The following is a 48,269-nucleotide window of genomic DNA, read 5'->3' as shown; positions in this document are numbered from 1 at the left end:
CGGCCGACAGTCCTGTCGCCGCCAATGCCATCTGGTGCCGCTTCATCGCAGTACCGCCTTCATGCCTTCGGGAAAACAGGACCGTTGGTGAGGGTTTGGTCGCACTAAACCCATGCACGTGCTTGCGCAAAACTGTTCGCAATGCGGATTTGAAGAAAACTCTTGAGCAGCATCGAGCATTTTGCGGACTCGCCGTGTCGGCAGTCAACACCTCGCCGGAACAAAGGTCTACACCAATCCGGAGATTCGGAGGAGGGGTCGAGGAAGTTTGCAGAGCAATTCGTTACCCGGGTGGGCGCGCATGCAGAGGAACCGGCACAGAGGGTGCCGGTTCGCTCCCGCGACTGGTGCATCGGGTTGGTCGATCAACGGGCGCGCGATCGACCCGGACGCGCGAACGCGCCCGCCGGGAAGGCGGGCGCGCGGGGTCCGGGCGGGTCGGGCGGAACGGCCGGGTTCAGACCCGGATGACCCGTACGCCCGCGTCGACGAAGGCCGCCGCGGCCTCCTCCGTCGCCGAGGTGTCGGTGACCAGAACGCCGATCCGGTCCAGCGGGCAGATCCGGGCGAACGCGCGGCGGCCGAGCTTGGAGGAGTCCGCGGCCACCACCACCCGGCCCGCGCCGGCGGCCATCAACTGGTTGATGCTCGCCTCGCCCTCGTGGTGGGCGCTCGCCCCGTGCTCGACGTCGATCGCGTCGACGCCCAGGATCGCCACGTCCAGGGCCACCTCGCGCAGGATGCCGGTGGCCAACGGACCGATCAGTTCGTAGGACTGGGTGCGCGCCACGCCGCCGGTGACGACGATCTTCACGTGCCGGCGCACGGCGAGCTCGCCCGCGATGTTGAGCGCGTTGGTGACGATCGTGAACGCCTGGGCGTTCGAGTCGCCCTCGGTGTGCAGGTCGGCCCGGGCGACCAGGGCACGGGCCACCTCGGTCATCGTGGTGCCGCCGTTGAGCCCGATCGTCTCGCCCGGCTTGACCAGCGCCGCGGCGGCCTGTGCGATGCGCTGCTTCTCGGACGCGTGCCGGGCGGTCTTGTAGCGCAGCGGCAGGTCGTAGGAGACCGCGTGCGCGACCGCGCCGCCCCGGGTGCGGGTCAACATCTGCTGCTGGGCCAACTGATCCAGGTCGCGGCGGATCGTCGCGGGCGAGACGTCCAGCTCCGAGGCCACGTCCTCGACCTCCAGCCGACCGTGCTTGGCCAGCAGCTCCAGGAGCGCACCCCACCGCTCGTAACGGCTCACCCGTGACCTCCCGCCCTGTCCGACAGCCCTGGCCGACTCGCGTCGGATCGTGTGGGACATCCTGGCGGGCACCCCACACGTGTCGAGCATCGGGGTTTCCGTGAACCTCCGCTCACTCAACGATGCTGTTGCATGTTCATGTTTTCAACTGCTATCCAGTGAGCACAAACGCGCATTCTCCGATCCACCCGCCCTCGGGCTCACAATCCGCCCCGCCTACCAGACTTGAGACGCCGATGCCGCACGTGAACACCCCGCCGTCCGATCTGTCCGGCGCGGACTGCGTCGTCGCCCTCGATGTCGGCGGCACCGACATCAAGGGCGGTGTGGTCGACGCGGGCGGCAACCTCGTCTACAGCGAGCGCCGGCCCACCGGCCGGACCGCGGGCCCCAACGCGGTGGTGTCGGGCATCGTCGACTTCGCCGCCGCGCTGCGCGAGCGAGCGGTCGAGCTGGGTGGCGTGCCGCGGGCGGCGGGCGTCGTGGTGCCGGGGATCGTGGACGATCCGGCGGGAGTCGCGGTGTGGTCGGCCAGCATCCAGTGGCGCGAGGTGCCGCTGCGCTCGCTGATCGCGGATCGGCTCGGCCTACCGGCGGCTTTGAGCCACGACGTACGCACCGGTGCGCTGGCCGAGGGCCGGCTCGGCGCGGGACGCGACTGCGACAACTTCCTGTTCGTGGCGATCGGCACCGGGCTCGCCTCGGTGCTCGTGCTGAACGGCCGCCCCTACCCGGGCGCACACGGACAGGCGGGCGAGATCGGCCACATCACGGTGCGGCCGGGCAGCGGCAGATGTACGTGCGGAGCGGTCGGCTGCCTGGAGGCGCACTTCTCCGGACCCGCCATCGCGCACGCGTTCGCGGAGGCCGCGCCGGGCGACGACCCGCCGCTGAGCGCGGCCCAGGTGGTCGCCCGGGTGGCGGCCGGCGACCAGGTCGCGGCGGCCGTGTGGGGCCGGGGGCTGTCCGCGTTCGCGGACGGCCTGCTCACCGGACTCGCGCTGTACGACCCGAAATTGCTGGTGATCGGCGGTGGGCTCTCGCTCGCCGGGGAACAACTGTTCAACCCCTTGCGGACGTTGCTCGCCGAGCGCGCCGTGGTTCAACACGTGCCGCCGCTGGTGACCGCGGCGCTCGGGGACGAGGCCGGCTGCCGAGGCGCCGGCCTGATCGCGTGGGACACCTTGGAGGTGCGCGGGTGACGGTGCTCGGCAATGCGCGAGTGGTGCTGCCCTCCGGGGTGGTCGAGGGCGCCTCGGTCGGCGTGGTCGGTGATCGGATCGCCTTCGCCGGCCCGGGCCTGCCGGCAGGTCCCGAACCGGTGGTCGATGTCGCCGGCGGCTGGATCGTGCCCGGCTTCGTGGACATGCACGTACATGGCGGCGGCGGCGGTTCGTACACCTCCGGCGATCCCGACGAGGCGCTGCGGGTGGCCGAATTCCATCGCTCGCACGGCACCACGACCACGGTCGCGAGTCTGGTCACCGCCTCCCCGGCGGACCTGCTCGCCGTCGTGTCCGCGCTCGCCCCGCTCGTGCACGACGGCCGGCTGGCCGGACTGCACCTGGAGGGCCCATACCTGAGCGCGGCCCGCTGCGGCGCGCACGATCCGACCCAGTTGCGCGCACCCGACCGGGACGAGGTCGGCACGCTGCTGAAGGCGGCCGGCGGCGCGATCCGGATGATCACGCTGGCCCCCGAACTGCCCGGCGGCGTCGAGTTGGTGCGCCGACTGGCCGACGAGGGGGTGATCGCCGCGGTGGGGCACACCGACGGCACCCACCGTGAGACGCGCGCGGCGCTGGCCGCGGGCGCGAGCGTGGCCACCCACCTGTTCAACGCGATGCGCAGCGTGCACCACCGCGAGCCGGGACCGGTCACCGCACTGCTCCAGGACAGCGACGCGGTGGTCGAGTTGATCAACGACGGCGTGCACCTGCACTCCAGCGTGGTCAACCTGGCGTACGCGAGCGCGGGTCCGGACCGGGTCGCGTTCATCACCGACGCGATGGGCGCGGCGGGCATGCCGGACGGCGTGTATCCGCTGGGCGTGATGACCGTGGACGTGGTCGACGGCGTGGCCCGGCTGGCCGACGGCGACTCGATCGCGGGCAGCACGCTGACGCTGGACCGGGCGCTGCGCAACGGCGTCGCGGGCGGCCTGCCGATCGCCGACGTGGTCCGCTCGTTGTCCGCAACACCCGCGCGGGCGTTGGGCATCGCCGATCGGGTCGGCACCCTGGAGCCGGGCAAGCAGGCCGACCTGGTGGTGCTCGACGACGCACTGCGGGTGCGCGCGGTGATGGCGGCGGGTCGCTGGGTGGACGACCGCAGGCCGTAGCGGGTGTGCTCGCCCCCCGTCGTGACGCGTGGTCGGGGTCGCGGACACGGCCCGAGAGTCGTCGCGGACCCGGGCGCGCACGCGGGCACGGAGACGGGCCCGGGGTGAAGGGGGCGACATCCCCCGCCCCCGAGCCCGTCCCGTTCGCGCCTCGACGTCAGGTCGGTGGGTAGCGCTTGGCCCAGGAGGTCTCGCCGGCCTCGGGGCCGTGCAGCGTGGTGCCCTGCGTCATCTCCATCGCGAAGTCGTCGGCCAACTCCAGGATGGCGCCGCGGCCCTCCAGTTCGGCGACCAGGTCGGCGGGCAGCACGGTGTCGCCGTGCATCGCGCCCAGCAGGTTGCCGCAGATCGACCCGGTCGAGTCGCTGTCGCCGCCGTGATTGACCGCGAGCAGCAGCCCGGTGCGCATGTCCGGCGCCACCAGCGCGCAGTACAGCCCGATCGACAGCGCCTCCTCGGCCGTCCAGCCCTGGCCCAGTGCCTCCACCCGCTCGGCCGACGGCACGCCGGCGCGCACCGCGGCCAGCGCCGCCTCGATGGCGGTCGCCGTCTCGGTGTGCTCGGGCCGGGCCTTGACCAGATCCAGCGCCACCCGCACGCCCTCCTCCAGCGGCGCGCCCTGCATGACCGCGTGCACGATCACCGCGAACGCGCCCGCCGAGAGATAGCCGGTGGGGTGACCGTGCGTCAACACCGCGCATTCCACCGCGAGTTGGAAGACCAGCTCGGGACGCCAGCCGACCAGCAGGCCGAACGGCGCCGAGCGCATCACCGCCCCGCAGCCCTTCGAATCGGGGTTCTTGGGCCGCTCCAGCGTGCCCATCACACTCTCGTCCTCCAGGCCGCGCAGACACGCGGATCCGGGCGCACGCGAGCTGTACAGCCACTCCTCGCGGACCAGCCAGCCCTCGTCCTTGCGCTCGTCCGGCCCCCACTCGCTCTGCGTCGCCTTCCAGCGCAGATACGCGCCGTGCAGATCGGTCGGCGGATGCCAGGCACCGGTGTCGCGCCGCACGTGCGCGCGGATCAGGCCCTCCACCGTGAACAACGTCATCTGCGTGTCGTCGGTGATCGCGCCGTGCCGGTGATACGCCGTCACGTACCCGACCACGCCGTCGGCTCCGTGCTGTTCGCGGATCTCCGCGAGACTGAGGAACTCGATGCCCGCGCCGAGCGCGTCACCGATCGCGCCGCCGACGAGGCACCCCCGTACCCGTGCCCGAAAGTCCTGCAGCCGGTCTCTGGACCAGAGTGCGGCCATGTGTGTACTCCCCTCCCCCGACACCCCACCGCAGCGTACCGGCGGCGGGTCGCCCAGGGGTCGTACACGCGTCCGAGGGCCTGCGGTCGGTGGGCGTGGGCGTGCTCGGTCCGGTGCCGGCGTGGTGCCGGTGTGGGCGCTCCCGGCCGGCGGGCGGCGGGAGCGAGCCCGATCAGCCGGTGTCATCCGCGCGGGCCCCGGGGACGGGACGTCCTCCCCGGGGCCCGCGCACGGGCTCAGTTGCTCAGGATCGGGAGCATGATCCGCTCGACCTCGGCATCGTGGCGACGGGCCACCTCCTGGCGCTCGGCGCTCACCTCGCCGTAGGTGGTCGTGCGCTGGCGGGCGCGCCGACCCAGCGAGGCGGCCATCGCCTCCAGTTCGGCGATCGACTTCTTGGAGCCGTTGTCGGCGCCCGCCATTCGGGAGATGGTCTCCTCCATGAGCGTGCCGCCCATGTCGTTCGCGCCGCCCTGGAGCATCAGGTTGGTGCCTTCGACGCCGAGCTTGACCCAGCTGGTCTGGATGTTGTCGATCTTGCCGTGCAGCAGGATCCGGGCCATCGCGTGCACGGCCCGGTTGTCCCGAAGGGTCGGGCCCGGGCGGGCGATGCCGGCCAGGTAGACCGGCGCGTTGGTGTGCACGAACGGCAGCGTGACGAACTCGGTGAAGCCGCCCGTCTCGTCCTGGATCCGGCCGAGCAGCCGCAGGTGGCCCAGCCAGTGCGAGGGCGTGTCCACGTGGCCGTACATCATCGTCGAGGAGCTGCGGATGCCCAGCTCGTGCGCGGTGGTGACCACCTCGACCCAGGTCGCGGCGGGCAGTTTGCCCTTGGTCAGGATCCAGCGCACGTCGTCGTCGAGGATCTCGGCGGCGGTCCCGGGGATGGTGTCCAGGCCCGCCTCCTTGGCGGCGATCAGCCAGTCGCGAATGGACATCCCGGTCCGGGTCGCGCCGTTGGCCACCTCCATCGGCGAGAACGCGTGCACGTGCATGTCCGGCACGCGCTTCTTGACCTCGCGCGCGATGTCGAAGTACGCGCTGCCGGGCAGGTCCGGGTGGATGCCGCCCTGCATGCACACCTCGGTCGCGCCGACCGCCCAGGCCTGTTCGGCCCGCTCGCCCACCTGGTCCAGGGAGAGCGTGTAGGCGTCCGCGTCGGTGCGCCGCTGGGCGAACGCGCAGAAGCGGCAGCCGGTGTAGCAGACGTTGGTGAAGTTGATGTTGCGGTTGACGATGTAGGTGATCTCGTCGCCGTTCACCGTGCGCCGCAAGTCGTCGGCGATCCGGGCGAGTTCGTCCATCGCGACGCCGTCGCAGTGGAACAGCGCGAGGGCCTGGTCGTCGGTCAGCCGGGTCGGGTCGGCAGCCGCCTGCCCGAGCGCCGCCTTGACCTCCGAGTCGAGTCGGACCACCGATCCCGTGGCGCTGTCGGCGACCTGTTCGCGCAACGACTCCCAGTCGCCGTACACGTTGTCGAAGTCGTCCCGGCGGTCGGTGGTGCGGCCGGTGGTGTCGATGCTCACGTGCAGGTCGGTGCGGCCGGTCGCGGCGGCGAAGATGTCCTCGGGCTCCTGCCAGGGCAGCCCTTCCGGGCACTTGCCCTCGATCGCGAGCCCGGTCTCCGGGTCGGACAGCGCGCTCACGTGCGGCAACACCCGCGGGTCCAGCCACGGCTCGCCGCGCTGGATCACCTCGGGGTAGACGTTGAGCCGCTCGCGCAGCGTGAAGCCCGCCTCGGCGGTCCGCGCCGCGAGGAACTCGATCTGCGGCCAGGCGAGTTCGGGGTTGACGTGATCGGGGGTGAGCGGCGAGACGCCGCCCCAGTCGTCGATGCCGGCCGCGATCATCAGCGCGTACTCCTCGCCGATCAGGTTCGGCGGGGCCTGCACCCGGATCTTCGGGCCGAGCACAATCCGCGAGACGGCGATCGCGGCGGCCAACTCGACCAGGTCGGCGTCCGGCGTCGAACGCATCGCGGTGTCCGGCTTGGCCCGGAAGTTCTGCAGGATGACTTCCTGGATCGAGCCGTACTGCCGGGCGACCTTGCGCATCGCGAAGATCGACTCGGCCCGCTCGGTCATGTTCTCGCCGATGCCGATCAACAGGCCTGTGGTGAACGGGACGTTCGAGCGCCCGGCATCCTCCAGCACCCGCATCCGCACGGCCGGTTCCTTGTCCGGCGAGCCGTGGTGCGGGCCGCCGGGCTCGGACCACAGTCGGGTCGCGGTGGTCTCCAGCATCATCCCCATCGAAGCGCTGACCGGCTTGAGCCGCTGGAAGTCGGTCCAGGAGAGCACGCCGGGGTTGAGGTGCGGCAGCAGTCCGGTCTCCTCCAGGACCCGGATCGACATCGCCCGCACGTACGCGAGCGTGTCGTCGTACCCGTGCGCGTCCAGCCACTCGCGCGCCTCGGGCCAGCGATCCTCGGGCCGGTCGCCGAGCGTGAACAGGGCTTCCTTGCAGCCGAGCGCGGCGCCGTCACGGGCGATCTTCAGCACCTCGTCCGGGCTGAGGAACATCCCGTGGCCCTCGCGCCTGAGCTTGCCGGGGACGGTGACGAAGGTGCAGTAGTTGCAGCGGTCGCGACACAGTCTGGTCAGCGGGATGAACACTTTTCGGCTGTAGGTGATCACTCCGGCGCGACCGACCGCTTCCAACCCGGCATCGCGTACGCGCGCGGCCGACCGGCTCAGGTCCACCAGGTCCGCGTCGCGCGCGTGCAGGAGCACTGCCGCTTCCGAGACGTCGAGCATGACCCCGTCTCGGGCTCGCCGCAGCGCACGCCGCATCGAACTCTCGGTGGGACGTCCCTCGTTGGGGGTCGGGGTCATGCGACACCTCGCTGTCGTCGCTGTTGCTCGGGTTGGATCAGCGGGCCGACCGCACCTCGTACGGTCCGCCCAACCGACGAACGGGAGCCGACACGACGTCGCCCCCCGAACAGACCAAGGGTAGGCGCGCTCGAACGAGGGCATTGCGACTCGTGTCGCACGTCACGTGGGTCGTGAGGGCCGCGACGAACACCGTCGTCGATCTCGACGCCGTGCCATTCGGGTGACCTCCGACCGACTCGGTCGTTGGACTGTTCGGACCGGACAAGGACCGTGCCGGTGGTCGTGGAGAGTGTCACAATCGGGGCAGGTCGGGGCGACACGAAGGCGGTGCTGCGAATGGCGGCTCTCCCCGCGCAGTCGCACGTCCAGCCGTGGACCGTGGACGAATGGATCGCTCTCAACGAGGCATCACCGGACGGCAGCCGATACGAGCTCGTCGACGGGAGCGTGCTGATGAGCCCGCCGCCATCGATGCAGCACCAGTTCGCGGGTGACCAACTCCGGATGTTCCTGCACGCAGCGGCACCACCCGACTTCATCGCGGTCACCGCGTCCGGCATCCCGATGGGGAACCAGACCGGCCTGATCCCGGACGTGCTCGTCGTCGATCGTTCCGCTCTCGCCGACGGGATCAAGATGCCCGATCCATCGCAGGTCCACCTGGTCGTCGAAATCGTCTCGCCGCCGACAACCACGACCGACCGCACCCTCAAGCCCGCCAAGTACACCGCTGCCGGCATCCTGCACTTCTGGCGCTTGGAGACGGCACGGTTTCGCGGACTCGGACTCGATCGACTGCCGGTGCTGTTCGCCTACACGCTCGATGCCGAGGGCGAGTATCAACTGACCCGCCGCCTTGCGGCGGGCACCACCACTCGGATCGAGGAACCCTTCTCCGTCGAACTCGATCCCGCCGACCTCGACGCGTAGACCGCCCTCGCACGATCCGCCTGCATCGGACATGGAGCGGCGGCGTACGGGAGGACCCCCGCACGCCGCCGAGTTTCCGGTGGGTGGTCAGACCGAGACGGTGACCGTGTCCTTGCCGGAGCGCAGCAGCGTGCCGTTGGCCGCGCCGGTGGTCTCGCCGTCGCGGACCGTCTCCACGCCGTTGACCCGGACGCTGACCACGCCGGTGGACTCGCTGGTCAGGCGGGGGCTGTCGCCGGGCAGGTCGTGCATCAGGCGAGCCGGGCCGGAGCCCACGGTGGCCGGGTCGAACAGCACCAGGTCGGCGTGGAAGCCCTCGGCGATCCGGCCGCGGTCCTTGAGGCCGAACAGCTCGGCCGGCTCGGTGGTGAGCATCTGCACCGCGCGCTCCAGCGAGACCAGCTTGCGGCCGCGCAGCATGTCGCCCAGGAAGCGGGTGGTGTAGGTGGCACCGCACATCCGGTCCAGGTGCGCGCCGGCGTCCGACCCGCCCAGGATCACGTGCTCGTTGTCCCACACCTGCTGCCGCAGGTCCCACGACGCCTGGTCGTTGTCGGTGGGCATCGGCCACAACACCGTGCGCAGGTCGTCGTTGATGCAGATCTCGACGAGCGTCCAGAAGTCGTCCTGGCCGCGCTCCTTGGCGATGTCCGCGACCACCCGGCCGGACAGGCCCTCGTTCGCCTCGGAGTAGGTGTCGCCGATCACGTAGCGGCCGAAGTCGGCGAGCCGGCGGAAGACGCCCGCCTCGGGGCTGTCCGCGTTGCGCAGCATCTCCGCGCGCACCTCGGGGTCGCGCAGCTTGGCGATCCGCTCGGGCACCGGCAGGGACAGGATCGGGCCCCAGCCCGGGATCAGGTTGAGCGCGCAGTAGGTCAGGAAGGACATGTTCATCGGAACCAGGACAGGCATGGTCAGGATGACGATCCGCCCGCCGGCCTCCTTGGCCTTCTCCGACGCGTAGATCTGGCGGGGCGCGCGGTCGGGCGCCGCGGCGTCGACGGTGAGCACGTTCCAGTTCATCGGCCGGCCGGCCGTGGTGGTCATCTTGACCAGCAGGTCGATTTCCTCGTCCGAGAACTTGTCCAGACAGCCGGCCACGATGACCTCCAGCTGGGTGCCCTCGTGCTTGCCGACCTCCTCGCACAGCGCCAGGATCTCGGCGGGCGTCGCGGCTCGCGAGGGAACCGGGTTGCCGTCGCCGTCGGTGTGGTTGGACTGGCCGGTGGAGAAGCCGAGCGCGCCGGCCTCCATCGCCTTGCCCAGCTCGACCACCATCGCCGCGACCTGTTCGGGCGTGGCCTCCTTGCCGACCGAGTCGGCGCCCATCACGTAGCGACGGATCGCGCAGTGTCCGGCCATGAAGCCGGCGTTCACCGCGATCCGGCCCTCCAGCTTGTCCAGGTACTGGGCGAAGGTCTCCCAGCTCCAGTCCACGCCGTTCTCCAGCGCGGGCAGCGCCATGCCCTCGACCTTGGCCATCATCCGTCGGGTGTAGTCGGCGTCCTCGGCCCGGAGCGGCGCGAGCGTGAACCCGCAGTTGCCGCCGATGATCGTGGTCACGCCGTGGTTGACCGAGGGCGTGGCGTACGGGTCCCAGTGCAGCTGGGCGTCGTAGTGGGTGTGCGGGTCGACGAACCCGGGAGCCAGGATCAGGCCCTCGGCGTTCTCGGTGCTCGCGGCCTCTTCGGTTATGCCGCCGGCGGGGGTGACCGCGACGATCCGTCCGTCCCTGATGCCCACGTCACCCAGGAAGGACGGCGCGCCCGTCCCGTCGACGACGGTGGCTCCGGTGATGACGTGGTCCAGCATGGCGAAGCTCCTTCTGCCCTCGGTGTTGCCCGCGAACGCGGCCGACCGCACGCCTGCGCATGCCCGGCCCCGCCCACCCACGAAACTGATGGTACGTCAGATGCACGGGCCCGCCAGGGGTCCGCGCGGGATGAGACGGGGCTCACCCGAGTCATGCCGCAGCGGCATATCTCGACGGTGGGACGAGGCTCATGGGACAAGGCTCAGAAAAGCTTCACGCCCGCCATCCAGCCACCGTCCACGACGATGTGGGTGCCCGTCATGTACGAACTGTCGGCGCTCGTCAGGAACAGCGCCGCGGTCGCGATCTCGTCCGGCTCGCCGATCCGGGCCAGAGGTATGCCGCCGAACACCTCACTCACCGGGTCCGGTTCACCCGGGGCCGGGGTCGGCGCGGTCAGACCGTCGATGTCGCCCGGGTTGGTCATCGGCGTACGGACGCCGCCCGGGCAGATCGCGTTGACCCGGATCCCCGGTCCGGCCTCCAGAGCGGCCACCCGGGTCATCGCGAGCACCGCGCCCTTGGTGGACGCGTACGCCACCAGGCCCTCCATGCCGGCCAGGCCCGCGTAGGACGCGATGTTCACGATCGTGCCCGGGCCGCCCGCCGCGCGGATCGCGGGCAGTGCGGTCTTCATGCCCAGGAACGTGCCGAGCTGGTTGACCTCGACGATCCGCAGGTATGCCGCCCGGGACATCTCCTCGATCGGGTCGAAGGCCAGGATCCCGGCATTGTTGACCAGCCCGTCGAGCCTGCCGAACGCGTCGACGGCGGTGCGCACCGCCTGCTGCCAGTCGTCCTCGTCCGACACGTCCAGATGTACGTAGCGGGCAGCGTCGCCGATCTCCTTCGCCGCCGCCTCGCCCGCCTCGTCGAGGATGTCGGCGAGTACGACCCTCGCCCCCTCGGCCGCGAACAGGCGGGCCTCCACGACCCCCTGGCCACGTGCCGCGCCGGTGATCAGGACCACCCTGCCGTCCAGCTTGCCCATGCGAACTTCCCTTCCGAGAGCGGAGACTGATGGAGCATCAGAGCGTCGTGCGGGGTGTGCGCGTTGCGCCCATGGCGCACATCGTGCGCGTGGTGCCGTGAAGCGCCGCGTGGTGCCGCGGTTCGTGGTGCGCAATGCCGTGGTGCGCGTGGTGTGTGAGGCGGGCGGGGTACGAGGTGGGAGGAGTACGAGGAGGCGGCTCCGGGTGCGTGGAACGCCGCGCTCAGGAAAGGTTCGGCGCGACCTCGGCGGCGAACAGCGCGATCTGGTCCAGCAGTTCGGCCAGGTCACGGCTGCGGAAGCGGACCTGGATCTGGTTCGCGCCCTGCTCTCCGTACCAGCGCAGCGACTCGGCGAGCTTGTCCGGGCTGCCGGTGAGGGTGTTCGCGCCGACGTCCCAGCCGGCCTCGCCGACGTAGAGGAGCTCGGTGATCGCACCGATGTCCAGGCGTTCGTCGGCGCGGCCGACCTCCTCCTGGTAGCGCTTCAGTTCGGCCAGCTGATCGGGGTAGGTCGCCCGCGGGCTGCCCTGCGGCAACCAGCCGTCGCCGTACTTCGCCACCCGCTTCAGCGCCGCGCCCGCCGAGCCGCCGATCCAGATCGGCGGACGGGGGGTCTGCACCGGACGCGGCCGCGCGCCCATGTCGCCGACCTGCCAGCGCTCGCCGGCGAAGGTCACGTACTCGTCCCGAAGCGCGAGGTCGAGCAGTTCCAATGCCTCGTTGAGCGCCTTGCCCCGGGTCTTGAAGTCCACCCCGAGCATCTCGAACTCGGCCTCGACGTGTCCCGCACCCGCACCGACGATCGCCCGACCCTTGGAGATCCGGTCCAGCGTCGCGAACGCCTTGGCCGACATCATCGGGTGCCGGTAGGCGAGGACCGACACGTGACTGATCAGCCGGATCCGCTCGGTGATGGCCGCGAGCCAGCCGAGCGTGGTCATCGTGTCCCACCACTCGGTACCCATCGCGCCGGCGTGGCTGCGCGGGATCGCGGTGTGGTCGCAGACCGCGATGTACGCGAAGCCGGCCCGCTCGCAGGCCTGCGCGATGGCGGCCAGCTCGTCCGGTCCCGAGGTCTCCTCCCATGCCTCCGCGTACAGCTTGCTCTGCGACTGGATGGGCAGCTGCATGCCGACGTGCAGGGTGCCCGGGGGCAGGATCGCGGCCATGGAAGTGCCTCCGAGGGATCGAGGGAGATCGTTGGACTGTGGCGAACGCGTGTCACATACTCCGATCTAACGGGTCGTCAGACAAGGCCGAAGCACCGCTCCTGGAGGAACCGGACCGTGATCAACACCACCGACCCAAGCGTCGACGAGGCCGAGGTGCGGATGCGGCTGGAGGTCGAGGAGGCCACCGGCATCGCGGTGCTGACGCTGTGTCGACCGGACAAGCTGAACGCGTGGAGCTGGGAGGCCACCCGGCAGTTGGGCATCATGGCCGACCGGATCCGGTTCGACGAGCGGGTCCGGGTGGTGCTGCTGCGGGCCGAGGGGCGGGCCTTCTGCGCGGGCATCGACGTCACCGCACCCGGCGGCGCGATCACCGGCCGCTCCGGCGCCGAGCGCACCCGCAACTACTACGAGGGCCTGCGCTGGGTGCACGAGCGCTTTCGCACCTTCGCCCGGCTGCCGCAGCCCGTGGTCGCCGCCGTCCAGGGGTACTGCCTCGGCTTCGGCTTCGAACTCGCGCTGATGGCGGACATCCGGATCGCGGCCGACGATGCCAGGTTCGCGCTGCCCGAGGCGCAGATCGGCGTCGCGGTGGACGCGGGCGGCGACATCCGGATCGCCCGGGAGGCGGGCGCGGGCTGGGCCAAGCTGCTGTCCCTGACCGGCCGCCGGATCGACGCGGCCCTGGCCGAGCGCCTGAACCTGGTCCAGGAGGTGGTGCCCGTGGCCGACCTGGACCGCACCGCCCGCGCCCTGGCCGAGGAAATCGCCGCCAACGCCCCCCTGGCCGTCCAGGGCATCAAACGCAGCATCGACACCTTCGCCGACGCCAACCTCGACACGGCCCTGGGTCTGACCGCGATGTCCGCGGCCCTGACCCTGGTCTCCGACGACTCGGTAGCAGGCTACGCAGCCAAAGCAGCCCGCAAATCAGCAGAATTCGAGGGCAAGTAACCCCCACCCGCCCCCGACAACCTCAAACGCCGGCCGGACCCCCACACCTCGACCGGCGCTTGAGGCCACTCGGCGGGGCCGGCCCACGAGGCCACCCAGCCCGGCCGGCGCTTGAGGCGAACAAGCCCGGCCGGCGTTTGAGGCCAAGCAGCCCCGCCGGCGCTTGAGGCGAACAAGCCGGGCCGGCGTTTGAGGCCAAGCAGCCCCGCCGGCGCTTGAGGCGAACAAGCCGGGCCGGCGTTTGAGGCCAAGTAGCCCGGCCGGCGTTTGAGGCCAAACAGCCCCGCCGGCGCTTGAGGCGAACCCAGCCTCGCCGGCGCTTGAGGCGAACCAGCCCGGCCGGCGCATGAGGCCACTCAGCCCGGCCGGCGCTTGAGGCCAAACAGCCCCGCCGGCGCATGAGGCGAACCCAGCCCGGCCGGCGCTTGAGGCCAAACAGCCCCGCCGGCGCTTGAGGCCAAGCAGCCCCGCCGCCCACCCCCTCAGCGCCGCGCCGCCTCCTCCGCAGCCCGCGCCCGAAGCTCGAACTTCAGCACCTTCCCGCCCGGGTTCCGCGGCAACTCGGTGACGAACTCGACCGCCCGCGGCACCTTGTAGTTCGCCATCTCCTGCCGGCAGAACGCGATGACCTCCTCGGCCGTCACCTCCGCCCCGGGCCGCAGCAGCAGGTACGCCTTGCCCACCTCGCCCATCCGCGCGTCCGGAACGCCGACCACCGCGGCCTCCGAGATCGCCGGGTGCCCCGCCAGCACCGACTCGATCTCCGCCGGGTAGGCGTTGAAGCCGCCGACGATGAACATGTCCTTGATCCGGTCGGTGATCCGCAGGTTGCCGTGCTCGTCCAGCACACCCACGTCGCCCGTGTGCAGCCAGCCGTCGGCGTCGATCGACCCGGCGGTCTCCTCCGGGTCCTCGAAGTAGCCCTTCATCACGTTGTAACCACGCACCCACACCTCGCCGGACTCGCCGACCGGGGTCGGCTTGCCGTCCGCGTCCGTGGTGATCACCTCCACGCCGGGAATGGCCCGCCCCGAGGTGGACGAGATGACCTCGGCCGAGTCGCCCTGCCGGCACATGGTGGCCGTACCGCACGACTCGGTCAGCCCGTAGGCGGTGAGTACCGAGTCGAAGCCCAGTTCCTCCGCCATCCGGGTCACCAGGGACAACGGCACCGCCGCCGCGCCGGTGACCGCGAGCCGCAGCGAGGACACGTCGTACTTGCCCGCCCCCTCGCGCGCCACCGCGTCCAGGAGCGAGGTGTAGATCGTCGGCGCGCCCGGCAGCACGGTGACCCGCTCCTGCTGGATCACCGCCATCGTGGCGTCCGGGTCGAAGACCGCCTGCGGGATCATCGTGGCGCCCTTGATCAGGCTCGCGATGATCCCCGCCTTGTACCCGAAGGTGTGGAAGAACGGGCTGACGATCAGGTACTTGTCGCCCTCGACGAGGCCGACCACCGACGCCCACGTGTCGAACACGCGCAACGTCTGCGCCTGGGTGGTCATCACGCCCTTGGGCTGCCCGGTGGTGCCGGAGGTGAAGATGATGTCGCCGATGTCGTCGGGGCTGACGCTCGCCTTGCGGGCGTCCACCTCGGCCGCGGTGACCCGGTCGCCGCCGGCGAGGAAGTCCGACCACGCGACGCAGTCGTCCGGCGCGGTGTCGGCCAGCACGACCACCCGTTCCAATTCGGGCAGGTCCGCGAACGCCCGGCCCTCCGCCGCCCCGCCGGCCGCCTGGCGGAGCATGCCGACGTAGGACGAGCCGAGGAACGTGCCCGAGACGAACAGCAGCCTGGCGTGCGTCTTGGCCAGCACGTACTTGGCCTCGGCGCCCTTGTACCGGGTGTTCATCGGCACCACGACCGCGCCCGCGGTCAGCGCGCCGAGCGCGGACACGATCCAGTCCAGCGAGTTCGGCGCCCAGATGCCGACCCGGTCGCCCTTGTGCACGCCCGCCGCGATGGCGGCGCCGGCGGCACGCCGGACACGGTCCCGCAGTTCGGCGTAGCCGACCCGTACATTGCCGTCCACCACGGCCTCACGGTCACCGAAGCGGTCCGCCGCGCTGTCGACGAGAGCAGGGATGCTCCCCCACTCAAGATCCCCTTGCATGATCGCTCCCGGAGAGGCCAGAGGTTGATAGAACCTGACGGTACGTCAGATCATGGTGGCGTGGGAAGCGGCATCACGGCGATCGAGACGCAGACCACCGAGACGTGGTGGTCACCGATGATTGAGGGCTGAGGCATGCGCAAGTTCGAGACGCTGGGCTACGAGCAGGAGAACGGCGTCGCGTGGGTGACGCTGAACCGCCCGAACCGGCACAACGCGTTCGACATCACCATGATCGACGAGCTGCACTCGTTGTGGCGTGAGCTGCGGCACGACGACGACGTGCGGTGCGTGGTGCTCACCGGCGCGGGCGACAAGGCGTTCTGTACCGGCATCGACCGGGGTGTGGACATCCCCCAGCCGTCGTCGCCGTACATGATGGACGACCCGATGCTCAAGGTGGGACCGAAGTTCTCCGACCTGTGGAAGCCGGTCATCGTCGCGGTGAACGGCATGGCCTGCGGCGGCGCGTTCTACCTGCTCGGCGAATGCGAGTTCGTGATCGCGGCGGAGGAGGCGACCTTCTTCGACCCGCACACCACGTACGGCATGGTGTCCGGCTTCGAGTCGATGCACCTCGCGCAGCGCATGCCGCTCGGCGAGGTCATGCGGCTCACCCTGCTGGGCAACGCCGAGCGGATGAGCGCCAAGCGCGCCTACGAGACGGGACTGGTGTCCCAGGTGGTGCCGGCGGCCGAGTTGCTCGACACCGCCCGGTGGGCCGCCGAAACCATCGCCTCCTACCCCCCGCACGGCGTCCAGGGTTCCGTGCGCTCCATCTGGGCGGCCCGCGACCTCACCCGCGCCCAGGCCCTGAGCATGGCCCCCCACATGATCGAGCTGGGCAACCTCGACTGGTCCGAGCAGGCGAGCCTGTTCCGAGACCGCGGCAAGGACTTCCGGGTGCGCTGACACGCGCCGAGGGCCCCGACCCACCGAGGTGGGTCGGGGCTCGGTCGGACGACGGCCGCCTCTTGCGTCGTCCGGGTCTCGGGCGTCAGTACGAGGGCGTGGTGGGTGCCGGTGCGGCGCCGAGCAGGTCGGTTGCGATCCGGTCGCGGTGTTCGCCCGGGTCGCCCCACGCGGCGCCCAGTGCCCAGGCGCGCTTCATGAACAGTTGGAGGTCGTGCTCCTCGGTGTAGCCGATCGCGCCGTGCACCTGGAGGCAGTTGCGGGCCGCCAGGTCGGCCGCCTCGCCCGCGTAGATCTTCGCCATCGACACGTCGCGGTCCGCCGAGGGCAGGTCGCGAGCGAGCGAGTAGGCCGCACGCAGCACCACCGGGCGGGCGAACTCCAGCTTGATCAGCACGTTGGCCAGGTGGTGCTGGACCGACTGATGGGTGCCGATCCGCACGCCGCGCTGGACCCGCTGCTTGGCGTAGTCCACCGTCATGTCGAGCATCCGCCGGGTCAGGCCCAGGAGCTGTGCCGCCGCGCCGAGCGCGCCGCGGTTCGCCGCCCGGGACAGCGCCCGTTGCGCGCCGGAGGCCACCAGGGTCTCCGGGGTCGGTTGGAAGCCGACCGTGTAGAGCTTGCGACTGCGGTCGACGGAACGTTGTGCGGTGAGTTCGCAGTCGCCCGGGTCGGTCACGTGCAGGTCGCCGTTGGCCAGCCCGATCACCAGCACGTCGGCGGCGGCGGCCTCGACGGCGAGTCGCCGACCGGGCAGCAGTACCGAGGCGGTGGCCCGGCCGGCCGCGATCTCGGCAAGCCATCCGGCGTCGGCGGCGAACTCGGCGAGCAGGCCGGCCGCGACCGCGGATTCGAGCAGCGGTTCGGGCAGCGCGGCGTAGCCGGTCTCCACCAGCACGGCGGCCAGCTCCTCGTCGCCCATGCCCAGGCCGTCGTGCTCCTCGGGGATCACGATGCCGGTCACGCCGATCTTGGCGAGTTCGGCCCAGCGTGCGGAGATCGCGCTGTCGGCGGCCCAGGCGGCGCGTACGTCCGAGCCGGTGCACCGGTCGGCGAGGAAGTCGCGGACGGTGTCGCGGAACAGTTCCTGGTCTTCGGTGTATGCGAGGCGCATCGTCGGAATCCTTCTACTTCGCTCGGGGCAGGCCGAGGATGCGTTCGGCGATCGTGTTCCGCTGGATCTCGTTGGTACCGGCGTAGATCGGCCCGCCGAGCGCGAACAGGAAGCCGTCCAGCCAGCCGCCGTCGCCGTCGTCCAGCTCGCCCGCCTCGCCGAGCAGGCGCAGCGCGGTCGCGTGCAGCTCGACGTCCATCTCGGACCAGAAGACCTTGTTGATCGAGGAGTCCGCGCCGATCGCGCCGCCCGCCTGGAGCTTGGTGACGGTGCCGAAGGTGAACAGCCGGTACGCCTCGGCGTCCATCCACGCGCGCACCACCGCGTCCCGCTCGGCCGGGCGCGGGTCCTGCTTGTACAGCTCGATCAGCCTGTTCGCGGGTGCCACGAAGCGGCCGGGGCTGCGCAGGTTGAGCCCGCGCTCGCTGCCGGTGGTGGCGATCATGATCTTCCAGCCCTCGTTCACCCCGCCGAGCACGTCGGCGTCCGGTACGAAGACGTCGTCCAGGAAGACCTCGGCGAAGCCCGGCTCGCCGTCCAGCTGCGGGATCGGCCGTACGGTCACGCCCGGGGCGGCGAGGTCGACCATGAAATAGGTCAGCCCGCGGTGCCGCTGTGCCTCGGGGTCGGTGCGGAACAGGCCGAACAGCCGGTGTCCGTACGTGCCGCGCGAGCTCCAGATCTTCTGCCCGTTCAGCAGCCACCCGCCGCGCTCGTCGTCGCGGTCGGCCCGCGAGCGCACGTTGGCCAGGTCGGAGCCGGCCTCCGGCTCGGACCAGCCCTGGACCCAGATCTCCTCGCCGGAGGCCATTTTCGGCAGGTAGCGGTCCTGCTGCTCCTTGCTGCCGAATTCGAAGACGGTCGGCGCGAACAGGAAGATGCCGTTCTGGCTGACCCGGCCCGGGGCGCCCGCGCGGTAGTACTCCTCCTCGAAGATCAGCCATTCGGTCAGACCGGCCTCGCGCCCGCCGTACTCCTGCGGCCAGGACACCACCGCCCAGCGCGCGTCGAAGAGCTTGCGCTCCCACGCCTGGTGGGCCAGGAAGCCCTCCCGCGTGTCCATCGACGGCAGTGGCTCGGCGGGCACGTTGGCGGCCAGCCAAGCGCGCACCTCCCGGCGGAACTCCTGCTCCTGCTCGGTGAATTCGAGATCCACTGGGCGACTCCCTCGACGGGTGTGAGACCGAGGACACACAGGTCGAAACCCGGTCGGACACGGGTAGCATAACTGACGGGTCGTCAGGTTAACCGTTCCGTGCGGTGTGGCGACACCGTGTACGGCGTGCGATCGGACACGCGGGCGAGCGAAATCGTCGGTCGAACGTCGCCGGTCGTACGTCACCGGTCGAACAATCGTCGGTCGAACACTCGTGAGTCGAACACTCGAGGATCAAAGGGGGCCCCAGTGGCCGAGGCATACATCGTCGACGCGGTTCGCACGCCGGTCGGCCGCAAGAAGGGCAGCCTGGCCGGGGTGCACCCGGCCGACCTGGGCGCCCACGCGATCAAGGCCCTGGTCGAGCGCAGCGGGATCGACCCGGACGTGGTCGAGGACGTGGTGTTCGGCTGCGTCGACACGATCGGCCCGCAGGCCGGCGACATCGCCCGCACCGCGTGGCTCGCCGCGGGCTACAGCGAGGCGGTGCCCGGGGTCACGATCGACCGGCAGTGCGGCTCCTCGCAGCAGGCGATCCACTTCGCGGCGCAGGGCGTGATGTCCGGCACCCAGGACGTGGTCGTGGCCGGCGGCGTGCAGAACATGAACCAGATCCCGATCGGGTCGGCGATGACCTCGGCCGTGCCGCTCGGCTTCAGCGACCCGTTCTCCGGCTCCAAGGGCTGGGTGGCACGCTACGGCGACGAGCCGGTCGACCAGTTTTACGGCGCCGAGCTGATCGCCAAGCGCTGGGACATCTCCCGCGAGGAGATGGAGCGCTTCGCGCTCGCGTCGCACGAGCGTGCCCTGCACGCGATCGACAACGGGTGGTTCGAGAAGGAGATCGCACCGATCGACGTGGACGGCACCGTGGTCTCGGTCGACGAGCCGCCGCGCCGGGGCACCACGTTGGAGAAGATGGCGGAGCTGAAGGTGCTGATGGAGGGCGGCCGGATGACCGCCGCCGTCGCATCGCAGATCTCCGACGGGGCGGCGGCGCTGCTGATCGTCTCCGAGCGGGCCCTCAAGCAGTACGGCCTCACCCCGCGCGCCCGGATCCACCACATGAGCGTGCGCGGCGCGTCCCCGATCGAGATGCTCTCCGCGCCGATCCCGGCCACGGAGTACGCGTTCGCCAAGTCCGGCCTGGGCATCGACGACATCGACGCGGTCGAGATCAACGAGGCGTTCGCGCCGGTGGTGCTGTCCTGGATGAAGGACATCAAGGCCCCACACGAGAAGGTCAACCCCAACGGCGGCGCGATCGCCCTGGGCCACCCGCTCGGCGCCACCGGCGCCCGCCTGATGACCACGTTGCTCCACCACCTGGAGCGCACGGGGGGCCGCTACGGCCTCCAGACCATGTGCGAGGGCGGCGGCCAGGCCAACGCCATCATCATCGAACGCCTGGGCTGAGCTACCCGGTCGACGCGAACGAGGCCCGCCGGTGCGCCGGCGGGCCTCGTCGTACGTGGGTCGGCCCGGATCAGGGCAGTGCCACCCGCAAGTCGCCGTTCGGGGAATCCACATACTGGTAGAGGTCGTACGTACCGACGGTCTGTCCCGCGGAGCGCCCGACGTGTTCGTTGACCACATCGGTCCCGCCGACCACGACAAGGCGGTCGAGGCCGGTCCCCTTGCGGGCGATCAGGTAGTCGAGGGTGGCCACCGGCAGCGAAGTCGCGTTTGCCAGCAGCAGTGGTCCGTGGCCGGCGATCAGGGCGCCGCCGGTCAGGGCGTCCTGCCAGGTCGCCATGGTCGCCAACGCGGCGGCCTTGGGCCGGGCGAAGGAATGCTCGGCAAGCAGCCTGGCGGTGTCGGGCGCGGTACGACCGTCCGCCGTCGCGTCGATCCGGATCGACGCCGAGTTCAACGCGACCACGGCCGGACCGCCCACGGCGGTGACCTTGGTCTTGGTCCGGTCCAGGCTCCTCAGGTAGTTCGCGGTCGCAGCCGGCAGCGTGTCGCCCCACGAGAACACGACCGTCGCGCCCGGCGTCGAACCGGCCGCGGCGCCGGCGGCGAGGGCGTCGTAATACTCGGCCGCGGTGGCGACGAACACCTCCTTCGGCGCCATCGTCAGCTCCTTCGCGATCGCAACACCCGTCTCCGCGACCGTGTTGCCCGCAAGGCGCTTCGGCGTCAGACCCAGCGCACGGATCTGCGTGTCCACCGCGGCGCTCACGACACCCTCGTCACCGAGCACGTACACCGTCGCACCCGGCGACAGAATCCGCGCCAACTCCGCCGACACCGCAGGCGCCAGACCCTCCTTCGGCGTGAGCAACATCGGGCCACCCTTGGCACCCGCCAGCCCCGCACCCGCAAGACCGTCATAGAACGCGTCCGAACGCGTCAACACCGCCACATTCGCCTTGCGCGCACCCGACGCCGAACCCGCCGCGTCGAACTTGAACCGCGACGTCGCCACACCCGTGGTGATCGCATTCGAGCCATACACCTGCGTGACGACCGCCGGCGATACGGGTACCGGCCGCCAAATCGGGTTCGCGCCCGAGCCCAGGTTGTTGATCTCGCCGGTGGCGACGTCGACCGTACCGACCAGACCCCCGGACGAGTCGCGGTAGGCGAGTGCGCGACCATCCGGCGACCAGTCCAGGCTGTCGGGCTGGTACCGCGTGGCGGGCACCGTGGTCCGCGTGCGCGAGGCCAGGTCGAACAGTTCGAAGCCGACCATGTGCCCGGGAGCCGGAACCGTGAGCGCGATCCGGGTGCCGTCGGGCGAGATGTCGGGCTGCTTCTGGCGCACCGGCACCGGCGACCCGTCGGCGGCCGGTTCGGTGACGGGGGTAACCGCGCCGGACTGCTCGTTGTAGAGCATCACAGCAGGATCGAGACTCGGGTCGCACTCGCCGCTTGCGCTTCTGGGCACCCTGGAGAACGCGTAGAGCCCCACCTTCGAGGCGGATATGTCGAAGTCGCAGAAGGCGCCCGAGTTAAAGAACAAGGGGCCGGGCGGACGGCCGGCGTCGACCGGTGCCTCGTACAGCCTCGCGCCGATCGATGCGTCCCGAAGGGTCATCAGGATTCGGGTTCCGCTGGAGGAGAACTCCGGTGCTTCGTATCGCATGGCCGCGCCACTGCCGAAGTCGACCGGATACGCGCCGTCCGGGCGCACCACTCGCACCCGACCGGACGCTCCACCGTCCCGAGGCTCCCCCGCCAGCAGGGTCATGTCCGGCGAGACGGCCTGAAGTGCGAAGTCGCGTACCGCGAGTTCGCTGCGCACCCCCGGACCAATCGGTCGGGTGGTGACGACCCGATTCGCCGTCCCGGTCCCGGAGGGATCGGTGTTCAGGTAGACCACATCCACGGGCGGCAACAGTGGTGCGTCGCCGGCGGACGCGGGCGCACCGACAAGTACCGCGCCCAGTACCAGCGCGGCCGACGTGCCGATCACGACACCGGCACGCGCGAAAAGACGTCTCGTGTTGGCCAAGATGCCCCATCCTCGGATCGGGGCGGGGGTTTCGGGCAGGCGCGGAACGCGGGCGCCCGACGGACGCCCACTCATCGGGCTCCGCACACGAACACCCTCGACCCCTTGCCCCGAGACCGCCCCGCCCCACCCCTCGGGAATGCCCCGCACGCAGGTTATCGCCGGGTGACGACACCCCGGACGTCCGCCTGCACCGGTGGGCGCCGGTCATGCCGGTCTCCGCGCGACAGCTCCTGACATGTCGTCATGAACAGGCGGAACAAAGATGCCGGCGGCAGGCGAAATGTGGCCGGCCATCCCCGACAAAGTGTCGGGGATGGCCGGCGCAACATATTGCCTCGGTGCCGAAGGGTCAGCCGAGGGAGACCTTGACGTCGCCGTTCGGGGAGTCGACGAAGTCGTAGAGGCCGTACGGACCCGTCAGCGACGCAGCCTGCCCGGCAACCGCATTGTCGAGCACATCGGAGCCACCGACGACCACGACCCGGTCCAGCGAATCCGCCTCGGCGGTGAGGTAGTTCGCCGAGCCCTGCGGCAGGGTGGTCTGCGTCGCGAGCAGCAACGGGCCCTTGCCCGCGATCAACGCGCCGCCGGTGAGGGCGTCCTGCCAGGTGGCCATGGTCGTCAACGCGGCGGCCTTCGGGTGCGTGAACGCGTGCTCCGCAAGCAACTTCGCCGTGTCCGGCGCGGTACGACCGTCCGCCGTCGCGTCGATCCGAATCGACGCCGAACCCAACGCCGCCACGGCCGGCCCGCCCACGGCGGTGACCTTGGTCTTCGTACGGTCCAGGCCGCTGAGGTAGGATGCGCTCGCGGCGGGCAGCGTGTTGCCCCACGAGAACACGACCGTGGCATCCGGCGTCGAACCCGCAGTCGCGCCCGCCGCAAGAGCGTCGTAATACTCCGCCGCAGTGGCGACGAACACCTCCTTCGGCGCCGACGTCAACTCGTTCGCAATCGCGACACCCGTCTCGGCGACCGTGTTGCCCGCGAGCCGCTTCGGCGTCAGACCCAGCGCACGGATCTGCGTGTCCACCGCGGCGCTCACGACACCCTCGTCACCGAGCACGTAGACCGTCGCACCCGGCGACAGAATCCGCGCCAACTCCGCCGACACCGCAGGCGCCAGACCCTCCTTCGGCGTGAGCAACATCGGGCCACCCTTGGCACCCGCCAAACCCGCACCCGCAAGACCGTCATAGAACGCGTCCGAACGCGTCAACACCGCCACATTCGCCTTACGCGCACCCGACGCCGAACCCGCCGCGTCGAACTTGAACCGCGACGTCGCCACACCCGTGGTGATCGCATTCGAGCCATACACCCGAACACCCACCGACGGCGTCACCTTTCCGGGCTTGAAGACCGAATCGGTGGAATGTGCGCGCACTACTGTCTGCACGCCCGTTTTGGCGTCGGCGGTGAAAGTGTCCCGATACGTCCAGTAGCTTACGTCGTACAGGAATTTCGTTCCGTCGGCGGACCAGCGCAGTCGCGAGATCGGCCCACTGATTCCTCCCTTGTACACGTCCTTCCAGGTTCGCGCGGCGAGGTCGAACGTGCAGACGTAGCCACCGGCCAGGTTCGTCAAGGCCAGTGTCGTGCCATCGGGCGAGATGGCGAGGTTGGCGACATCGTCGTCCCGCGCTTCGAGTGTTTTGGGCGCGCGTTCCACCGTGCCGGTGCGCTCGTCCCACAACATCGCGTGCCGCCACATCGAGCAGGTGCCGTCCGGCATGAGGTCCGCGCGGGTGAACGCGTGCAGGCCGACCGCCGAGAACGACAGATCCCGATCGCAGGTGCCTTCCGGCCCGGGGAAGAGGGGCCGGGGTGGGGTACCGCCGTCGGACGGGCCCACCACGATGCTCGAATGTCCGCCGTCGGCCGTCGGCGTCAGATTCATGTAGATCTTCGTGCCGTCGGGGGAGAACGCGGCTCTGCCGTATGCCCCATCGGCGGGCGTGAATTCGATCGGAGCCGAGCCGTCGAGGCCCATCGACCGCACCGTACGCGGACTCTGTGTTCCGTCGATGACGGAGCCGACGACGCGACGCCCGTCCGGCGACGCGTCCGTCATGTGGATGCCCAGGACACCGAACGAGGCCAAAATCTGCCCCGTTTGGGGCTGCACAAGGTGGGTGACCCCGTGGCGGTCCGAAAGGTCCGCGCGGTCCGTGACGTAGACCGCATCGACCGGATCCCCCGGCGCCGCGTGCGCGGAAGGTGCGATCCCCACCCCGATCCCGGCGGCGAGCATCACGGTGGCGGCCACCGATGCGGCCGCACGGGCTTTGTATCGCGCGTGAACGTGCAAGGTTCTCTCCGTCTCGATTGATCTCTGCGGCAAAACAGCACTCCGACGGCGGCAATGTCGCCAGGACAGCGGTATCGGGTCTCGCCGGAAGGGCAAGTGCCGGTCGAACACGACCGGCTGCCCCCGACAAAGCGTCGGGGGCAGCCGGAGCAGCATCGGGCATGAATCCGAGGGTCAGCCGATGGAGACCTTGACGTCGCCGTTCGGGGAGTCGACGAAGTCGTGGAAGCCCTGCGGGCCGGTCAGCGAAGCGGCCTGAGCGGCGACGGTGTCGTCGAGGACATCCGAGCCACCGACCACCACGACGCGGTCCAGCGAAGCGGCCTCGGCCGTGAGGTAGTTCGCCGAACCCTGCGGCAGGGTGGTCTGCGTCGCGAGCAGCAACGGGCCCTTGCCCGCGATCAACGCGCCGCCGGTGAGGGCGTCCTGCCAGGTCGCCATGGTCGCCAACGCAGCGGCCTTGGGGTGGGCGAACGCGTGCTCGGCAAGGAGCTTGGCGGTGTCGGGCGCGGTACGACCGTCCGCCGTCGCATCGATCCGGATCGAGGCCGAGTTCAACGCGACCACGGCCGGGCCACCGACCGCAGTGACCTTGGTCTTGCTCCGGTCCAGGCCATTCAGGTAGTTCGCGGTCGCGGCGGGAAGCGTGTTGCCCCACGAGAACACGACCGTCGCGTCGGGGGTCGAACCCGCAGCGGCACCCGCAGCCAACGCGTCGTAGTACTCGGCCGCGGTGGCGACGAACACCTCCTTCGGCGCCGACGTCAACTCGTTCGCGATCGCGACCCCGGTCTCGGCGACCGTGTTGCCCGCGAGGCGCTTCGGCGTCAGACCCAGCGCACGGATCTGCGTGTCCACCGCGGCGCTCACGACACCCTCGTCACCGAGGACGTAGACCGTCGCACCCGGCGACAGAATCCGCGCCAACTCCGCCGACACCGCAGGTGCCAGGCCCTCCTTCGGCGTGAGCAACATCGGGCCGCCCTTGGCACCCGCCAAACCCGCACCCGCAAGACCGTCATAGAACGCGTCCGAACGCGTCAACACCGCCACATTCGCCTTACGCGCACCCGACGCCGACGAAGCCGCGTCGAACTTGAACCGCGACGTCGCCACACCCGTGGTGATCGCATTCGAGCCATACACCCGAACACCCACCGACGGCGTCACGGTCCGGTTCGCCCAGATCGGCACGGTCTGGCCGTCCCCGAGGGAGTTGACCTGGCCGGTCACCAGGTCGAGGCGCTTGCTCGTGTTGAAAACGCCGAAGGCGAGGTAGCGGCCGTCGGGCGACCACCGCGCCGCCCACATGTCGGAGCCCTCGTAAAGGGCCTTGCTGCGCTTGGTGGCGAGGTCCAGGACACGCAGCTCGGCGCGCTCGTCGCCGGCCAACATCCGCATGTAGACCAGGCGCGTCCCGTCCGGCGAAATGCTCGGGAAGAAACCCCCGACGGGAACCTCCACGCCCGCGTCGTTCAACTCGACGGCGGGCTCGACCACACCCGTTTCCGGGGTGTAGAGCATGACCGACGACGCGCCGTCACAGCGGGTGCCGATCGGAGCCGTCCGGGTGAAGGCGTACCGACCTGTGGACGTGGACAGGAAACGGTCACACGAGACCGCCTGCGCCGGCAGCAGCGGCTGCGCGGTCGCGTCCCGATCCGCGGGAGCCACCAACAGGCGGGACTGGTTCCCATGATCGTCAGGAACATCGCCGTCCAGGTACAGCTTCGAACCATCAGGTGAGAAGACCGGGTCCCCGCCGGAAAGATCACCAGGAATCACGATGTTCGTGGGCTTGGTCCCGTCGACATCGACCGTGCGAATCCGACGATCGTTGACACCGCTGGAACGACCGGCGAGCCGCTTGCCGTCCTTGGACACCGCATCGACGGCGTCGATCCCGTTCGGCGTGAACGGAGCCGTCCCGGCACCGTCCGCTCGGACCACGCTGAAGCCGTCGACCCACCCTCGGGTGTAGATCAACTCCACCGGATCACCGGGCGCAGCGGGCGTCGCCCTGTCCGCGTGTGCCGCCGGCGCAACGAGCACCGTCGCCGTGAGCACGAGCGTGGCCGTGGTGCACACGACACCGACGGCCCTGAAAGAAGCTTGTTTCAAGGTCAAAGCAGCCATCTTTCGCAAAGAGAATTGCCGGCCGGCAACGAGCCCGATCACGTCCCCCAACGGATCACAGCAGACCCGGTGCCACACACATCAGCACAACGGGCCGACATCGACGCCCCCCAACCGGCCGGACCGGCGCGCCGAGCGTAGCGCCCACATCTCAGCCGCGACAGTACGTTTCCGCGAACCCCGACGGAACATCAACACCGTTGCCGGACAGATCGGTTCGAGTTCCGCACGGCGAAACGCCCGAAGGGCGCGGCCACCGGTGTGGTGGTCGCGCCCTTCGGGGTTCGCGGGGGGGAAGTGGGGGCCGGGGGTCAGAGTTGGCGCTGGTAGATGTGCGGCTCGTAGTCGGTCGTGGAGTGCTGCGGGGCCGCGTGTTGCGGGGCGTGGATGCGGGGGATGCGGCTGGGCCACCAGTTGGCCCTGCCCAGGAGCGTCATCAGCGAGGGCAGGATCACGATGCGGACCACGATCGCGTCGATCAGGACCGCGGCGGCCAGGCCGATGCCCATCTGCTTCATGTCCAGCATGCTCAGCGTGCCGAAGACCACGAACACCGAGACCATCACGAGGGCCGCGCTGGTGATCACGCCGGCCGAGCCGGTGATGCCCTTCTCGACCGCGGCCTTGGTGGACATCCCCTGCATGGCCGCCTCGCGGATCCGGCTGACCACGAAGACGTGGTAGTCCATCGAGAGGCCGAACAGGACCACGAACAGGAACAGCGGCAGCCAGGAGATGATCGCGCCGCTGGAGTGGAAGTCCAGGATGCCCTCGGCCCAGGTGTGCTGGAAAACCACGACCAGGAAGCCGAAGGAGGCCAGCGCGGAGAGCAGGTTGATCGCGATCGCGGTGAGCGCGACCACCACCGAGCGGAAGGTCACGGACATCATCACGAAGGTCAGCAGCAGCACGAAGGCGATCACCAGGGGCAGCTTGTCCTGCACGTGGTCGGCGAAGTCCTTGTTCTCGGCCGTCTCACCGGAGACCGCGAACTCCGCGCCCGCCACCTTGCCGACGGTGTTCGGCAGCACGCTCTCGCGCAGTTGCTTCAGCGCCGTCTTGGCCTCCGTCGAGCTGGAGATGTGCGGCGTGATGACGTCGGCCTTGAACGCGCGCCCGTCCGCGGAGACCAGCACCTCGACCGGGTCCTGGGCGAACAGCGGGTTGTTCCGGGTCTGTGCGACCGCCCTGTCCAGCGCGGCGCGGGTCTCCTTCTCCTTGCCGACCGGGGCCAGCGCGACCAGGTTGTACGGGCTGTGCTTGCTCGGGTAGGCGTCGGTCATCCGGTCGTAGGTCTGCATCGTGGCCATCGAGCGCGGGAAGTCGTCGCTGGAGGTGTTCTGCAGCTTCATTCCGAAGGCCGGCAGGGCCAGCGCGACCAGGGCGGCCACCGACACCGCGAGGGTGATCCCGGGGTGGTTCAGCGCGGGGCGCAGCAGCGCCTTCCACACGCGCGGCTCGCGGTCCTCGCGGGCGGTCAGCCGCCACAGGAGCGGGATCCGCGGCCGGTCGATCTTGTTGCCCAGCTTGGCCAGCAGCGCCGGCAGCACGGTGAGCGAGCCGATCATGGCGACCGCGACCACGATGATGCCGCCGGTGGCCAGGCTGGAGAAGACCGCGTCGTCGGCGATGTACATGCCGGCCATCGAGACGGCCACCGCGATCGCGGAGACCACCACGGCGTGCCCGGAGGTGGCGGCGGCGATCTCGATCGCGTCGATCCGGCCGCGGCCCTTGGCCCGCTCCTCCCGCTCGCGCTTGACGTAGAAGAGCGAGTAGTCGACGCCGACCGCCATGCCCATCATGGTGATCACGCTGGAGACGGTGCCCGAGTCCGGGAAGACGGCGGAGGCGAGGCCGTACAGACCGATCGAGGCACCGACGGCGGAGATGGCCAGCAGCACCGGCACGGCGGCGGCGATCATCGCGCCGAACGCGACCATCAGGATGATCAACGTGACCGGCAGGCTGAACAGTTCGGCCTGGCCCAGGTCCTTGCCGATCTGGTCCTGGATGCCCTTGCCGATCGACGCGTCACCGATCTCCTCGACCCGCAGGTCGGGGTGCGCCTTCTGGACGCTCGCCGTGGCCTTCAGCAACGGGTCGATGTGGTCCTGGGCCTTTTCGGCCGATCCCTTCATGGTGAGCGGGACCAGCAGCGCCCGGCCGTTCGTGGCCGGGATCGGCGCGGCGACGTCGGCCACCTCGGGCAGCGCCCGCAACTTCGCGGTGACCTCGGCGGCGACCCGGTCCGCCACGGCCCGGTCCAGCGTGCCGTTCTTCGCGGTGATCAGCACGTTCTCGCTCGCCGCGCCGTCGAGACCGTACTGCCGGGAGATCTCGTCGGCCCGGCCGGACTGGCCGTTGCCCATGTCCGCTGCGGTGGTCTTCTCGGTGCCCGCCATTCCCCCGACGACCAGGCAGATGGCGACGAAGGCGATCCACATGATGATCGCCCGCCACGGGTGGGTGGCACTCCATCGTGCGACGCGAACGGTCGCCGGCTGCTTGGCCATTGTCAGGTCCCCTCGTGTTCCACTGTGTCCCGCTGACAGTTCGAGTCTGTCGGCGCGGCGGTCGCGGAACACTGCGTCGAACCCCCGATCCGGGGTGGGTCCAGACCCACCCTCGGGTGGGCGCGGACGCCGCGCAGAGGCAGCGCGGACGCGGCACCAAAGCGACACGTACGCAGCACGTACGCGCCTCGAAGCGGCACGGACGCGGTACGTACACGGCACAAAAGCAGCACGTACGCGGCACGGCGGCAGCACCGACCTCGCGCAGGCGGCACGACGGCAGCCCGGACACACCGCGAACGCGACGCCGGCACCACCCGAATAGGGCGATGCCGGCGTTCGCGTGCGGTGCGGAGCGGTCAGACCCGGGCGGACTCCAGGTCGTAGAGGATCGCGTCGGCCTGCTCGGTGATCCGGGTGATCAGCTCGGCGCACGAGGGCAGGTCCTCGATCACGCCGACCACCTGGCCGGAGGCCATCACGCCCAGGTCCGGACGCCCGTCCACCATCGCGGCCTTGAGCAACATCGGGGTGTTCGCCGCCATCAGCACCTGCGGCCAGCTCAGTCCCTGCGACTTCTTCATCGCCAGGCCCTCGCGCACCATGTCGGTGAGCCTGGTTCCGCTGAGCTTTTGGAACTTCAACGCGTTGGCGATCGAGCGCGGATAGCGGGCGAGCACCGAGCGCTGTTCGAGCCGCTTGACGAAGTCGGTGGCCAGCACCCGGTGCGGGACGCCGTCGACCTCCTTGGACACGATCGTGCCGTTGACGTCGGTGGCCAGGTAGACGTCCTTGACCGCCTGGCCCACCGGGCTGTCCGAGGTGAGCAGGAAGCGGGTGCCCATCGCGATCGCGTCCGCGCCGTACGCCAGCGCGGCGACCAGGCCGCGCCCGTCGAAGAAGCCGCCGGCCGCGATCACCGTGACGTCGCTGCCCCGCAGCACGTCGGTCACCTGCGGCAGCAGCAGCGTGGTCGGGATCGAGCCGGTGTGCCCGCCGCCCTCGCCGCCCTGCACGATCACGCCGTCGACGCCCCACTCGGCGACCTTCTGCGCGTGCCGCTTGGCGCCGATCGAGGGCACCACCAGCATGCCCAGGTCGTGCGCGCGCTTGATCAGGTCCTTCTTCGGCGCCTGCGCGAACGAGGCGACCTTGATGCCCTCGCGGCCCATCAGGTCGATGCGCTCGGCCGCGTCCGGCGCGTCCGCGCGCAGGTTGACCGCGAACGCCTTGGTGGTGCTCTTCTTCACCGCCGCGATCGCCGCGACCAGTTCGTCGTAGGTCATCGTGGCCGAGGCCAGGATGCCCAGACCGCCGGCTTCGGCCGTGGCCGCGACCAGCCGGGGGTAGGACACGTAGCCCATCCCGGTCTGCACGATCGGGTACCGCACACCGAACTTCTCGGTGAACCCGTTGCGCAGCGCCGGGTGCAGCCCGCCGGCGCTCACGCCGGCACCTCGCGCAGCCGCATGCCGCGCGGGTCGAGCACGTCCCGCACGATCCGCAGTTCCTCGTCCGTGGGCACCCGCGACGTGGGCACCTCGGCCGGGATCACCAGCTCGAAGCCGGTCGCCTCGACGACCTCCTCGACGGTGACGCCCGGGTGTACCGAGCGCAGCCGCATGACCTTCGCCTCGGTCTCGAAGTCGAGCACGCACAGGTTGGTGACGACCCGTCGGACCTCGTGGAAGCGCCCGGCCGAGCCCACCGCGGCGGCCCGGTCGTACCCGACGCAGGAGACCATGTCCACCTTCGGCGTGAGCACGCGCGCCGAGTGCTTGGGGATCCAGTAGCTGGTGGTGTGGTTGATCGTGTTGCCCGGACCGCCGCGCGAACCGAGCACCTGGCGCTTGGGCCTGGCCCAGTCGCCGATCGCGGAGATGTTGGCGTTGCCGTGCGCGTCGATCTGCACCGGGCCCATCATCACGTGCCGCCGGCCCGAGGCGAGCACGTCCAGCACCTGGCGGTAGGGAATCCAGCCGACCACGGCGAACTCGTCGGGCCTGGCGCCCAGTCGGGCGTCGCCCTCGAAGAAGTACGACTCGCCGTTGGAGAGCATCAGGTCCGGCTCGAACGTCGCGCGGGCCAGCCGGGCGCCGATCGTGGGCACGGCGCCCATCGGGCTGCCGATGATCTCGCCGTCGCCGCGGAAGCAGTCCGCGACGGCGGCGACACACACGTCGGCGCGGGTGGCCTCGGTCAGGGTCTCGGTGCTCACTTGGCCGTCTCCTTCTTGAACTCCTCGACGGCGGCCTGGTACGCCGCCTCGCTCTCGACCGCGAGGAAGCGCTGCTCGAACGCGGCCCACGCCTCGGGGTCGGCGGCGGCGGTGACGTACGCCTTCTGGAACGCCTCGTCCCGGCCGTACTCCGGCGGGCACTCGGTGAAGTGCGCGCCGTTCGGGGCCTCGACCACGCCGTGTGTCATGTAGCGGTGCACGGTCAGCGTGTGCACGCAGCCGGCCGCCTTGAGCAGTTCCTCGCTCGGCACGATGCGCTCGGCCGAGACGTACGCCTTCTCGGCCGCGAGGCAGAACAGGTCGTCCATGAACTGGTCCGGGCCGGTCAGCGCGGCGTTGCCGCGCTCGTCGGCGACGTTCGCGTGGATCAGCGCGACGTCCAGGTTCAGCGCCGGCATCGCGACCAACGTCTCTTCGCCGTACGGGGATTCGATCGTCTTCAGGTGCGGCGAGACCTTGAGGATGTCCGAGCCCAGACCCGCGCGGGTGGGCAGGAACGGCAGTCGCTGGGCGGCGGCGCGCAGGCCGGTGAGGAACATGCCCTCGTCGTACTCGACCGCCTCGACCAGGCCGTTCTCCCGCACGTACCGGAAGTTGGGCTCCAGCGGGATCGAGTCGAGCGACACGAACGCATAGACGAGCTTGCTCGCCTTGCCGGCCCGGGCCAGCAGCCCGACGTCGGGGCCGCCGTAGGACACGACGGTCAGGTCCTTGAGGTCGGATCGCAGGATGGCCCGGACCAGGGCCATCGGCTTGCGCCGCGAACCCCACCCGCCGATGCCGACGGTCATCCCGTCGGAGAGCTGTGCGACGACCTGATCGGGCGTCATGCGCTTGTCAGCCATGGATGGTTGCTCCGTCTCTACTTCGAGGTGTCCGCTTCGCGACCCTCGGTACTGTGCCCGCCCGGGGGACGACCCCCGGACCCCCGGCAAGGGGCGGTGCCGCTCACTTGGAGGTGTCCGCTTCGCGACCCTCGGTGAAGGCGTCGCGCAGTTCGTCCGAGACGCCGGTCAGGTTCAGTTCGAACGTGAAGCCCTGCTCGTAGCGGTACGAGCGCTTGACGTCGACCGGGTCGATGCCGTTCAGCGACGCCTTCGCGGCGCGGATGACGGTCGGGCTCTTCGCGGCGATGGCGCGAGCCACCTCGAACGCGGTCTCGACCAGCTTGTCCCGGTCCACCAGCTTGTAGATCGAGCCGTACGCGTGGAGTTCGGCCGCGGGGGCGTTCTCCGACGTGTAGACCATCTGTCGCATCCGGTGCTGCGGGACCAGTCGGGCCAGGTGGGTGGCCGCGCCGAGGGCGCCGCGGTCGACCTCGGGCAGGCCGAAGAACGCGTCGTGCGACGCGACGATGATGTCCGCGTTGCCGACCAGACCGATCCCGCCGCCGACGCAGAACCCGTGCACCGCCGCGATGACCGGCACCTCGCAGTCGTACACCGCGGCGAACGCGTCGAAGCAGCCCTTGTTGGCCGCGACCAGTGCGTCGAAGCCCTCGGTGTTCGACATTTCCTTGATGTCCACGCCGGCGTTGAAGCCGCGGCCCTCGGCCCGGAGCACCACGGCCCGGACCTGCGAGTCACGGCTCGCGTCGCGGAGTCGGTCCGCGAGCTCGAACCAGCCGGCGACGGTGAGCGCGTTGACGGGGGGTGCGTCCAGCACCACCTCGGCAATGCCCTCACGCACCTCGTAACGGATAGCCATGGCAACCAGATCCATTCGGCCGCGTGCGTCGGATCGGCCGGTGACGTCCCATGTACCGGCGGGTGCGGCCGACGCGGCCGTCCGGTCGTGAGAGGCACATCACCACCCGATCTGACTGATCGTCAGATTTCTGCCACCATAGTTGACCCCGAGCGACCCACGCCAGACGAAGCGAGCGTGGCGCCCACGACACCGCAGCCCGTCAGGAGCAGGCCATGACGTCCTCCCCCAACCCGCTCGACATGAGTGGACGCGTCGTTCTCGTCACCGGTGGCGGCAAGGGGATCGGACGGGGCATCAGCGAGCGCTTCCTGACGGCCGGCGCCGACGTGGTGGTGTGTTCGCGCCGCGAGCCGGAGACACTGCCCACAGCAGCCGGCCGCACCGCGGTGTACACCCCCGCGGACGTGCGCGACCCCGACACCGCCTTCACCGCCGTGGAGTTCGTCGAGGAACGCTTCGGTCGACTGGACGTGCTGGTCAACAACGCGGGCGGCGCGCCCCAGACCGACGCGGCCACCGCGTCACCCCGGTTCTCCAAGGCGATCATCGAGCTGAACCTGCTCGGCCCGCTGTATTTCGCGCAGGCCGCCCACCGCTTGATGCACCGTCAGGAAACCGGTGGGGTGATCGTGAACATCTCCAGCGTGAGCGGCGTGCGTCCCTCGCCCGGCACCGCGGCCTACGGCGCGGCCAAGGCCGGGATGAACTCGCTCACTCGCTCGCTGGCCGTCGAGTGGGCGCCGAAGATCCGACTCAACTCTGTGATCGTGGGCCTGGTCCGGACCGAACAGGCGCACCTGCACTACGGGGACGAGGCGGGCGTGCAGCGTGTGGCGGACACGATTCCGCTCGGCCGGCTCGCGGACCCCTCCGACGTCGCGGACGTGTGTCTGTTCCTCGCCTCGCCGATGTCACGGTACGTCAGCGGAGCGGAACTACTCATGCACGGCGGCGGGGAAATGCCCGCTTTCCTCCGTGCGGCGGACAGCGAGACCGATCATGCGCCCGTAAACTGACGGCATGACAGGACAAGTTCGCACCGTCGACGGCCGCGTCGCCGGGCGACGCGGACAGGCGACGCGGCAAAAGCTGCTCGACTGCCTCCGCGAGATGCTCGACACGTCTCCGTACCGGGACGTCAAGGTCATCGACGTCGCCCGTATGGCAGGCACCTCTCCCGCCACCTTCTACCAGTACTTTCAGGACGTCGAGAGTGCGATCCTCGAGATCGCGAACGACATGGCCAAGGACGGCCAGCGTCTGAAGACTCTCGCCGAGGACCAGAACTGGGCCGGCAAGGGCGGCTTCGCCGCCGCCGAGGCCCTGGCCGACGGCTTCCTCGAATTCTGGCGGGACTACGAGCCGATCCTGCGCGTCGTCGATCTGGCCTCGGCCGAGGGCGACAAGCGCTTCTACAAGGTGCGCCAGAAGATCCTGACGGCGGTCACCGGTTCGCTCACCGAGGCCATCGAGAACATGCAGGCCAAGGGCAAGGTCGGCGACGACGTGCAGCCGAACGCGATGGCGGGCACCCTCGTCGCGATGCTGGCGGCGGTGGCCGGGCACCAGAAGGGCTTCGAATCCTGGAACATCAAGATGAAGGACGTCCGGCCGGCGCTGTCCACGCTGGTCTTCATGGGCGTCACGGGGAAGAAGCCCCCGACGCGTTAGGCCTGTCGGCGAGTCGCAAGCGCCGAACCGGCGGCCCCGTGCCGTGCGCCGTCCTCGAACGCCGGACGAGCTGATGTCAGCCCGTCCGGCGTTCGAGGTCGAGCCTTGCTAGATCCCGGCCAGCTCCGCGATGCGCTCGCGCTGTGCGCCCCGGTCACCGAACAGGTGCGCGGACGTGATGGCCCGCTTCAGGTACAGATGGCAGTCGTACTCCCAGGTGAAGCCGACCCCGCCGTGCAGTTGGATCATCTCCTCGGCGACATGCCGGTACGCGGCGGTCGCCGTCGTCATCGCCAGCGGTGCCATCACCGCCAGTTCGCCCGGCGTCGCGAGTCCCGCCGCCTCCGCCTCGGTGGCCGCCCACGCCGCGTAGTACAGCGCCGAACGGGCCGTCTCGACCTCGACGTACAGGTCCGCGCAGCGGTGCTTGATCGCCTGGAACGAGCCGATCGGCCGACCGAACTGCACCCGCCCCCTGGTGTACTCCACGGTCGCCTCCAGGCAGCGCGCCGCCCCGCCGACCGCCTCCGCGGCCACCGCGATCTCGGCGAGCGCCAGGACCCGTTCCAGGGCCGCGTCCGCGCCGGGAGCGCCCAGCAGCCTCGCGGGGGTGTCCGCGAAGGTCAGCCGGGCCTGCTTGCGGGTCTGGTCCAGCGTCGGCAGCGCCGTGCGGGTCAGCCCGGCGGCGTCCTTGGCCACGGTGAACAGCGCGAGGTCGCCGCCCACCCGTCGCTCGCCCCCGCTCTCGACGCGCGCCACCACCACGATCAGATCCGCGATCAGGCCGTCGATCACGTGCGTCTTGACGCCGTCCAGGCGCCACCCGTCGCCGTCGGCGCGCGCGGTCGTCTCCACCACGCGCACGTCCCGGCGGCCCGGCTCGGCCAGCGCGAGCGCACCGAGCGTCTCACCCGCCGCGATGCCCGGCAGGTACTCGGCCCGTGCGCCCTCGTCGCCCGCGTGCACGAGCGCATACGCCGTCAGCACCGACGACGCCAGGAACGGTGAGGGGAAAAGCGACCGGCCCATCTCCTCCAGGGCCACGACCAACTCGGTGAAGCCGAAACCGACCCCGCCGTACTCCTCCGGAATCGCGAGACCGGGCAGCCCGGTCTGTTCGCACACGCGTCGCCACACCTTGGCGTCGTAGCCCGTCTCGGTGGCCATCACGGCCCGGACGGCGGGCGAGTCGCTGTGCTTGTCGAACACGTCCCGGAGTGCTCTGCGGATCTCCTGCTGCTCATCGCTGAACTCGACGTCCACGTACCGCAACTCCTTGGCACTCATGTCGTGCGGGTCGGGACGGTTGCCCGGCCCGAGTTCCGGTCGGCTCCATTGACGATCCGGCAGCCCGCGAGCACCAGTATCTGACACACCGTCATACCCTTGGAACATTGCTTTCGTCACACCTCCGAAACGTCGCGTTACCCCGGGCGTGTCGTGTTGTGTGGCATACACCACCCCCACGCCGATACTTCGCGCGCAGGCCGAAGGGACCCGTTGTGACCGTTCTCGCCCAGGTGCTTCGTGAGGCTGCCCGACGCTTTCCCGAGCGTCGGGCCCTCGTGCACGGCGGAAGCGGGTTCACCTACGGCGGCCTGGACGCGGTGACCGACCAGGTCGCCGCCGGGCTGGCCGGGCGCGGTGTCCGGCCGGGTCATCTGGTCGCCCTCGTGCTCCCGTCCGGGCTCGAGTACGTGGTCGCCTACACCGCCCTGGCCCGACTCGGCGCGATCACCACCGGCGTGGGACCGCGCTACACCCCCGCCGAGCGGGCCGCGATCCTGGACCGGGCCGCGCCGGATCTGGTGCTGGCCACCGAGGAACTGGCCGAGGGCATCCCGGCCGGCCCCGAACACATCCGCTGCGTACCGGCCGCCGGCGCGCACGAGGTCTGGGCCGAACTGCGGCGGGACGAGATTCCGCCCGCGCCGCCGGTCACCGGCGAGCAGGATCCGAGCCTGCCCGAGACGGTCGTGTTCACCTCGGGCACCACGGGCACCCCCAAGGGCGCCCTGTTCACGTCCCGGCAGATCGCCGCGATCACCGCGATGGACACCGGCGACCGCTGGGGCGAGGGCGGTCCGCAACTGATCGCCACCGGCCTGCCGCACGTCGGCTTCATGACCAAGCTGGCCGGCTACCTCAAGATGGGCGCGACCCTGCACGTGCTCGGCCGCTGGCGGGCCCAGGACGCACTGCGCCTGGTCGCCCGCGAGAAGATCCCCTACCTCGGCGGCGTGGCCGCGCAGGTCTCCCTCCTGCTCGGCCGACCCGAGTTCGACCGCTACGACCTCACCCACGTACGCGGACTGATCGTCGGCGGCGGGCCGTCCCCCGCCCCGCTCGTGCACGAGGCCCGGACCCGATTCGGGGCGGGCTACTCGATTCGCTACTCGTCCACCGAGTCCGGGGGTCTGGGCACGCTCACCGCCTTCGACGCCCCCGACTCGGAGGCGCTGCACACGGTCGGCCGGCCCCGGCCGGGCACCGAACTGGAGATCCGCGACCCGCGGACCGGCACCGTCCTGCCGGTCGGCGAGGAGGGGCAGATCTGCCTGCGCTCGCCCGCCGTGATGGCGGGCTATTGGCGCGACCCCGAAGCCGGCGCCGCCGCCCTCGACGGCGACGGCCGGCTGCACACCGGCGACCTCGGTCGGATCGACGAGGCCGGCTGCCTGCGGATCACCGGGCGGATGACGGAGATGTACATCCGCGGCGGATACAACGTGTATCCGCAGGAGGTGGAAGCGGTGCTGCTCGACCATCCCGACGTGGCCTCGGTGGCGGTGGTCCCTCGACCCAGTCGGGTGATGGGCGAGATCGGCGTCGCGGTCGTGGTGTCACGTGCAGCATCCGAGCCGTCACTCGCCGCGTTGCGCGAATTCGCGGCGTCACGGCTGTCCGCACACAAGCTCCCCGAGGCGATCCGGATCGTGCCGGAGCTGCCGCTCACCGGGATGGACAAAGTGGACCGCAGATCCTTGACCGAACGCGAGAAGTCCTTCGGGGACGTTTAGTAACCGCGCGATGACCAGCAGATATCCACAATATGTTTGACCAAGTCAGCAAATGTCCAGGTGATCGGACAGATGCGTCGGGACCGGGCCGGTGAGACAGTGGACAGCCCTGACGTCCCATCAGCAAGCTAACTGACTAACCGTCAGCTCGATTCCAGTGTCGATCGGATCTGGCGGCGACGAAAGATCGAAAAAGGGACGGGCGCGATGATGCTTCACGACAGCAGAGGACACCACTTCCCGGGGCACACTCGAACCAGCGTCACCGTGAACGCGGATCCGTCGGCCGAACTCGACGTGACCGGCCGACCACTCGCGCTCCGCCCCGCCGACCTGGACCGCTTCTTCCGACCTCGCACGGTCGCCGTGATCGGCGCCTCGGACACCGAGGGCCGACCCGGCGCCCGAATCACCGCGCAACTGATCGCGTGGGCCGACCGGGTGGGCGCGCGGTTGTTCCCGGTCAACCCCAAGCACGAGCGCATCGCCGGCCGGCCGTGCCACGCGGACATCTCGGCGGTCCCCGAGCCGGTCGACCTCGCCGTCGTCCTGGTCGGTGACCCGGCCGAGGTACTGGAGCAACTCGCGGGCGCCGGCGTGGGTTTCGCGGTCGTGTTCGCGTCCGGCTTCGCCGAGGCGGGCGCCGCCGGGGCCGAGGCGCAGGCCCGGCTCGCCCAGCTCACGTCGGGCGGCTCGCTGCGCCTGCTCGGGCCGAACACCAACCTCAACGCCTTCGAGGAGTTCCGCACCGACCTCGAAGGCCCCGCAATCGCGTTGATCACCCAGAGCGGACACCAGGGCCGCCCGGTCTTCGCCGCCCAGGAGATCGGCATCCGGGTGTCCCACTGGGCCCCGGTCGGCAACGAGGCGGATCTGGAAATCGCGGATTTCGTCCGGCACTTCTCCGATCAGGAGGAGGTCGGCGTGATCGCCGCGTACGTCGAGGGGTTCAAGGACGGCCGCACCTTCGCCCTGGCGGCCGACCACGCCGCCCGGCAGGGCGTACCGGTGGTCGTGGTCAAGGTCGGGCGGACCGAGACCGGGGCGCGGATGGCCCAGTCGCACACCGGCAAGCTGACCGGCGGCGACCGCACCGCGTCGGCGGTGTTCCGCCAGTACGGGGTCACCCGGGTCGACGGCCTCGACGAGCTGATCGACACGTCCCAGCTGTTCGCGCGCACCAGGACCCCGCTCGCCCAGGGGGTCTGCGTGTACTCGATCTCCGGCGGCACCGGTGCGCACATGGCCGACCTCGCCGCCGCCGAGGGCCTGTCGGTGCCTCGGCTGGACCGGGCCACGCAGGAGAAGCTGCACGCGTGGATACCGCCCTACCTGACCGTGTCCAACCCCGTGGACAACGGCGGCCACCCGGCCGGCGACGAGCGTGGCCGCAAGATCATCGACACGATCCTGGCCGACCCCGGGATCGGCGTGCTGGTGTGTCCGATCACCGGCGCGTTCCCGCCGATGAGCGACCGGCTCGCGCAGGACCTGGTGGACGCGGCGGAGGCGACCGACAAGGTGGTCTGCGTGGTCTGGGGCTCGCCGGTGGGCGACGAGAGCGCCTACCGCGAGATCCTGCTCAAGTCGAACCGGGTGGTGGTCTTCCGCACGTTCGGGAACTGTGTGCGGGCGCTGCGGGCGTACTTCGACTACCACCGCTTCCGCACCCAGTACTCGTCGCCGTTCGAGGACGTTCCGCGCACCGCGTCGCCGGCTGCGGCCAAGGCCAAGCGGCTGCTGTCCTCGGGCAAGCCGCTGTCCGAGCACTCGGCGAAGCAACTGCTGCGCACGTACGGGATCCGGGTGCCGCGCGAGCAACTGGTCACCTCGGCCGCCGCCGCCGTGCGCGCGGCCGGGCTGATCGGCTATCCCGTGGTGATGAAGGCGTGCGGCCCGCAACTGCCGCACAAGAGCGACCTGGGCCTGGTCAAGCTGGGCCTGCGCTCGGCGAGTCAGGTACGGGACGCGTACCGCGAGATCACCGACGCGGCCAAGGAGGCGGGCGCGGGTCGGCTCGAAGGCGTCCTGGTGTGCCAGCAGGTCGATCGCGGCGTCGAGATGGTGGTCGGGATCTCGCACGACGACCTGTTCGGACCGACCGTCTCGGTCGGCCTGGGCGGCATCTTCGTCGAGGTCTTCGACGACATCGCGATCGGGGTGCCGCCGTTCGGCGCCTACGAGGTCAAGCGCATGCTCGGCGAACTCCGCGGCCTCAAGTGCCTCCAGGGCATGCGCGGTCAGCCGCCCGCCGACCTGGACGCGCTCGTCGACGTGGTCATGCGGGTGCAGCGCATGGCGCTCGAACTGGGCGACGAACTCGCCGAGTTGGACATCAACCCGCTGATGGTGATGCCCCGCGGCGGCGGCACGGTAGCCCTGGACGCCCTCGCGGTGGCCCGCTAGGGCCTGCGGCCGGCCGGCCGGGTTCGCCCCCGGCCTCCGGCCGAGGTGTCCTCAAGCGCCGGACGGGCTGGACGGCCTGTCCGGAGCTTGCGGCCACCTCTCGACCCGGCCGAGCGCCCCGCCGGCCCCACCGAGCGCCCCGGCAGCCCGGCCGGCGTTCGAGGCCACCCCTCGGCCCGGCCGAGCGACCCGACAGCCCGGCCGGCGCTTGAGGCCATCCCAACCCGACCAACGCTCAACGCCGGACGAAAACCATCCAGCCCGGCCCGCGCTTGAGGCCACCCTTCAGCCCGGCCGGCGTTTGAGGCCAACCCAACCCGACCAACGCTCAACGCCGGACGAAAACCATCCAGCCCGGCCCGCTTGAGGCCGAGAAGAGCCCGTCCGGCGCCCGAGGACGGCCAACCACATCAAGGAGCCAAAGCTCACATGACCGCCAACACCGACCAGGACCTCCTCCACAGCGTGAGCAACGGTGTGCTCTGGCTCACCCTGAACCGCCCCGCCGCCAGCAACTCCCTCACCTGGGCCCAACGCGAACTGCTGATCGACCTGCTCGCCGAGGCATCCGCAACCGAGTCGGTCCGCGCAGTCGTCCTCACCGCCGCAGGCCAAAAGCACTTCTGTACCGGCATGGACCTCCGCAGCTCCCCCGGCACCAAGTCCCTGCTGGCCGCAGCCGCCGAGGAAACGACCGCCGACGACGACGCCGCGCCCAAGCCCCCGGCCCGGCCCACCGGCTACGCCACCCGAATGATGAAGACCGGCGTACAGCGCCTGACCAACGCCGTCCTGGACTGCGAGAAGCCGGTGATCGCGGCGATCAACGGCACCACCGCCGGCTACGGGATGAGCCTCGCGCTCGCGTGCGACCTGGTGATCGCCGCCGACAGCGCCCGCTTCATCCAGATCTTCACCCGTCGCGGCCTGGTGCCGGACGGCGGCAGCGCGTACCTGCTGCCGCGCCTGGTCGGCCCGCAGAAGGCCAAGGAGCTGATGTTCTTCGGCGACGACCTGCCCGCCGCCGAGGCGCTGCGGATCGGCGTCGTGAACAAGGTGGTAGCCGCCGACGAGCTGGAGGCGGTGACCAGGGAGTGGGCCGAGCGCCTGGCGAGCGGGCCGACCCGGGCGTACGCGTTCACCAAGCAGCTGGTCAACCGCTCGCTGGAGAGCGACCGGGTGGCGGCCTTCGACGAGGAGGCGCGGATCGTCGAGCTGAACATGACCTCGCGGGACGCGAACGAGGGCGTCGCGTCGCTGATGGAGCGCCGCAAGCCGGAGTACTACGGCTGGTAGCCGCACCGGGCCGGGCGGTGGGGCGCAACGACCCGCCGCTCGGTCCTTGTTCGCCCGTTGTGCCTTACGCCACAAGGCAACTGACGAGTCGTCAGGTGTGACGAAGGACCCCCTCCCCTTTGATTGACGCAAGGAAAACGGGTGACGTAGCGTCACAGACCCGACGCCCCAAGACACCTGCGAGGAAGTCCATCATGGGCCAGATCGACGCAGCGAGCACGAAGCCCGCGGATCCCGCGGCCATCGCCCTGCCGGAGGGTGAAGGCATCGTCGAGGCGGACACGTTCCGGCACGTCCTCGGCCACTTCGCCAGCGGCGTCACGGTGATCACCGCGCTCGACGGCGACACGCCGGTGGGCTTCGCCTGCCAGTCGTTCGCGTCGCTCTCGCTGGACCCGCCGCTGGTGACCTTCTTCGTGGCCAAGACGTCCACCACGTGGCCGCGAATCCGCCCGGGCGGCCGGTTCTGCGTCAACGTGCTCGCCGAGGACCAGGAACTGCTCTGCCGCGGCTTCGCGGTCAGCGGCGCGGACAAGTTCGCCGGTGTCGCCCACAGCCCGGCACCGACCGGTTCGCCGAAGCTGGAGAACGTCCTCGCGTGGATCGACTGCACGCTGGAGAGCGTCGTCGACGGCGGCGACCACGAGATCGTGATCGGCCGGGTCCAGGCCCTGGACGCACCGCGGATGGAGTGTGCTCCCCTGCTGTTCTACAAGGGCCGGTTCGGCCACCCCAGCGACAACGCGTGACGCCGATTCGGACCCGGGCCGAGGCCGCGGGTCCGAATCGGTGCCTGCCGCGCCCGCTCAGTGCGCGCCGGCTCCGGTCAGCGCCCTGACCTCCAATTCGGCGAACTTGCGGTCGTCGTCGTCGGTCCGGCGACGCCGGGCGGACATCGCGCCGATCGCGGCACACGCGAAGCCGACCGGGATCGAGATGATCCCCGGGTTCTCCAGCGGAATGGGCGCCGGCGTCGTACAGCTGAACAGCGCCGTCGCGTTGCCCACGTCCTTGCGGTCCTTCGACACGTTGCAGTCATCCGCCTGCTTGGCGTTGAGCTGCTTGATCGCCGGCTTGGTATCGGTGGCCCCGCCCCAGCAGATCGGGGACAGCGCGACCACCAGGACCGAGGTGACCAGGCCGCCGTAGATGCCGAACACCGCACCGCGTGTGTTGAAGTTCTTCCAGAACAGCGAGAACACGATGGCCGGCAGGTTGGCCGAGGCCGCGATGGCGAACGCGAGCGCGACCAGGAAGGCCACGTTCAACTCGCGGGCGAACACGGACAGGACGATCGCCGCCGTGCCGATCACCAGCGCCGCGATCCGCGCGACCTTGACCTCCTCGGCGTCCGTGGTGCGGCCCTTGCGGAACACGTTCGCGTACAGGTCGTGCGCGAACGACGAGGACGACGCCAGCGTCAGGCCGGCCACCACGGCCAGGATGGTCGCGAAGGCCACGGCGGCGATGAAGGCGAGCATCAGCGCGCCACCGGTGGTGCCCGCCCCGCCGCCCAGGTGTTCGGCGAGCCGGGTCGCGGCCGTGTTGCCGGTCGGGTCGGCCTTCTTGATCTCCTTGCTGCCGATCAGCGCCGCCGCGCCGAAGCCGAGGATCAGCGTCATCAGGTAGAACACGCCGATGATGCCGATCGCCCAGGTCACCGACCTGCGCGCGACGCGGGCATTGGGCACGGTGTAGAAGCGCACCAGGATGTGCGGGAGGCCGGCCGTACCCAGCACCAGCGCGAGCCCGAGCGAGATCAGGTCGATCTTCGACCAGCCGTCCGTGGCCCCGTACTTGAGGCCCGGCTGGAGGAACGACTCGCCCGAACCGGACTTGCTCGCCGCGGTGCCGAGCAGGTCGGCGACGTTGAAGTCGAACTTCGCCAACACCCACACGCACATCACGAACGCGCCGACCATCAACAGCCCGGCCTTGACGATCTGCACCCAGGACGTGCCCTTCATGCCGCCGACGGTGACGTACACGATCATCAGCGCGCCCACCGCGGCAATGACCGAGATCTGCGCGGTGTCGCTCTTGACGTCGAGCAGGAGCGAGACGACCGAGGCGGCGCCGACCATCTGGGCCAGCAGATAGAAGATCGACACGACGATCGTGGACACGCTCGCGGCCATCCGTACCGGGCGTTCACGCATCCGGTTCGCGAGTACGTCGGCCATCGTGTATCGGCCCGAGTTGCGCATCGGCTCGGCGACCAGCAGCAGGGCCACCAGCCAGGCGACCAGGAAGCCGATGGAGTACAGGAATCCGTCGTAACCGGACAGCGCCAGGATGCCCGCGATGCCCAGGAAGGACGCGGCCGACATGTAGTCGCCGCCGATCGCCATGCCGTTCTGGAGGGCGGAGAACGAACGGCCGCCGGCGTAGAAGTCCGACGCCGTCCGGTTCTTGCGACCGGCCCAGAAGGTGATGCCGAGGGTCACCACGACCAGCACGGCGAACATCGCGAAGGTCCAGCCTCGGTTGCTGGACTTCGCGGCGAGTTCGAGAGAAAGGTTCACGCTTCGAGTTCCTCTCGCAGTTCGGTGGCGACGGGGTCGAGTCGGGTGCGTGCGAATCGCGAATAGGCCCAGGCGATCACGAACGTCGAGACGAACTGGAGAAGGCCGAACACCAGCGCGACGTTGATGTGGTTCATCAGCTCCTTGGCCATGAAGTCACGCGCGTAGGCGGACATCACCACGTACAGCAGGAACCACGCGAGGAACGCGGCGGTGACCGGGAAGATGAAGGACCGCTGTCGCTTCTTGAGCCCCCCGAATCTCGGGTCCTGTTCCATTTCCAGGTAACCGGCGCGGTCGTCGACGTACGGGGCGCGCTGCGCCGGGACGGAGGGATTCTCGCTTGCCGACGTGGGGCGGAGTTCGGATTCGGACGCGGACTCGGGTTCGGGCTCGGGAGGACGATCGTGCGGGTCGACGTGCGGAGTCGGCATGGGGCGGTAGGGCTCCTCTCCAGCGGACACCCCGCGCGTGGCCCGAGGCGCCGATCGGGTACCTGACCGCGGTCCGTGGGACCTGGGGCCGCAGCGGAGCGAGTTTAGAGGTGCCGCCAGGACGCGCGGAACCTATCCGATCAACTGAAAGCGGGACTGACGGGTTACGCGGATAACCCACGATTTCCCATGGCCCGCGGAATTGATCAAAACTGCCCACGAGTTCAACGAACCCGACCGAACCACCGTCGAAATAGCCCGTACACGTCTGCTACGACCAATTCTCACCACACTCGAAACATCTCGATCAGCAACGCCTCGGGGCGGGCTCGCGCCTGATGTCGAGTCGGGCTCAAGATCGAAATGCCGTCGTTTCACGCTCGAACACGGCGACTTCGGCGACGCCGCTCCGCGCGACCCACGCCCGCTCCGCGACTTCTCCACGCCCCGACTTACCAACTCCCCCGACATCGACCGGCCTTCGGTGCACGGCAGCCGACCTGCCCGCCTCGCCGCCGAAGTGCCCATCAGCCGGCGAGCCTCAATCCCACCACCACGGACTTGCCGTACTCGCGGCGGGGCACCACCGCCCAGGTGGCAGTGAGCGCGCTCACCAGGAGAAGTCCTCGCCCTCCGCATGCCTGCGGACCGGGCGAGGCAAGTGCGGGCAGCGCGGCGCCCGGGTCGGAGACGGCGAGCCGGCAGTAGCCGTCGGCGGGCCAGAGCACGAGTTCGATCGGGCAGCCGTCGGCCGGGCAAGTGCCGTACAGCAGAGCATTGGTGACGAGCTCGGAGGTCACCAACACGAGCTCGTCGGCGAGTTCGGGTCGGCATCCGCGCGGAAGGGCACCCGCCACGGCACACCGAGCGCGCCCCACGGAGGCGGGCTCGGCGGGAAAGCTCCAGTGGGACGGGATGACGGGGATCGCGGGAACGACAGGCATGGCCGGTGTCGGCTCGCCGGCAGGACAGAGGAATCCGGGCATGGCAACTCCTGGGCAGCGCGGGCTCGATGGGTGTGGACGCGGTGAACGCGTCGCGCGACGGCGCCGGTGGCCTACCTCCCCGAGCGCGGGCACACCCGTCCTGAAACAGGCGGGCATGCTCGCGCGGTGCACTTCCGGCATCGCTTTACGTGGATGATGCGATACTCACCGTAGAGCTTCGGGAGCACATGTGCCACCTAGTCGGCCAAGAGTGGTGGACCGGACTCCGCGAGCGCGGCAAACTGAGCGACATGTACGCAAGGGGTGCGAGTGGCGCCGAGAAGTAACCCGACCGCCCGCCAGCAACGCTTGGGCGCCGAACTTCGCAAGCTACGCGAAGGTGCCGGCCTGTCCACGGAGCAAGCGGCTGCGGTCTTGGCGACGAACCGAACCGTCATCACGAGCACGGAAGCCGGTCGGCACGGAATCAGCCCCGAGCGGGTGCGGCGGATGGCCTACCACTACGACTGCACGGACAAGGACCTGATCGAGGTCCTTGCCAGTATGGGTGCCGAGCGTACGAAGGGCTGGTGGGAAGAGTTCCGAGACCTCCTACCACCGACGTTCCTCGACATCGCCGAAATGGAGTGGTTCGCCAAGGGGCTACGAATGACCACGCTGGCCCACATCCCCGGCCCCTTCCAAACGGAGTCCTTCGCCCGCGCCCTCTTCGAGGCCGCCATCCCGCAGCTACCCGAGGAAGAGTTCGAGGCTCGGGTATCCCACCGCATCCAGCGTCACCGGGCACTCGATCGGCCGGGCGGCCCTACCTACATGGCCACGATCCACGAGGCCGCACTCCGCATCGAGGTCGGCGGACGTACCGTTCTCCGCGAACAGTTGGCGCACATCCTGCACATGGCGGAACAGCGCAACATCACCGTCCGGGCCATTCCGTTTTCCGCAGGAGCGTTCCCCGGCTCCGGTCAGTCGTTCCTGTACGCCTACGGCGAGGTGCCGAGCCTGGACACGGTCCAGTTGGATCGCACCAGCGTCGCCGAGTTTCTACACACGACCACGCAGCTTCGCAAGTTCAGCCTTCAACTCGACCAGATGGAACGGATCGCGCTCACCGAATCGCGGACACGCGATCTGATCCGGTCGATCATGCAGCAGCTCTAGGAGCGCACATGCCTGACATCTCCTGGGAAGACCCCTTCTGCCAGGACTCCGGAAACTGCTTCCGCCTCGGCATCGATGGTGAAGGCAACGCCTACATCGCCGTCAAGGGCCATGAAGACCACTACCTCACCGACACCATGGACGCCCTCCGAACCCTCATCCGCGACATCAAGGCCGGCCGGGCCGACCATCTCCTCTAGGGCCGGTCCGGCGGATCTTGTGACAACCCCCTCGCGTCGGGGCCATGGTTCGCTTTGCGGGGCGGGGCGATCTGACGAAGGACGAGTGGGCGCGACTTGCGCCCCATCTGCCGAAGTCCGGCGGTCGGGGCGGGCGTTGGAACGACCACCGAACAGTGATCAACGGGATCTTGTTCCGGATCCGCACAGGAGTCCCTCGGCGGGATCTGCCGAACCGGTTCGGGAGCCGGCGAACCGCCTATGAGCGTCACCGTCGGTGGTCGGCGGACGGCACCTGGGATCGGATCGTGCAAGCCGTCCAGGCCGATGCCGACGCCCGGGCCGGATCGATTGGAGCATGGTGAGCGTGGACTCCACCTCGTGCCGAGCCCATCCCCGCCGTAATCGCCGTTACCTACGCAGACGTCAGATCGGACACACCATCCCGGAACCGAAGGACCAGCGAGCCAACCGCAGGCGCCGAGGAAGCCGAGGAGGCCGGCCGGCGGGCTTTGACAAGGAGAGATACAAGCGCCGCAACGAGGTCGAGCGCATGATCAACCGGCTCGAGCACTTCCGCGCCGTGGCTACGCGCTACGACATGCGCGCCCACGTCTTCCACGGCACTGTCACCGGCATCCCTCCGCCTGTGGCTCAGCCCGTGATCGGGCAGATAAAACGGTGGCTGCCTGATTCGCTTCCCTGCCACGATCCGGGGGTGACCACGTTGTTCCTGATGGTCGGCCTGCCAGGGGCCGGCAAGACCACACGGGCTCGGCAGCTTGCCGCAGAGCACGGCGCGCTGCGTCTGACGCCCGACGACTGGATGATCCCCCTGTTCGGCGAGGCGGAGGCGGACGGGAAGCGCGACGTGCTGGAGGGGCGCATGCTCTGGCTCGCCCTGGAGGCGGTCAGACTGGGCACCGACGTCGTCGTGGACTACGGCTGCTGGTCACGGGACGAACGGTCCGCGATCCGCCGGCTGGTGGAGGCCGAGGGGGCGTGCTTCCGCATGGTCTACCTGCCGGTGGACGAGGAGACCCAACGCACCCGTGTCGCCCACCGCTGGGCGACCACCCCCGAGGAGACGTTGCCGATGTCCGAGGCCGACATCCTGCACGGGCGCGCGCATTTCGAGGAGCCCGACGCGGCGGAGCTGGAGGGCCGCGGGGACGCCGACCCGCCGCCCGGGTGGGTCGACTGGCGGGAATGGGCCGCCAACCGCTGGCCGTCGTTCGGGTGACTGCTGCGGCCCATGGGCTCTTCCGGCGCGAGTGCCGGTGATGTGTCGGCCCGTGGACGGCCGCATCGACGGGCCAACGGGCACGGGCCCCACCGCTCGTGCGGTGGGGCCCGTGCCCGTTGGCCTTGCCTGAGGTCTTCCCATGCGTGTGGGTCAGCCGCCCTGG

General features: G+C 70.0%; 37 protein-coding genes and 1 pseudogene (1 of these 38 only partly in view). 16 read left to right on the top strand and 22 right to left on the bottom strand.

Going from position 1 to position 48,269, the window contains the following annotated elements:
- Positions 1-457 precede the first annotated feature (457 nt).
- On the bottom strand, positions 458-1,249 hold the full coding sequence (locus tag ACFZBU_RS28705) for a DeoR/GlpR family DNA-binding transcription regulator (protein ID WP_391586559.1): 792 nt from the start codon (positions 1,247-1,249) through the stop codon (positions 458-460).
- A 245-nt stretch (positions 1,250-1,494) separates the two neighbouring features.
- Between ACFZBU_RS28705 and ACFZBU_RS28700 the strand changes: the two genes are divergently transcribed.
- Positions 1,495-2,451, top strand: a complete 957-nt coding sequence (locus ACFZBU_RS28700; RefSeq protein ID WP_391586558.1) for an ROK family protein — start codon at positions 1,495-1,497, stop codon at positions 2,449-2,451.
- Positions 2,448-3,590, top strand: a complete 1,143-nt coding sequence (gene nagA, locus ACFZBU_RS28695; RefSeq protein ID WP_391586557.1) for an N-acetylglucosamine-6-phosphate deacetylase — start codon at positions 2,448-2,450, stop codon at positions 3,588-3,590. Before ACFZBU_RS28700 ends, nagA begins: the two co-directional genes overlap by 4 nt.
- A 157-nt stretch (positions 3,591-3,747) precedes the next feature.
- On the opposite strand, the gene ACFZBU_RS28690 is transcribed toward nagA, so the two are convergent.
- Together ACFZBU_RS28690 and ACFZBU_RS28685 are read right to left on the bottom strand one after the other, a co-directional pair.
- Entirely contained in the window at positions 3,748-4,851 is a 1,104-nt protein-coding gene (locus ACFZBU_RS28690) for an ADP-ribosylglycohydrolase family protein (RefSeq protein ID WP_391586556.1), read from the bottom strand.
- A 236-nt stretch (positions 4,852-5,087) separates the two neighbouring features.
- Positions 5,088-7,685 (bottom strand): bifunctional FO biosynthesis protein CofGH, encoded by a 2,598-nt coding sequence (locus ACFZBU_RS28685; RefSeq protein ID WP_391586555.1) that lies wholly within the window; start codon positions 7,683-7,685, stop codon positions 5,088-5,090.
- 339 nt (positions 7,686-8,024) lie between these two features.
- Here ACFZBU_RS28685 and ACFZBU_RS28680 point away from each other — a divergent pair, with 339 nt between their 5' ends.
- Entirely contained in the window at positions 8,025-8,618 is a 594-nt protein-coding gene (locus ACFZBU_RS28680) for a Uma2 family endonuclease (protein ID WP_391586554.1), read from the top strand.
- An 87-nt stretch (positions 8,619-8,705) separates the two neighbouring features.
- Here ACFZBU_RS28680 and ACFZBU_RS28675 read toward each other — a convergent pair whose 3' ends face one another.
- The 3 genes from ACFZBU_RS28675 to ACFZBU_RS28665 all read right to left on the bottom strand — a co-directional run bounded on the left by ACFZBU_RS28675 (position 8,706) and on the right by ACFZBU_RS28665 (position 12,593).
- Positions 8,706-10,481: an amidohydrolase family protein gene (locus tag ACFZBU_RS28675; RefSeq protein WP_391586573.1), complete on the bottom strand. Its 1,776-nt coding sequence runs from the start codon at positions 10,479-10,481 to the stop codon at positions 8,706-8,708.
- A 152-nt stretch (positions 10,482-10,633) separates the two neighbouring features.
- Entirely contained in the window at positions 10,634-11,422 is a 789-nt protein-coding gene (locus ACFZBU_RS28670; RefSeq protein WP_391586553.1) for a glucose 1-dehydrogenase, read from the bottom strand.
- Between the two features lie 223 nt (positions 11,423-11,645).
- Positions 11,646-12,593 (bottom strand): TIGR03619 family F420-dependent LLM class oxidoreductase, encoded by a 948-nt coding sequence (locus ACFZBU_RS28665; protein ID WP_391586552.1) that lies wholly within the window; start codon positions 12,591-12,593, stop codon positions 11,646-11,648.
- 117 nt (positions 12,594-12,710) lie between these two features.
- Between ACFZBU_RS28665 and ACFZBU_RS28660 the strand changes: the two genes are divergently transcribed.
- Entirely contained in the window at positions 12,711-13,550 is an 840-nt protein-coding gene (locus tag ACFZBU_RS28660; protein ID WP_391586551.1) for an enoyl-CoA hydratase/isomerase family protein, read from the top strand.
- A gap of 482 nt (positions 13,551-14,032) precedes the next feature.
- Here the strand turns inward: ACFZBU_RS28660 and ACFZBU_RS28655 are convergent, their stop codons facing one another.
- A complete protein-coding gene (locus ACFZBU_RS28655) occupies positions 14,033-15,664 on the bottom strand; it encodes a FadD3 family acyl-CoA ligase (RefSeq protein ID WP_391586550.1) in 1,632 nt (543 codons plus the stop codon).
- A 135-nt stretch (positions 15,665-15,799) separates the two neighbouring features.
- Between ACFZBU_RS28655 and ACFZBU_RS28650 the strand changes: the two genes are divergently transcribed.
- Positions 15,800-16,576, top strand: a complete 777-nt coding sequence (locus ACFZBU_RS28650) for an enoyl-CoA hydratase/isomerase family protein (RefSeq protein WP_391586549.1) — start codon at positions 15,800-15,802, stop codon at positions 16,574-16,576.
- Positions 16,577-16,661: 85 nt separating this feature from the next.
- Here ACFZBU_RS28650 and ACFZBU_RS28645 read toward each other — a convergent pair whose 3' ends face one another.
- On the bottom strand, positions 16,662-17,690 hold the full coding sequence (locus ACFZBU_RS28645; protein WP_391586548.1) for an acyl-CoA dehydrogenase family protein: 1,029 nt from the start codon (positions 17,688-17,690) through the stop codon (positions 16,662-16,664).
- Between the two features lie 13 nt (positions 17,691-17,703).
- Positions 17,704-18,846, bottom strand: coding sequence for an acyl-CoA dehydrogenase family protein (locus tag ACFZBU_RS28640; protein WP_391586547.1), 1,143 nt, complete (start codon positions 18,844-18,846; stop codon positions 17,704-17,706).
- A 249-nt stretch (positions 18,847-19,095) separates the two neighbouring features.
- On the opposite strand from ACFZBU_RS28640, the gene ACFZBU_RS28635 reads away from it, so the two are divergent.
- A complete protein-coding gene (locus ACFZBU_RS28635; protein WP_391586546.1) occupies positions 19,096-20,262 on the top strand; it encodes an acetyl-CoA C-acetyltransferase in 1,167 nt (388 codons plus the stop codon).
- Between the two features lie 70 nt (positions 20,263-20,332).
- Here the strand turns inward: ACFZBU_RS28635 and ACFZBU_RS28630 are convergent, their stop codons facing one another.
- The 8 genes from ACFZBU_RS28630 to ACFZBU_RS28595 form a co-directional block, all read right to left on the bottom strand.
- Entirely contained in the window at positions 20,333-22,306 is a 1,974-nt protein-coding gene (locus tag ACFZBU_RS28630) for a cell wall-binding repeat-containing protein (RefSeq protein WP_391586545.1), read from the bottom strand.
- A gap of 352 nt (positions 22,307-22,658) precedes the next feature.
- The gene (locus tag ACFZBU_RS28625; RefSeq protein ID WP_391586544.1) at positions 22,659-24,620 is read right to left on the bottom strand and encodes a cell wall-binding repeat-containing protein; all 1,962 of its coding nucleotides are present in this window, start codon (positions 24,618-24,620) and stop codon (positions 22,659-22,661) included.
- Positions 24,621-24,794: 174 nt separating this feature from the next.
- Positions 24,795-26,708, bottom strand: coding sequence for a cell wall-binding repeat-containing protein (locus ACFZBU_RS28620; RefSeq protein WP_391586543.1), 1,914 nt, complete (start codon positions 26,706-26,708; stop codon positions 24,795-24,797).
- Between the two features lie 359 nt (positions 26,709-27,067).
- The gene (locus ACFZBU_RS28615; protein WP_391586542.1) at positions 27,068-29,272 is read right to left on the bottom strand and encodes an MMPL family transporter; all 2,205 of its coding nucleotides are present in this window, start codon (positions 29,270-29,272) and stop codon (positions 27,068-27,070) included.
- A 359-nt stretch (positions 29,273-29,631) separates the two neighbouring features.
- Positions 29,632-30,720 (bottom strand): NAD(P)H-dependent flavin oxidoreductase, encoded by a 1,089-nt coding sequence (locus ACFZBU_RS28610; protein ID WP_391586541.1) that lies wholly within the window; start codon positions 30,718-30,720, stop codon positions 29,632-29,634.
- Complete coding sequence (locus ACFZBU_RS28605) at positions 30,717-31,490, bottom strand: CoA-transferase subunit beta (protein ID WP_391586540.1); 774 nt, start codon at positions 31,488-31,490, stop codon at positions 30,717-30,719. The genes ACFZBU_RS28610 and ACFZBU_RS28605 overlap by 4 nt, the downstream gene beginning before the upstream one ends.
- Positions 31,487-32,356 carry a CoA transferase subunit A gene (locus ACFZBU_RS28600; RefSeq protein ID WP_391586539.1) on the bottom strand — a complete coding sequence of 290 codons (870 nt, stop codon included), beginning with the start codon at positions 32,354-32,356 and terminating at the stop codon, positions 31,487-31,489. Before ACFZBU_RS28600 ends, ACFZBU_RS28605 begins: the two co-directional genes overlap by 4 nt.
- Positions 32,357-32,459: 103 nt before the next feature.
- The gene (locus tag ACFZBU_RS28595) at positions 32,460-33,218 is read right to left on the bottom strand and encodes an enoyl-CoA hydratase family protein (RefSeq protein ID WP_391586538.1); all 759 of its coding nucleotides are present in this window, start codon (positions 33,216-33,218) and stop codon (positions 32,460-32,462) included.
- 215 nt (positions 33,219-33,433) lie between these two features.
- On the opposite strand from ACFZBU_RS28595, the gene ACFZBU_RS28590 reads away from it, so the two are divergent.
- Positions 33,434-34,237, top strand: coding sequence for an SDR family oxidoreductase (locus ACFZBU_RS28590; protein WP_391586537.1), 804 nt, complete (start codon positions 33,434-33,436; stop codon positions 34,235-34,237).
- A 4-nt stretch (positions 34,238-34,241) separates the two neighbouring features.
- Complete coding sequence (locus tag ACFZBU_RS28585) at positions 34,242-34,892, top strand: TetR/AcrR family transcriptional regulator (RefSeq protein WP_391586536.1); 651 nt, start codon at positions 34,242-34,244, stop codon at positions 34,890-34,892.
- A gap of 108 nt (positions 34,893-35,000) precedes the next feature.
- Here ACFZBU_RS28585 and ACFZBU_RS28580 read toward each other — a convergent pair whose 3' ends face one another.
- Positions 35,001-36,179, bottom strand: a complete 1,179-nt coding sequence (locus ACFZBU_RS28580; protein ID WP_391586535.1) for an acyl-CoA dehydrogenase family protein — start codon at positions 36,177-36,179, stop codon at positions 35,001-35,003.
- A 215-nt stretch (positions 36,180-36,394) separates the two neighbouring features.
- On the opposite strand from ACFZBU_RS28580, the gene ACFZBU_RS28575 reads away from it, so the two are divergent.
- The 4 genes from ACFZBU_RS28575 (at position 36,395) to ACFZBU_RS28560 (ending at position 42,363) form a co-directional block, all read left to right on the top strand.
- Positions 36,395-37,912, top strand: coding sequence for a class I adenylate-forming enzyme family protein (locus tag ACFZBU_RS28575; protein ID WP_391586534.1), 1,518 nt, complete (start codon positions 36,395-36,397; stop codon positions 37,910-37,912).
- A gap of 210 nt (positions 37,913-38,122) precedes the next feature.
- A complete protein-coding gene (locus ACFZBU_RS28570; RefSeq protein WP_391586572.1) occupies positions 38,123-40,318 on the top strand; it encodes an acetate--CoA ligase family protein in 2,196 nt (731 codons plus the stop codon).
- Between the two features lie 429 nt (positions 40,319-40,747).
- On the top strand, positions 40,748-41,614 hold the full coding sequence (locus ACFZBU_RS28565) for an enoyl-CoA hydratase/isomerase family protein (protein ID WP_391586533.1): 867 nt from the start codon (positions 40,748-40,750) through the stop codon (positions 41,612-41,614).
- A 194-nt stretch (positions 41,615-41,808) separates the two neighbouring features.
- Complete coding sequence (locus ACFZBU_RS28560) at positions 41,809-42,363, top strand: flavin reductase family protein (RefSeq protein ID WP_391586532.1); 555 nt, start codon at positions 41,809-41,811, stop codon at positions 42,361-42,363.
- A gap of 57 nt (positions 42,364-42,420) precedes the next feature.
- Here the strand turns inward: ACFZBU_RS28560 and ACFZBU_RS28555 are convergent, their stop codons facing one another.
- The 3 genes from ACFZBU_RS28555 to ACFZBU_RS28545 all read right to left on the bottom strand — a co-directional run bounded on the left by ACFZBU_RS28555 (position 42,421) and on the right by ACFZBU_RS28545 (position 45,517).
- Positions 42,421-44,082 (bottom strand): cation acetate symporter, encoded by a 1,662-nt coding sequence (locus ACFZBU_RS28555; protein WP_391586571.1) that lies wholly within the window; start codon positions 44,080-44,082, stop codon positions 42,421-42,423.
- Positions 44,083-44,135: 53 nt separating this feature from the next.
- Positions 44,136-44,573 carry a DUF485 domain-containing protein gene (locus ACFZBU_RS28550; protein WP_391586531.1) on the bottom strand — a complete coding sequence of 146 codons (438 nt, stop codon included), beginning with the start codon at positions 44,571-44,573 and terminating at the stop codon, positions 44,136-44,138.
- 527 nt (positions 44,574-45,100) lie between these two features.
- Positions 45,101-45,517, bottom strand: a complete 417-nt coding sequence (locus tag ACFZBU_RS28545; RefSeq protein ID WP_391586530.1) for an ATP-binding protein — start codon at positions 45,515-45,517, stop codon at positions 45,101-45,103.
- A gap of 306 nt (positions 45,518-45,823) precedes the next feature.
- Between ACFZBU_RS28545 and ACFZBU_RS28540 the strand changes: the two genes are divergently transcribed.
- The 4 genes and pseudogenes from ACFZBU_RS28540 (at position 45,824) to ACFZBU_RS28525 (ending at position 48,103) form a co-directional block, all read left to right on the top strand.
- Positions 45,824-46,681, top strand: a complete 858-nt coding sequence (locus ACFZBU_RS28540) for a helix-turn-helix domain-containing protein (RefSeq protein WP_391586529.1) — start codon at positions 45,824-45,826, stop codon at positions 46,679-46,681.
- Between the two features lie 8 nt (positions 46,682-46,689).
- Complete coding sequence (locus ACFZBU_RS28535) at positions 46,690-46,881, top strand: hypothetical protein (protein ID WP_391586528.1); 192 nt, start codon at positions 46,690-46,692, stop codon at positions 46,879-46,881.
- Between the two features lie 44 nt (positions 46,882-46,925).
- Positions 46,926-47,525, top strand: a pseudogene (locus tag ACFZBU_RS28530) (IS5 family transposase).
- On the top strand, positions 47,510-48,103 hold the full coding sequence (locus ACFZBU_RS28525) for an AAA family ATPase (protein WP_391586527.1): 594 nt from the start codon (positions 47,510-47,512) through the stop codon (positions 48,101-48,103). Before ACFZBU_RS28530 ends, ACFZBU_RS28525 begins: the two are co-directional and overlap by 16 nt.
- 153 nt (positions 48,104-48,256) lie before the next feature.
- On the opposite strand, the gene ACFZBU_RS28520 is transcribed toward ACFZBU_RS28525, so the two are convergent.
- Positions 48,257-48,269 carry the end of a DUF4232 domain-containing protein gene (locus ACFZBU_RS28520; RefSeq protein ID WP_391586526.1) on the bottom strand. 698 nt of this gene lie beyond the right edge of the window, so the window shows 13 of its 711 coding nt (coding positions 699-711); its start codon lies beyond the right edge, outside the window; the stop codon is at positions 48,257-48,259.

Origin of the sequence: Embleya sp. NPDC008237, from assembly GCF_042956465.1 — a bacterium.
Classification (GTDB): Bacteria; Actinomycetota; Actinomycetes; order Streptomycetales; family Streptomycetaceae; genus Embleya.
Note: the sequence above shows the minus strand (reverse complement) of the source record. Positions and strands in the feature narration are given on the sequence as shown.

Bases quoted from the DNA above. Each gene is read 5' to 3' on its own strand.
- ACFZBU_RS28590 (WP_391586537.1), top strand. From the start codon at position 33,434: ATGACGTCCTCCCCCAACCCGCTCGACATGAGTGGACGCGTCGTTCTC.
- ACFZBU_RS28560 (WP_391586532.1), top strand. From the start codon at position 41,809: ATGGGCCAGATCGACGCAGCGAGCACGAAGCCCGCGGATCCCGCGGCC.
- ACFZBU_RS28595 (WP_391586538.1), bottom strand. From the start codon at position 33,218: ATGGCTATCCGTTACGAGGTGCGTGAGGGCATTGCCGAGGTGGTGCTG.
- ACFZBU_RS28655 (WP_391586550.1), bottom strand. From the start codon at position 15,664: ATGCAAGGGGATCTTGAGTGGGGGAGCATCCCTGCTCTCGTCGACAGC.
- ACFZBU_RS28555 (WP_391586571.1), bottom strand. From the start codon at position 44,082: ATGTTCGCCGTGCTGGTCGTGGTGACCCTCGGCATCACCTTCTGGGCC.
- ACFZBU_RS28565 (WP_391586533.1), top strand. From the start codon at position 40,748: ATGACCGCCAACACCGACCAGGACCTCCTCCACAGCGTGAGCAACGGT.
- ACFZBU_RS28550 (WP_391586531.1), bottom strand. From the start codon at position 44,573: ATGCCGACTCCGCACGTCGACCCGCACGATCGTCCTCCCGAGCCCGAA.
- ACFZBU_RS28535 (WP_391586528.1), top strand. From the start codon at position 46,690: ATGCCTGACATCTCCTGGGAAGACCCCTTCTGCCAGGACTCCGGAAAC.
- ACFZBU_RS28670 (WP_391586553.1), bottom strand. From the start codon at position 11,422: ATGGGCAAGCTGGACGGCAGGGTGGTCCTGATCACCGGCGCGGCACGT.
- ACFZBU_RS28545 (WP_391586530.1), bottom strand. From the start codon at position 45,517: ATGCCTGTCGTTCCCGCGATCCCCGTCATCCCGTCCCACTGGAGCTTT.
- ACFZBU_RS28615 (WP_391586542.1), bottom strand. From the start codon at position 29,272: ATGGCCAAGCAGCCGGCGACCGTTCGCGTCGCACGATGGAGTGCCACC.
- ACFZBU_RS28690 (WP_391586556.1), bottom strand. From the start codon at position 4,851: ATGGCCGCACTCTGGTCCAGAGACCGGCTGCAGGACTTTCGGGCACGG.
- ACFZBU_RS28580 (WP_391586535.1), bottom strand. From the start codon at position 36,179: ATGAGTGCCAAGGAGTTGCGGTACGTGGACGTCGAGTTCAGCGATGAG.
- ACFZBU_RS28680 (WP_391586554.1), top strand. From the start codon at position 8,025: ATGGCGGCTCTCCCCGCGCAGTCGCACGTCCAGCCGTGGACCGTGGAC.
- ACFZBU_RS28685 (WP_391586555.1), bottom strand. From the start codon at position 7,685: ATGACCCCGACCCCCAACGAGGGACGTCCCACCGAGAGTTCGATGCGG.
- ACFZBU_RS28570 (WP_391586572.1), top strand. From the start codon at position 38,123: ATGCTTCACGACAGCAGAGGACACCACTTCCCGGGGCACACTCGAACC.
- ACFZBU_RS28600 (WP_391586539.1), bottom strand. From the start codon at position 32,356: ATGGCTGACAAGCGCATGACGCCCGATCAGGTCGTCGCACAGCTCTCC.
- ACFZBU_RS28645 (WP_391586548.1), bottom strand. From the start codon at position 17,690: ATGCGCCTCGCATACACCGAAGACCAGGAACTGTTCCGCGACACCGTC.
- ACFZBU_RS28585 (WP_391586536.1), top strand. From the start codon at position 34,242: ATGACAGGACAAGTTCGCACCGTCGACGGCCGCGTCGCCGGGCGACGC.
- ACFZBU_RS28650 (WP_391586549.1), top strand. From the start codon at position 15,800: ATGCGCAAGTTCGAGACGCTGGGCTACGAGCAGGAGAACGGCGTCGCG.
- ACFZBU_RS28665 (WP_391586552.1), bottom strand. From the start codon at position 12,593: ATGGCCGCGATCCTGCCCCCGGGCACCCTGCACGTCGGCATGCAGCTG.